Source organism: Rhodococcus sp. NPDC056516 (genome assembly GCF_042794655.1).
In the GTDB taxonomy this organism is placed as follows: Bacteria; Actinomycetota; Actinomycetes; order Mycobacteriales; family Mycobacteriaceae; genus Rhodococcus_F.
This window is the reverse complement of sequence record NZ_JBHTTG010000002.1, coordinates 1-57671: the sequence shown is the minus strand read 5'-3', so window position 1 is coordinate 57671 and position 57671 is coordinate 1. Positions and strand designations below refer to the sequence as shown.

General features: G+C 62.9%; 53 protein-coding genes, 2 tRNA genes, 2 rRNA genes, 1 pseudogene and 1 riboswitch (1 of these 59 running past the window's edge). Of the genes and pseudogenes, 17 read left to right on the top strand and 41 right to left on the bottom strand.

Translation table 11 applies throughout. The annotated features are described in order from the left end of the window. Positions 1 to 934, top strand: partial view of a quinone-dependent dihydroorotate dehydrogenase gene (locus tag ACFQ6Y_RS05435; protein WP_378629983.1) — the 3' portion only. The gene continues 137 nt to the left of window position 1, outside the view; only the last 934 of its 1071 coding nucleotides appear in the window; its start codon lies beyond the left edge, outside the window; it ends in the stop codon at positions 932 to 934. A gap of 58 nt (positions 935 to 992) precedes the next feature. On the opposite strand, the gene ACFQ6Y_RS05430 is transcribed toward ACFQ6Y_RS05435, so the two are convergent. After that, positions 993 to 1535 (bottom strand): YbhB/YbcL family Raf kinase inhibitor-like protein, encoded by a 543-nt coding sequence (locus tag ACFQ6Y_RS05430; RefSeq protein WP_378629981.1) that lies wholly within the window; start codon positions 1533 to 1535, stop codon positions 993 to 995. 65 nt (positions 1536 to 1600) lie between these two features. Continuing rightward, positions 1601 to 2953 (bottom strand): M20/M25/M40 family metallo-hydrolase, encoded by a 1353-nt coding sequence (locus ACFQ6Y_RS05425; RefSeq protein WP_378629979.1) that lies wholly within the window; start codon positions 2951 to 2953, stop codon positions 1601 to 1603. A 118-nt stretch (positions 2954 to 3071) separates the two neighbouring features. On the opposite strand from ACFQ6Y_RS05425, the gene ACFQ6Y_RS05420 reads away from it, so the two are divergent. The 7 genes from ACFQ6Y_RS05420 (at position 3072) to ACFQ6Y_RS05390 (ending at position 12100) form a co-directional block, all read left to right on the top strand. Beyond that, positions 3072 to 3157, top strand: a tRNA-Leu gene (locus tag ACFQ6Y_RS05420). Positions 3158 to 3265: 108 nt separating this feature from the next. Beyond that, positions 3266 to 4807, top strand: a complete 1542-nt coding sequence (locus ACFQ6Y_RS05415; protein ID WP_074447104.1) for an SDR family NAD(P)-dependent oxidoreductase — start codon at positions 3266 to 3268, stop codon at positions 4805 to 4807. 206 nt (positions 4808 to 5013) lie between these two features. Continuing rightward, a complete protein-coding gene (locus ACFQ6Y_RS05410) occupies positions 5014 to 5463 on the top strand; it encodes a universal stress protein (RefSeq protein ID WP_378629975.1) in 450 nt (149 codons plus the stop codon). Between the two features lie 44 nt (positions 5464 to 5507). Then, a complete protein-coding gene (locus ACFQ6Y_RS05405) occupies positions 5508 to 6758 on the top strand; it encodes a saccharopine dehydrogenase family protein (RefSeq protein WP_378629971.1) in 1251 nt (416 codons plus the stop codon). 152 nt (positions 6759 to 6910) lie between these two features. Beyond that, on the top strand, positions 6911 to 9094 hold the full coding sequence (locus ACFQ6Y_RS05400) for a malate synthase G (protein ID WP_378629969.1): 2184 nt from the start codon (positions 6911 to 6913) through the stop codon (positions 9092 to 9094). A 160-nt stretch (positions 9095 to 9254) separates the two neighbouring features. Continuing rightward, on the top strand, positions 9255 to 10949 hold the full coding sequence (locus ACFQ6Y_RS05395; protein ID WP_378629966.1) for a VWA domain-containing protein: 1695 nt from the start codon (positions 9255 to 9257) through the stop codon (positions 10947 to 10949). Then, positions 10949 to 12100, top strand: coding sequence for a metallophosphoesterase (locus ACFQ6Y_RS05390; protein WP_378629963.1), 1152 nt, complete (start codon positions 10949 to 10951; stop codon positions 12098 to 12100). The genes ACFQ6Y_RS05395 and ACFQ6Y_RS05390 overlap by 1 nt, the downstream gene beginning before the upstream one ends. Positions 12101 to 12119: 19 nt before the next feature. Here ACFQ6Y_RS05390 and gcvP read toward each other — a convergent pair whose 3' ends face one another. The 11 genes from gcvP to ACFQ6Y_RS05335 all read right to left on the bottom strand — a co-directional run bounded on the left by gcvP (position 12120) and on the right by ACFQ6Y_RS05335 (position 22077). Further along, complete coding sequence (gene gcvP, locus ACFQ6Y_RS05385) at positions 12120 to 14978, bottom strand: aminomethyl-transferring glycine dehydrogenase (RefSeq protein ID WP_378629960.1); 2859 nt, start codon at positions 14976 to 14978, stop codon at positions 12120 to 12122. Positions 14979 to 15031: 53 nt separating this feature from the next. Further along, a riboswitch (glycine riboswitch) is annotated at positions 15032 to 15161 on the bottom strand. A gap of 232 nt (positions 15162 to 15393) precedes the next feature. Then, positions 15394 to 15978 carry a MerR family transcriptional regulator gene (locus ACFQ6Y_RS05380; RefSeq protein ID WP_378631307.1) on the bottom strand — a complete coding sequence of 195 codons (585 nt, stop codon included), beginning with the start codon at positions 15976 to 15978 and terminating at the stop codon, positions 15394 to 15396. A 305-nt stretch (positions 15979 to 16283) separates the two neighbouring features. Next, positions 16284 to 16757 carry a bifunctional nuclease family protein gene (locus tag ACFQ6Y_RS05375; protein WP_003946194.1) on the bottom strand — a complete coding sequence of 158 codons (474 nt, stop codon included), beginning with the start codon at positions 16755 to 16757 and terminating at the stop codon, positions 16284 to 16286. A gap of 93 nt (positions 16758 to 16850) precedes the next feature. Next, the gene (locus tag ACFQ6Y_RS05370) at positions 16851 to 17588 is read right to left on the bottom strand and encodes a MerR family transcriptional regulator (protein ID WP_378629956.1); all 738 of its coding nucleotides are present in this window, start codon (positions 17586 to 17588) and stop codon (positions 16851 to 16853) included. Further along, complete coding sequence (gene garA / locus ACFQ6Y_RS05365; RefSeq protein WP_003946166.1) at positions 17588 to 18082, bottom strand: glycogen accumulation regulator GarA; 495 nt, start codon at positions 18080 to 18082, stop codon at positions 17588 to 17590. Before garA ends, ACFQ6Y_RS05370 begins: the two co-directional genes overlap by 1 nt. Before the next feature lie 211 nt (positions 18083 to 18293). After that, the gene (gene gcvH / locus ACFQ6Y_RS05360; RefSeq protein WP_317552772.1) at positions 18294 to 18698 is read right to left on the bottom strand and encodes a glycine cleavage system protein GcvH; all 405 of its coding nucleotides are present in this window, start codon (positions 18696 to 18698) and stop codon (positions 18294 to 18296) included. Between the two features lie 45 nt (positions 18699 to 18743). Beyond that, positions 18744 to 19523 carry a DUF881 domain-containing protein gene (locus ACFQ6Y_RS05355; protein ID WP_378629954.1) on the bottom strand — a complete coding sequence of 260 codons (780 nt, stop codon included), beginning with the start codon at positions 19521 to 19523 and terminating at the stop codon, positions 18744 to 18746. 3 nt (positions 19524 to 19526) lie between these two features. Beyond that, entirely contained in the window at positions 19527 to 19877 is a 351-nt protein-coding gene (locus ACFQ6Y_RS05350) for a small basic family protein (RefSeq protein ID WP_003946178.1), read from the bottom strand. Between the two features lie 13 nt (positions 19878 to 19890). Then, complete coding sequence (locus ACFQ6Y_RS05345) at positions 19891 to 20757, bottom strand: DUF881 domain-containing protein (protein ID WP_378629951.1); 867 nt, start codon at positions 20755 to 20757, stop codon at positions 19891 to 19893. Next, the gene (locus ACFQ6Y_RS05340; protein WP_378629948.1) at positions 20754 to 21353 is read right to left on the bottom strand and encodes a CDP-alcohol phosphatidyltransferase family protein; all 600 of its coding nucleotides are present in this window, start codon (positions 21351 to 21353) and stop codon (positions 20754 to 20756) included. Before ACFQ6Y_RS05340 ends, ACFQ6Y_RS05345 begins: the two co-directional genes overlap by 4 nt. A 109-nt stretch (positions 21354 to 21462) precedes the next feature. Beyond that, positions 21463 to 22077, bottom strand: a complete 615-nt coding sequence (locus tag ACFQ6Y_RS05335; RefSeq protein ID WP_378629946.1) for an NUDIX hydrolase — start codon at positions 22075 to 22077, stop codon at positions 21463 to 21465. A 139-nt stretch (positions 22078 to 22216) separates the two neighbouring features. Between ACFQ6Y_RS05335 and ACFQ6Y_RS05330 the strand changes: the two genes are divergently transcribed. Continuing rightward, the gene (locus ACFQ6Y_RS05330) at positions 22217 to 24352 is read left to right on the top strand and encodes a bifunctional lysylphosphatidylglycerol flippase/synthetase MprF (RefSeq protein WP_378629943.1); all 2136 of its coding nucleotides are present in this window, start codon (positions 22217 to 22219) and stop codon (positions 24350 to 24352) included. A 4-nt stretch (positions 24353 to 24356) separates the two neighbouring features. After that, positions 24357 to 26624 carry a DUF2254 family protein gene (locus tag ACFQ6Y_RS05325; RefSeq protein ID WP_378629939.1) on the top strand — a complete coding sequence of 756 codons (2268 nt, stop codon included), beginning with the start codon at positions 24357 to 24359 and terminating at the stop codon, positions 26622 to 26624. Here the strand turns inward: ACFQ6Y_RS05325 and ACFQ6Y_RS05320 are convergent. From ACFQ6Y_RS05320 to ACFQ6Y_RS05300, 5 genes are all read right to left on the bottom strand, one after another. After that, positions 26586 to 27875, bottom strand: coding sequence for an alpha/beta hydrolase (locus ACFQ6Y_RS05320; RefSeq protein ID WP_378629936.1), 1290 nt, complete (start codon positions 27873 to 27875; stop codon positions 26586 to 26588). The two genes, ACFQ6Y_RS05325 and ACFQ6Y_RS05320, sit on opposite strands and share 39 nt — an antisense overlap. A 65-nt stretch (positions 27876 to 27940) precedes the next feature. Further along, positions 27941 to 30424, bottom strand: coding sequence for an aminopeptidase N (pepN, locus tag ACFQ6Y_RS05315; protein ID WP_378629933.1), 2484 nt, complete (start codon positions 30422 to 30424; stop codon positions 27941 to 27943). Positions 30425 to 30472: 48 nt separating this feature from the next. Further along, on the bottom strand, positions 30473 to 31273 hold the full coding sequence (gene thiD, locus ACFQ6Y_RS05310) for a bifunctional hydroxymethylpyrimidine kinase/phosphomethylpyrimidine kinase (protein ID WP_317829079.1): 801 nt from the start codon (positions 31271 to 31273) through the stop codon (positions 30473 to 30475). A gap of 93 nt (positions 31274 to 31366) precedes the next feature. Then, positions 31367 to 31981 (bottom strand): class F sortase, encoded by a 615-nt coding sequence (locus tag ACFQ6Y_RS05305; RefSeq protein ID WP_378532859.1) that lies wholly within the window; start codon positions 31979 to 31981, stop codon positions 31367 to 31369. After that, a complete protein-coding gene (locus ACFQ6Y_RS05300; protein ID WP_378629930.1) occupies positions 31978 to 32712 on the bottom strand; it encodes a hypothetical protein in 735 nt (244 codons plus the stop codon). The genes ACFQ6Y_RS05305 and ACFQ6Y_RS05300 overlap by 4 nt, the downstream gene beginning before the upstream one ends. Positions 32713 to 33055: 343 nt before the next feature. Here ACFQ6Y_RS05300 and ACFQ6Y_RS05295 point away from each other — a divergent pair, with 343 nt between their 5' ends. The 4 genes from ACFQ6Y_RS05295 to ACFQ6Y_RS05280 are packed head-to-tail and all read left to right on the top strand — an operon-like array spanning position 33056 to position 35463. Then, the gene (locus ACFQ6Y_RS05295) at positions 33056 to 33499 is read left to right on the top strand and encodes a hypothetical protein (RefSeq protein ID WP_378532856.1); all 444 of its coding nucleotides are present in this window, start codon (positions 33056 to 33058) and stop codon (positions 33497 to 33499) included. Between the two features lie 21 nt (positions 33500 to 33520). Beyond that, positions 33521 to 34342, top strand: a complete 822-nt coding sequence (locus ACFQ6Y_RS05290) for a class II glutamine amidotransferase (RefSeq protein WP_378629928.1) — start codon at positions 33521 to 33523, stop codon at positions 34340 to 34342. A gap of 45 nt (positions 34343 to 34387) precedes the next feature. After that, positions 34388 to 35086 (top strand): hypothetical protein, encoded by a 699-nt coding sequence (locus ACFQ6Y_RS05285; RefSeq protein WP_378629926.1) that lies wholly within the window; start codon positions 34388 to 34390, stop codon positions 35084 to 35086. A gap of 35 nt (positions 35087 to 35121) precedes the next feature. Continuing rightward, entirely contained in the window at positions 35122 to 35463 is a 342-nt protein-coding gene (locus ACFQ6Y_RS05280; protein ID WP_378629924.1) for a hypothetical protein, read from the top strand. On the opposite strand, the gene ACFQ6Y_RS05275 is transcribed toward ACFQ6Y_RS05280, so the two are convergent. Together ACFQ6Y_RS05275 and ACFQ6Y_RS05270 are read right to left on the bottom strand one after the other, a co-directional pair. Next, positions 35464 to 35919 carry a hypothetical protein gene (locus ACFQ6Y_RS05275; RefSeq protein WP_378629920.1) on the bottom strand — a complete coding sequence of 152 codons (456 nt, stop codon included), beginning with the start codon at positions 35917 to 35919 and terminating at the stop codon, positions 35464 to 35466. It lies immediately after the preceding gene. Positions 35920 to 36015: 96 nt separating this feature from the next. Beyond that, positions 36016 to 36174: a hypothetical protein gene (locus ACFQ6Y_RS05270; RefSeq protein ID WP_378629917.1), complete on the bottom strand. Its 159-nt coding sequence runs from the start codon at positions 36172 to 36174 to the stop codon at positions 36016 to 36018. Here ACFQ6Y_RS05270 and pyrE point away from each other — a divergent pair. Then, a complete protein-coding gene (gene pyrE / locus ACFQ6Y_RS05265) occupies positions 36173 to 36709 on the top strand; it encodes an orotate phosphoribosyltransferase (protein WP_378629914.1) in 537 nt (178 codons plus the stop codon). The genes ACFQ6Y_RS05270 and pyrE overlap by 2 nt on opposite strands. 97 nt (positions 36710 to 36806) lie before the next feature. Further along, positions 36807 to 37172: a VOC family protein gene (locus tag ACFQ6Y_RS05260; RefSeq protein ID WP_378629912.1), complete on the top strand. Its 366-nt coding sequence runs from the start codon at positions 36807 to 36809 to the stop codon at positions 37170 to 37172. Positions 37173 to 37397: 225 nt separating this feature from the next. Here the strand turns inward: ACFQ6Y_RS05260 and ACFQ6Y_RS05255 are convergent. Then, a pseudogene (locus tag ACFQ6Y_RS05255) lies at positions 37398 to 37624 on the bottom strand (transposase); the annotation flags it as partial. 290 nt (positions 37625 to 37914) lie between these two features. Between ACFQ6Y_RS05255 and ACFQ6Y_RS05250 the strand changes: the two are divergent. Next, positions 37915 to 38190: a hypothetical protein gene (locus ACFQ6Y_RS05250; protein WP_378629909.1), complete on the top strand. Its 276-nt coding sequence runs from the start codon at positions 37915 to 37917 to the stop codon at positions 38188 to 38190. Positions 38191 to 38251: 61 nt separating this feature from the next. Here the strand turns inward: ACFQ6Y_RS05250 and ACFQ6Y_RS05245 are convergent. The 20 genes from ACFQ6Y_RS05245 to ACFQ6Y_RS05150 all read right to left on the bottom strand — a co-directional run. Continuing rightward, positions 38252 to 38325, bottom strand: a tRNA-Pro gene (locus tag ACFQ6Y_RS05245). A 102-nt stretch (positions 38326 to 38427) separates the two neighbouring features. Further along, positions 38428 to 39855: a ribosome biogenesis GTPase Der gene (der, locus tag ACFQ6Y_RS05240; protein ID WP_378629906.1), complete on the bottom strand. Its 1428-nt coding sequence runs from the start codon at positions 39853 to 39855 to the stop codon at positions 38428 to 38430. Next, the gene (gene cmk / locus ACFQ6Y_RS05235; protein ID WP_378631304.1) at positions 39852 to 40532 is read right to left on the bottom strand and encodes a (d)CMP kinase; all 681 of its coding nucleotides are present in this window, start codon (positions 40530 to 40532) and stop codon (positions 39852 to 39854) included. The genes der and cmk overlap by 4 nt, the downstream gene beginning before the upstream one ends. Positions 40533 to 40543: 11 nt before the next feature. Beyond that, positions 40544 to 41965 carry a pseudouridine synthase gene (locus ACFQ6Y_RS05230; RefSeq protein WP_378629904.1) on the bottom strand — a complete coding sequence of 474 codons (1422 nt, stop codon included), beginning with the start codon at positions 41963 to 41965 and terminating at the stop codon, positions 40544 to 40546. Positions 41966 to 42042: 77 nt separating this feature from the next. Next, positions 42043 to 42771 carry an SMC-Scp complex subunit ScpB gene (scpB, locus tag ACFQ6Y_RS05225; RefSeq protein WP_378629902.1) on the bottom strand — a complete coding sequence of 243 codons (729 nt, stop codon included), beginning with the start codon at positions 42769 to 42771 and terminating at the stop codon, positions 42043 to 42045. Then, on the bottom strand, positions 42768 to 43640 hold the full coding sequence (locus tag ACFQ6Y_RS05220) for a segregation and condensation protein A (protein ID WP_378629898.1): 873 nt from the start codon (positions 43638 to 43640) through the stop codon (positions 42768 to 42770). Before ACFQ6Y_RS05220 ends, scpB begins: the two co-directional genes overlap by 4 nt. After that, positions 43640 to 44653 carry a ParA family protein gene (locus tag ACFQ6Y_RS05215; protein WP_378629896.1) on the bottom strand — a complete coding sequence of 338 codons (1014 nt, stop codon included), beginning with the start codon at positions 44651 to 44653 and terminating at the stop codon, positions 43640 to 43642. Before ACFQ6Y_RS05215 ends, ACFQ6Y_RS05220 begins: the two co-directional genes overlap by 1 nt. 143 nt (positions 44654 to 44796) lie before the next feature. Continuing rightward, complete coding sequence (gene xerD, locus ACFQ6Y_RS05210) at positions 44797 to 45720, bottom strand: site-specific tyrosine recombinase XerD (protein ID WP_378629892.1); 924 nt, start codon at positions 45718 to 45720, stop codon at positions 44797 to 44799. 1 nt (position 45721) lies between these two features. Continuing rightward, positions 45722 to 46354: an NUDIX domain-containing protein gene (locus tag ACFQ6Y_RS05205; RefSeq protein ID WP_378629889.1), complete on the bottom strand. Its 633-nt coding sequence runs from the start codon at positions 46352 to 46354 to the stop codon at positions 45722 to 45724. A gap of 6 nt (positions 46355 to 46360) precedes the next feature. Next, positions 46361 to 48121 carry a CTP synthase gene (locus ACFQ6Y_RS05200; protein ID WP_003946139.1) on the bottom strand — a complete coding sequence of 587 codons (1761 nt, stop codon included), beginning with the start codon at positions 48119 to 48121 and terminating at the stop codon, positions 46361 to 46363. 156 nt (positions 48122 to 48277) lie between these two features. Continuing rightward, positions 48278 to 49231 (bottom strand): copper transporter, encoded by a 954-nt coding sequence (locus ACFQ6Y_RS05195; protein ID WP_378629884.1) that lies wholly within the window; start codon positions 49229 to 49231, stop codon positions 48278 to 48280. Continuing rightward, positions 49228 to 50412 (bottom strand): putative cytokinetic ring protein SteA, encoded by a 1185-nt coding sequence (gene steA, locus ACFQ6Y_RS05190; RefSeq protein WP_378446107.1) that lies wholly within the window; start codon positions 50410 to 50412, stop codon positions 49228 to 49230. Before steA ends, ACFQ6Y_RS05195 begins: the two co-directional genes overlap by 4 nt. An 86-nt stretch (positions 50413 to 50498) precedes the next feature. Beyond that, positions 50499 to 52277 carry a DNA repair protein RecN gene (gene recN / locus ACFQ6Y_RS05185; protein WP_378629881.1) on the bottom strand — a complete coding sequence of 593 codons (1779 nt, stop codon included), beginning with the start codon at positions 52275 to 52277 and terminating at the stop codon, positions 50499 to 50501. A 2-nt stretch (positions 52278 to 52279) separates the two neighbouring features. After that, entirely contained in the window at positions 52280 to 53227 is a 948-nt protein-coding gene (locus ACFQ6Y_RS05180; RefSeq protein ID WP_378446109.1) for an NAD kinase, read from the bottom strand. Next, positions 53224 to 54063, bottom strand: coding sequence for a TlyA family RNA methyltransferase (locus ACFQ6Y_RS05175; protein WP_378629844.1), 840 nt, complete (start codon positions 54061 to 54063; stop codon positions 53224 to 53226). The genes ACFQ6Y_RS05180 and ACFQ6Y_RS05175 overlap by 4 nt, the downstream gene beginning before the upstream one ends. Before the next feature lies 1 nt (position 54064). Beyond that, a complete protein-coding gene (locus tag ACFQ6Y_RS05170; protein ID WP_378629841.1) occupies positions 54065 to 54307 on the bottom strand; it encodes a hypothetical protein in 243 nt (80 codons plus the stop codon). Positions 54308 to 54383: 76 nt separating this feature from the next. Beyond that, on the bottom strand, positions 54384 to 55367 hold the full coding sequence (locus ACFQ6Y_RS05165) for an HAD-IIA family hydrolase (protein WP_378629837.1): 984 nt from the start codon (positions 55365 to 55367) through the stop codon (positions 54384 to 54386). Then, positions 55364 to 56305 carry a hypothetical protein gene (locus ACFQ6Y_RS05160; RefSeq protein ID WP_317552734.1) on the bottom strand — a complete coding sequence of 314 codons (942 nt, stop codon included), beginning with the start codon at positions 56303 to 56305 and terminating at the stop codon, positions 55364 to 55366. The genes ACFQ6Y_RS05165 and ACFQ6Y_RS05160 overlap by 4 nt, the downstream gene beginning before the upstream one ends. Positions 56306 to 56366: 61 nt before the next feature. After that, positions 56367 to 56483 (bottom strand): 5S ribosomal RNA (gene rrf, locus ACFQ6Y_RS05155). A 158-nt stretch (positions 56484 to 56641) separates the two neighbouring features. Beyond that, a 23S ribosomal RNA gene (locus ACFQ6Y_RS05150) occupies positions 56642 to 57671 on the bottom strand; the annotation flags it as partial.

Genomic DNA, 57671 nt, shown 5'->3' with positions numbered 1-57671 from the left:
CCCGGTTTTGCGCAGTCAGGCTTTCGGTCTGACGTTCCCCGCACCTCTCGGTCTGGCGGCCGGATTCGACAAGGACGCCACCGGAGTCGACGCCTGGGGCCCGTTGGGATTCGGTTTCGCCGAGGTCGGAACGGTGACGGCCCAGGCTCAGCCCGGTAACCCCGCGCCGCGTCTGTTCCGTCTTCCGGCCGATCACGCTCTGATCAACCGGATGGGCTTCAACAACCACGGCGCTGGTCACGCGGCGAATTTCCTGCGGCAGCGCCGCGTCACGGTGCCGATCGGCGCCAACATCGGCAAGACCAAGATCGTCGAAGCCGCCGACGCCGCTGCCGACTACACCGCCAGCGCGCAGCTTCTCGGACCGCTGGCCGACTTCATGGTCGTGAATGTCAGCTCGCCGAACACACCCGGACTCCGTGATCTACAGGCCGTCGAATCACTGCGCCCGATCCTGCAGGCCGTGCTCGACACCGTCAGCGTGCCGGTACTGGTGAAGATCGCTCCCGATCTCTCCGACGACGACGTCGACGCCGTCGCCGATCTGGCCGTCGAACTCGGACTTGCCGGAATAGTCGCGACCAACACCACGATCCGCCGCGACGGTTTGAACACCCCGGACGCCGAGGTAGCTGCACTCGGCGCGGGCGGGCTGTCCGGCGCACCGGTTGCCGAGCGCTCGCTCGAGGTACTTCGGCGCCTGCACGCCCGAGTGGGCGACAAGATGACCATCATCTCGGTCGGCGGTATCGAGACGGCCGATCAGGCGTGGGAACGGATCCTCGCCGGCGCGACGCTGGTGCAGGGATACACCGGCTTCATCTACGGCGGACCGTTCTGGGCTCGCAGCATCCACAAAGGCATCGCCAAGCGCGTGCGCGCGGCAGGCTTCTCGTCGATCGCCCAGGCTGTCGGAGCGGAGAACCCTCGCTAGAAACTGCTGTGCGCCTTTATTAACCGCCCGCGGTTAACAAAGGCGCACAGCGGGGTGACTATTCGACCTCGAACGTCCCGGTCAGGGTTGCACGCGCAATCGCGTGATGGAACACGTTGAAACCGAGGAACGCCGGCGACGAGTCGGCAGTGACCCCGTCGAGGGTCTCCACATCGAGGGCATGCACCGCGACGATGTAGCGATGCGGACCGTGCCCGGGAGGCGGGCCTGCACCGATGAAACCGAACCCGCCGCCGTCGTGGCGGAGCGTGACGGTTCCGGCAGGCAGGACACTGCTGTCGGCCGCGCCGGCACCGGCACCGGCCGGAAGTTCGGTGACGGAAGCCGGAATGTTCGCCACGGCCCAATGCCAGAATCCCGACGCCGTCGGTGCGTCCGGGTCGAACACCGTCACGACAAAACTCTTCGTCTCGGCCGGAAAGCCCGACCACGAGAGCTGCGGTGAGATGTCTTCGCCACCGGGAACACCGAAGGCACCACTGGCCTGAGCAAGCTTCAGCGGCTGGCCGGCAGTGATGTCGTCACTGGTCAGCTCGAAACTCGGCAACTTCGGCAATGGTTCGTACGGATCGTGCGCCATGCGAATCCTTTCTGTGACAAGAGAGCTCGATGTGAGTCGAGCTCACGGATCTATCCACGTGCTCGTCAGGAATTGAGCAGGAAATGTTCCAGAACACGTGTCCCGAACAGTAGTGCGTCCACCGGAACTCGCTCGTCGACGCCGTGGAACAGCGCGCTGAAATCCAGCTCGGGCGGCAACTGCAACGGTGCGAAACCGAAGCAGCGAATGCCGAGTTTCGCGAATGCCTTCGCGTCGGTTCCACCGGAGAGCATGTACGGAACTGTGCGAGCCTCCGGATCGTGGGCGAGAATCGCCTCGTTCATGGCGTCGACAAGGTGGCCGTCGAACGTCGTCTCGTACGAGTCCAGCTTGGTGATCCACTCGCGGGTCACGTCGGGACCGATCAGTTGGTCCACCGTTCGCTCGAATTCGGCCTGCCGGCCCGGCAACACACGGCAGTCGAAGACCGCCTCGGCCGTCTGCGGAATGACATTTGCCTTGTATCCGGCCTTGAGCATCGTCGGGTTCGCGGTGTCACGGAACGTCGCGCCGATGATGTTGGCGATCGTGCCCAGCTTCGCGAGGGTCCCGTCGATGTCGGGTGATCCCGGATCGAAATCCAATCCGGTCTCTTCCCCGACGGCGGTCAGGAACTCCGCGACCGAATCGGAGATCACGATCGGGAACTGGTGGGCAGCTAGCCTCGCGACCGCGCCGGCGAGTGTGGCGACCGCGTTGTCGTCGTGGAGGAAGGAGCCGTGTCCGGCGCGTCCCTTGGCGGTCAGACGCATCCACCCGAGTCCTTTTTCCGCAGTCTCCACCAGGTAGAGGCGGCGGTCGGTTCCGTCAGGTCGCGGAACCGTCAGCGAGAAGCCGCCGACCTCACCCACGGCCTCGGTCACTCCCTCGAACAGATCCGGGCGATGCTCGACCAGCCACTGGCATCCGTACTTTCCGCCCGCTTCCTCGTCCGCCACGAAGGCGAACACCAGATCACGCGGCGGTACGACGCCTTCCGCCTTGAACTGTCTGGCGAGGGCCAGGATCATCCCGACCATGTCCTTCATGTCCACGGCGCCGCGCCCCCAGACGTAACCGTCCTGGACGGTGCCGGCAAAGGGGTGCACGCTCCAGTCGGCGGGCTCGGCCGGGACGACGTCGAGGTGACCGTGAAGCATCAGCGCGCCGCGACCCGACTCGGCTCCCTTCAAGCGAGCAAAGACATTCCCGCGGCCAGGTGCACCGGACTCGACGTATTCCGTCTCGTAACCGACTTCTTGAAGCTGCGCGGCAACCCACTCCGCGCACGCACGCTCGCCTTTGGTGGTTTCGAGTTCTCCCGTGTTCGAGGTGTCGAAGCGGATGAGAGAACTGACCAGTTCGACTACTTCTGCTTCGGCTCTGCTCGGATTCGGATTAATCGGGGTTGTGGTCATTCCACTTTCCTACCATCGAATCAAACGGCGCGGGCGACCGGAATGCCCCGCAACCTGGCGATTTGGGGCAGCTGAGCTAATCGGATACTCTTTCCCAGCACCGAGAAATCGGGGCCGAGTCCGAGTGGCGGAATGGCAGACGCGCTAGCTTGAGGTGCTAGTGTCCTATTAACGGACGTGGGGGTTCAAGTCCCCCCTCGGACACTCTGTGTTGAGACAGACAGGAAAAGCTCCGGTTCATCGAACCGGAGCTTTTCTCGTAATTGGCGAAGTTCCCGAACCAGGGAATAGTCCGCGCGAGCGGCGATCGAGATGGAACAGAAGTTCGAAGTGGATACAGACACCAAGAAGTCGGATGCACTGCAGGCAGATTCGCTGGAAACAGCCGATTCAGAATCTGCTCGAGCCGAACTCACCGGACTCGACCCCGCAGAACTCGAAATCTGCTTGAAGGTCCTTTCCGAAGCCGCCGAACTCGACGACGAGCATCCCGACTCGATCACCATGCAGCGTGCTGTCGGCCATCTGTTCAAGCGACTCAAGAAGAAACGCCGCCTCGCTTCGCGCGCAGCCGTCAACGAAGCCGACCGCCAAGTGGTCGCCGCGACGGCCACCGGTTCACCCGATCGCATCGACGACGAGACCGCAGGCATTCCGATCAAGTCGAACACCGCCGGCGCCTCAGCCGGCACGCTCATCAAGGCGCGGCCGTGCTACATCTGCAAGCAGCGCTACACCGCAGTCGACGCCTTTTACCACCAACTGTGCCCCGATTGCGCTGCCACCAGCCGCAGCAAACGTGACGCCAGCACTGATCTGACCGGCCGACGCGCACTGCTCACCGGCGGCCGCGCGAAGATCGGCATGTACATCGCTTTGCGCCTGTTGCGTGACGGTGCGCATCTGACCATCACGACGCGATTCCCCAACGACGCGATCCGCCGATTCAAGGCGATGGAGGACAGCAACGACTGGATTCATCGTCTGCGCATCGTCGGCATCGACCTCCGCGACCCCGCCCAGGTTGTTGCACTCGCGGATTCTGTTGCCGCACAGGGCCCGCTCGACATCCTCATCAACAACGCCGCACAAACAGTTCGACGCTCCCCCGGTGCTTACGGCGCTTTGGTGGACGCCGAGTCCGGCGCACTGCCTGCCGGTGAACTGCCCGATGTCCTGACCTTCGGCAAGACGAGCGACGCTCACCCCGCTGCTCTGGCTGGATCGCTGTCGGACGTCGCGAGCATCACCTCCGGAAATCTCTCGGCCGACGCGGTCAGTTCGCTCGCTCTCGTCGCCAAGTCGGCTTCGCCCGATCGCATCGAGCAGGGCATCGCCATCGACGCGGGCGGGCTGCTGCCCGACCTCGCGCACACCAACAGCTGGGTTCAGACCGTCGAAGAGGTCGATCCAATCGAGCTTCTCGAAGTCCAGCTCTGCAACTCGGTCGCGCCCTTCATTCTCGTTTCGCGCTTGCGCCCGTCGATGGCCGCGGCCGCGGCGCGACGCAAGTACGTCGTGAACGTTTCCGCTATGGAAGGCCAGTTCAGCCGCGCGTACAAGGGCCCAGGCCACCCGCACACCAACATGGCCAAGGCAGCACTGAACATGCTGACCCGCACCAGCTCCAAGGAAATGCTCGACGACGGCATCCTCATGACCGCCGTCGACACCGGCTGGATCACCGACGAACGCCCGCACTTCACCAAGATGCGTCTGGCCGACGAAGGTTTCCACGCACCACTCGACCTCGTCGACGGTGCAGCCCGCGTCTACGACCCCATCGTTCAGGGCGAGCTGGGCGTCGACCTGCACGGCTGCTTCCTCAAGGACTACAAACCCTCGCCGTGGTGATGGGCGGCACCGCCGCGGTGATGATGGGCGACACCGCCGCAGTGATGATGGGCGGCACCGCCGCAGTGGTGACAGGCGGCACCTAGCCGCCCCGATGTGGCGATCTCGTCACCCCCAAACCCCCGTGTCGAGTAGCTCATTTCAGGTAGAGCACAGCATTGCAGGCGATAATGGACTGCGAACCTGCTCACCGACTCGGAGGAACCATGACGATCGCCGTCGTACACAAGGACAGCCCGGAAGGCCGCGCCGCAATCGTGGCCGCTGCACGGGAATCCGTGGGTCGAAGCGAAGAACTCCTGGTTCTGCACGTACTGGACGACGTCAACATCGGAGACACCGTCAGCATCGGAAACACCGTCAGCATCGGAAACACCGAGGATGACCGGGCCGCTCTGCGCGGCGAGATTCAGTCGGCGCTCGACGCCGGTGGGTTCTCGGAGACGAAGTGGGATCTGCGCACCACCGAGCACGACGGCGATCCGGTGACCGCGCTCGTCAACCTGGTGCACGGCGCGGGTGTCGATCTCCTGATCGTCGGAACGCGCCGGATGTCCCCCATCGGCAAGTTCCTGCTCGAACGCCCGCTGCAGCGCCTGTTGCTCGAAGTCGAGGCTCCGATCCTCGTCGTCAAGGAACCCCTCCCCGCCGAGTGACCGCGGTCACATCACTTTCCGATACTCGTTTGTAGGCTGGCTCCATGACTGGAACCTCGCCCGCCCGAGAACTCGACATCATCGTCTACGGAGCGAGCGGCTTCGTCGGAAAGCTGCTCGCCGACTACCTGGTCAAACACGCGCCCGAAGGCACGAAGATCGGCCTCGGCGGCCGTTCCCTCGAGAAGTTGGCAGCCACCCGCGCCGATCTGGGTACCGCCGCTGCCGATCTCCCCCTGATCATCGCCGACGCCGACGACGCAACAGCACTGAAGGCACTCGCCCAGCGAACCCGGGTCGTCGCCACCACGGTCGGTCCATATGCCAAGTACGGCCACGCTCTTGTTCACGAATGCGCTGCCGCCGGAACTCATTACGTCGACCTCACCGGCGAGGTGCTGTTCCACCGCGAAAGCATCGACGCCAACCACGACCTGGCCGTGTCGACGGGTGCCAAAATCGTCCATTCCTGCGGATTCGATTCCATCCCTTCCGATCTCGGAGTTCACGTCCTGCACGAGAAGGTCGCCGCCGACGGCGCCGGCGAGCTCACCGACACGACCCTGGTGGTCACGGCCCTGCGCGGAGGCGTGAGCGGTGGCACGATCGATTCGCTTCGCAACCAGATCGACGTGTCGAAAGACGATGCGCGCCTGCGGAAACTCGCCGCCTCGCCGTACTCGCTGAGCCCCGATCGTGATCGGGAGCCCGAACTCGGACGCCAGAGCGATGTGAGCGTGGTCGACGGCAAGAAGATCGATCCGTCAGTGAAGGGGTGGAAGGCACCGTTCGTGATGGCGTCGTACAACACACGAGTCGTCCGTCGCAGCAATGCGCTCCGAGAGTGGGCGTACGGCAAGAAGTTCAAGTACAGCGAGGTGATGAGCGTCGGCTCTTCCGTCGTGTCTCCGGTGATCGCGGGCGGAGTGGCGGTCGGCCTCGGTGCGCTGGTCGCCGGACTCGCCCTTCCCCCGACGCGCTTCCTTCTCGACAAAGTATTGCCTGCTCCCGGTGAAGGTCCGAGCGAGAGCACCCAGAAGAAGGGCCACTTCACGCTCGACGTGTTCACCACGACCACGACCGGCGCCCGATACACATCACGAGTGAAGGCGAAGGGCGACCCGGGATACAGCGCGACGGCGGTAATGCTCGGCGAATCTGCGTTGTCGTTGGCGAAGGACCAAAAGGATCTCCCCCCGGCCACCGGCGTTTTGACCCCGGCGACAGCGCTCGGCGACGTCCTGGTCGAGCGTCTGCGCAAAGCCGGTTTCGAGATTTCCGCGCGCAAACTCTAGACAGAACGAATTTCACTTGATCGTTTCAGCTATTCGCGCCCGATTATCGCAGCTCAGGGCGCGGACAGCGGTGGGAATACTCCCAGGTAACATTGATGTTGGTTCATGGCATCCATATGTGGTGCTCCGCTTTCGGAAAAGTGAGGCTATTCATGACTGAGCGCGTTCAGGTCGGCAGTCTTCAGGTTGCCAAGGTTCTCTACGACTTCGTGGTCGAGGAGGCTCTTCCCGGCACCGGTGTAGACGCCGAAACGTTCTGGGCCGGCGCCGACAAGGTCATCACCGAGCTCGCACCGAAGAACCGCGACTTGCTTGCCAAGCGTGACGATCTGCAGGCTCAGATCGATCAGTGGCATCGCGATCACGCCGGCGCTCCCATCGACGCCGCCGCGTACAAGGCGTTCCTGCAGGAAATCGGCTACCTCCTGCCGACGCCTGCCGAGTTCTCGGTCACCACCACGAACGTCGACACGGAGATCACCTCCACGGCCGGCCCGCAGTTGGTCGTCCCGATCCTCAACGCGCGCTTCGCACTCAACGCGTCCAACGCCCGCTGGGGTTCGTTGTACGACGCGCTGTACGGCACCAACGCCATCTCGGAGGAGAACGGCGCCGAGAAGGGTTCCGGCTACAACAAGGTCCGCGGCGACAAGGTCATCGCCTGGGCGCGTGAATTCCTCGACGCCGCAGCACCTCTCGTGTCGGGATCGCATGCAGATTCAACCAAGTACGTTGTCGACGGCAGTGAACTGAAGATCACGTTGGCAGACGGCAGCGTCACCACGCTCGCCCAGCCGGAGAAGTTCGTCGGCTACCTCGGCGAGAAGGACGCACCGACGAGCATCCTGCTGCTCAACAACGGATTGCACGCCGAGATCCAGATCGACGCCTCGTCCCCGATCGGCAGCACCGACGCCGCCGGCGTCAAGGACGTCGTTCTCGAATCCGCCGTCACCACCATCATGGACTTCGAGGACTCGGTCGCCGCTGTCGACGCCGACGACAAGGTTGTCGGTTACCGAAACTGGTTGGGCCTCAACCGCGGTGACCTGTCCGAGGAGATCAAGAAGGGCGCCAAGTCCTTCACTCGTACGCTCAACGGCGACCGTAAGTACACCGCCGTCGACGGCAGCGAACTCAGCCTGCACGGTCGTTCACTTCTGTTCGTCCGCAACGTCGGTCACCTCATGACCAACCCCGCGATCCTCGACGCCGACGGCAACGAGGTTCCCGAGGGCATTCTCGACGCTTTGATCACCAGCACCTGTGCAGTCCACGGCCTCTCGATCAGTGACGCCAACGGCCCGCTCGACAACAGCCGCACCGGCTCGATCTACATCGTCAAGCCCAAGCAGCACGGTCCCGAGGAAGTTGCCTTCACCACCGAACTGTTCGGCCGCGTCGAGCAGGTCCTCGGGCTTCCGGAGAACACGCTCAAGGTCGGCATCATGGACGAGGAGCGTCGTACGACGGTCAACCTCGCTGCCTGCATCAAGGAAGCCGTCGACCGCGTGGTGTTCATCAACACCGGCTTCCTCGACCGCACCGGCGACGAGATCCACACCTCCATGGAAGCCGGCGCGATGGTGCGCAAGGCCGAGATGAAGAAGCAGAAGTGGATCGGCGCCTACGAGGACTGGAACGTCGACACCGGACTGGCCTGCGGTCTGCAGGGCAAGGCTCAGATCGGCAAGGGCATGTGGGCCATGACCGAGCTGATGGCTGACATGCTCGAGCAGAAGATCGGCCACCCCAAGGCCGGCGCCAACACCGCGTGGGTCCCTTCGCCGACCGGCGCAACGCTGCACGCGACGCATTACCACCGCGTCGACGTGTTCGCTGTTCAGGACGGACTGAAGGGCAAGCCGCGCGCGAGCGTCGACGACATCCTGACCATCCCGCTCGCTCCCAGCACCGACTGGACGGACGCGGAGAAGAAGGAAGAGCTCGACAACAACTGCCAGTCCATCCTCGGTTACGTCGTCCGCTGGATCGACGCGGGCGTCGGCTGCTCCAAGGTTCCCGACATCCACGATGTCGCGCTCATGGAGGATCGCGCCACGCTGCGCATCTCGAGCCAGCTGCTCGCCAACTGGCTGCGTCACGGCATCGTCAGCGAAACCGACGTCGTGACTGCGCTCGAGCGCATGGCACCGGTTGTCGACCGTCAGAACGAGGGCGACGCCGAGTACCGCAACATGGCACCTGATTTCGATTCCAACATCGCTTTCCAGGCTGCCAAGGAACTCATCCTGGAAGGTGCGAAGCAGCCCAGCGGATACACGGAGCCGATCCTGCATCGCCGCCGCCGCGAGTACAAGGCTGCCAACGCCTGATTTCACCCTTCTTCGAACTCGAAGCTGAACCCGAACAGCCTCGGCACCGCTCCCGGTGTCGAGGCTGTTCGCGTAGGCCCCGAAGATTCGTCACTAGACTGGCCGAGGACACAGTCCGTTCAACAGACATTCTTCGAGTGACCAAGGTAGGGCAAGGTACGTGGGCGAACATCGCGGCGGGTCAGGCGCCAGAGGTATCAGCAAGGGGCCGATTCTTGTCGTCGTGCTGATCGTCTTGATCGTGGCAGGCTTCTTCGGATGGAAGGCCCTCAGCAACCGGATCGACGATCAGGGACAGCAGGCAGCAGGCACGTGCGTCGAGGGCAACAAGACGCTCGACGTCTCCGCGGATCCGTCCATCGCCCCACAGGTCGAGGAACTGGCGAAGCGGTACACCCAGACCTCGCCGGTGGTGCGTGATCACTGCATCGCCGTTGTGGTGCACGGTGCGCCGTCCGCGTCGGTCTCGGCGGCACTCGAAGCCGGTCCGGCGGCACCCTGGGACGACGCAGCCCTGGGACCGCGTCCCTCGCTGTGGATCCCGACGAGTTCGTTCGAGCTCGCGCCGTTGGCCGGGAAGGCCGTGATCAACGGTGATCCTCGCTCGCTCGCGAGTTCCCCGATCGTTCTGGCAGCCGGTCCCGAGACCGCGGCAGCATTGGCCGGCGCAGCATCGAGTTGGAAGTCATTGCCTTCGGATCTGACGGTTGCCCTGCCGGTCGGAAGTACCGAAACTTCGATGGCTGCACAGGCAATCGCTGCCGATGTCGCCGATGCGGGCGCCGGTCCGGTCACGACGGATCAAGCGAAGTCCGCCCAGGTCAACGCTGCACTCAGTGCGCGGGCGTTGCAATTCCAATCCTTGCCTGCTCCTCCCGCATCCACCGCCGAAGCCCTCGGTGCACTGAGCGCCGGAACTCCGGATTCGGTGAAAGCCGTTCCGGCCACGGAACAGTCGATAGCGCAGAGCGCGAACGCTGCGATGACGACGTACTCACCCACCGGCGCAACGCCCGTCGCGGACTATCCGGCGGTCATCGTCGCTGGCAGCGGGATCGACGAAACGGCCTCGCGCGCAGCGGCACAGTTTGCCGACTTCATGCGTGAGCCGAATCAGTCACAGTTGTTCGTCGGCGCCGGTTTCCGGGTCGAGGGCCAAGACCTTCCCGATCTCGGTGCGGTGTCCCCGGCCAAGATCTCGTCCACGTTGAAACCGGCTTCGGCCGAAACCGCAGCGATGCTCGGTGACATCGTCGCCAACCCGGTCTCTCCGCGTAGTGCCACCATCCTGATGGACACGTCGGCGTCGATGGGTACCGACGACGGTGGCAATACCCGCTTGGCGAATGTTGCTGCGGCATTGAATACTCAATTAGGTCGCAGCCCTGACGCGTCCGACATCGGCCTTCGCGAGTTCAGCACCAACACGGACGGAAGACCGTCCGAGCGCATCCTGGTTCCGGGTGGTTCACTGTCCGAACCGAATCGGCGCGCCACGATCACCGATTTCCTCAACGGGCTTCGCTCAGGCGGAAAGACCTCCAAGTATCCGGCGCTTGCCAGTTCGTACAAGGCTGCGGTGGACGGTTTCGACGCGGGACGGGTCAACTCGGTGTTGCTGATCACCTCGAGTACACCTGACGAATCCACTACGACGCGAAGCGAATTGCTCAGTGCGATCGCCGCTGCTGGCAATCCGTCGCGTCCGGTACAGGTCGACGTGATCGTCGTCGGTGCGGGCAACGACGTCTCCACGCTCCAAGACGTGTCGGACAGGACGGGCGGAACATTGGTTCGCGTCGATTCGACGTCCGACCCGGCACTCGCCGCCGCCGTGACGAAGATGCTGTCCTGATGGGGCGCGTTGCGGTTTTCGCGGTTCTCCTCGCTCTTCTGACGTGGTTCCTGCACCGCAGGCTCGTTCGTGCCACGGGCATGCCGAGACGATGGGCTCGCCTGGCAGACACTGTGCTCGTCGTCTTGGCGGTCTCGACGCTCATCGGGGTCGGCAGCGGCGAAGTCTTTCCGACGTCGTGGGCGCGACCGATCGGGTTTCTCGGATGGATCTGGCTGGCCTCGTGGCTGTACCTGATTCCAGGACTGCTCGTGATCGGGCTGTTCGCCGGGATCAGTCGTCTGCGTGCACGCCGCACGGACACGACCGCCGAGGTCGACCCGTCCAAGCGTCGTACGTTGCAGTTGGCCACAGCGGCAGTCACTCTCGCGGCGTTGGGCACCGCCGGGTACGGCGTCTACGAGGCGTCGAACCCGAAGGTCTCCCGAATTCGGGTGCGCCTGGCACGACTGCCCGAGGGCTTCAACGGATACCGGATCGCCCTGATCACCGACCTGCACGTGGGTCCGGCCCGCGGGGTCGACTTCACCCGCAAGGTGGTCGATATCGTGAACTCGCAGAATGTCGATCTGATCGCGATCGGCGGGGACCTCGTGGACGGCACCGTCGCGAAAGTTGCACCCGATCTTGCTCCGCTCGCCGATCTTCGGGCGCCGGACGGAATCTTCGGAGTCAGCGGCAACCACGAGTTCTACGCCGACGACGGCGGCAAATGGCTCGACGTGTGGGAAACATTGGGGATCACCACACTTCGCAACAGCCGCACCTCGATCCAGCATGGGGGCGATACCATCGACATCGTGGGCATCCACGACTACACGTCGCCGGCCCCGTACGAGCCGAATCTGACAGCCGCCCTCGCGGGCCGCGATCCGAATACGTTCGCCTTGCTTCTCGCGCACGAACCGCGCCAGGCGATCGAAGCGTCCGAGATGGGTATCGATCTGCAATTGTCCGGGCACACCCACGGCGGGCAGATGTGGCCGCTGCGCTATCTCGTTCCGTTGCAGCAGCCGTCAGTGCAGGGTTTGGACAAGGTCGGAAACACCGTGCTGTACACGACGCGTGGCGCCGGGGCCTGGGGCCCTCCGGTACGCGTCGGCGCACCGCCGGAGATCACCGTTCTCGAACTCGTACGCGAGAGGGGATGATCTCCGGCGGGCACACGCCTTAGTTGCCCGCGAACGCTTCGATCGGCGGGCAGGAGCAGACCAGGTTGCGGTCGCCGTGTGCACCGTCGATACGACGCACGGACGGCCACACCTTGGGGCGAGCCTTGCCACGCGGGAAGACTGCGATCTCACGCGAGTACGGGTGATCCCACTGCGCTGCAATGCTTCCGGCGGTGTGGGGAGCACCGCGAAGCGGGTTGTCCTCCACCGTCCACTCGCCGGCACCGACGCGATCGATCTCGCCGCGAATGGCGATCATCGCTTCGCAGAACTCGTCGATCTCTTCGAGGTTCTCGCTCTCGGTGGGCTCGACCATCAGTGTGCCGACCACGGGGAAGCTCATGGTCGGGGCATGGAATCCGTAGTCGGCCAGACGCTTTGCGACGTCGTCGACGGTGACGCCGGTGTCCTTGGTCAACCCGCGCAGATCGAGGATGCACTCGTGCGCGACCATGCCGTTCTCACCGGTGTAGAGAACCGGGAAGTACTCGTCGAGTCGACGCGCGATGTAGTTTGCCGACGCGATGGCGGTCAGGCTGGCGCGGCGCAGGCCCGCAGCTCCCATCATCCGGATGTAGGTCCAGGTGATGGGCAGGATGGACGCACTGCCGTACGGCGCTGCCGAGATCGTGCCTCCACCACCGAGTTCGGGGGCCATCGGGTGTCCGGGCAGGAACGGCGTCAGGTGTGAGCGCACACCGATCGGGCCGACGCCGGGTCCGCCGCCGCCGTGCGGGATGCAGAAGGTCTTGTGCAGGTTCAGGTGGCTGACGTCGCCGCCGAAGCGTCCCGGACGAGCAAGGCCGACAAGCGCATTGAGGTTCGCGCCGTCGACGTACACCTGGCCGCCGGCGTCGTGTACCGCTGCGCAGATGTCGGAGATCTCGTGCTCGTAGACACCGTGCGTGGACGGGTAGGTGATCATGATCGCGGCGAGACGCTCGGCGTGATCGGCGATCTTCGCACGCAGATCGTCGACGTCGACGTCACCGTTGGGACGGCACGCGACAACCTCGACGCGCATCCCGGCCATGACAGCCGAAGCCGCGTTGGTGCCGTGAGCACTCGAGGGAATCAGGCAGGTGTCTCGGTGATCGTCGCCGCGGCTGAGGTGATAGTTGCGGATCGCGAGCAAGCCCGCGTACTCCCCCTGGCTGCCGGCGTTGGGCTGGAGGCTCACGTTGTCATAGCCAGTCACCGCGACCAGCCAGTCTTCGAGATCCTTGATGATCTTCAGCAGACCGGGCGCATCCGACGTGGGCGCGAACGGGTGGATCGCGTTGAACGCGGGCCAAGTGATGGATTCCATCTCGGCGGTCGCGTTGAGCTTCATGGTGCACGAACCCAGCGGGATCATGCTGCGATCGAGCGCAATGTCCTTGTCAGACAACGCGCGCAGGTAGCGGAGCATTGCCGTTTCCGTACGGTAACGGGTGAAAGCTTCGTGCTGCAGGTAGTCGGAGGTGCGCTCCTGAGCAGCGGGAACCGAGTTGCCCTCTGCTTCGATGGCGACAACAGCGTCTTCGATGCCGAACGCGTCGAGCACTGCGAGAACGTGATCGGCGGTGGTGGCCTCGTCGCACGAGATGCCGACGTGATCGGCGTCGACCAGGCGCAGGTTGATCCCGGATTCCTTGGCCGCAGCGACAACGTCGGCAGCCTTGCCCGGAACCTGCGCCAGCACGGTGTCGAAGAACGAATCGTGGACAACGGTCACGCCGCCTTCGCGCAGGCCGTTTGCCAACGCGTTCGCGCGGGCAGCGACGCGCAACGCAATCGCCTTGAGCCCCTCGGCGCCGTGGTAGCTCGCGTACATCGCAGCGAGGATGGCGAGGAGCACCTGAGCGGTACAGATGTTGGACGTCGCCTTCTCGCGGCGAATGTGCTGCTCACGTGTCTGCAGCGCGAGGCGGTATGCCTTGTCTCCGTCGGCGTCGATCGAGACACCGACCAAGCGGCCGGGTAGCTGACGCGCATGCTTGGAGTGCACGGCCAGGTAACCGGCGTGTGGACCGCCGTACCCCATGGGAACACCGAAACGCTGGGTGGTGCCGAAGCACGCGTCCGCACCGAGTTCGCCCGGCGAGGTGATGAGCGTCATCGCAAGGAGGTCGGCGCCGACGGCAACCAGTGCGCCGCGCTCGTGAGCTTCCGCGATGATCGACGTGTAGTCGACGACCCGTCCCGAGGCTCCGGGAATCTGGGCGATGACGCCGAAGAAGTCACCTTCGGGAAGACCAGCGGTGAGGTCTGCGGAGACGATCTCGATGCCGAGCGGCTCGGCGCGAGTCTCGATGACGGCGAGGGTCTGCGGGTACAGATCGGCGTCGACGACGAATCGCGGGGACTTGCTGCGGTTCGCGCGGCGCAGGAGCGTCATGGCTTCGGCGGCTGCGGTGGCCTCGTCGAGCATCGACGAGTTGGCCAATTCCATGCCGGAGAGATCGGCGACCATGGTCTGGAAGTTGAGGAGGGCTTCGAGGCGGCCCTGGCTGATCTCCGGCTGGTACGGGGTGTATGCGGTGTACCAGGCCGGGTTCTCGATGATGTTGCGCAACAACACCGGCGGCGTCAACGTGTCGAAGTAGCCGAGCCCGATCATCGACGTCGCGACGGTGTTCTGGGCGGCGAGAGCGGTCAGTTCGGCGAGTGCCTCGTGCTCTCCGACCGGCAGCGGCAGAGCGTCGAGTCCGGCGGCGATGCCGTCCGGTGCAGCGTCGAGGATGACGGAAGGGACGGCCTTGGTTGCCAGTTCGTCGAGTGAATCGACCCCGACAAGTTCGAGGATGCGCGCGAGTTCCGCGGCGTTCGGACCGACATGGCGGTCGGCAAATATACGGCTTGCAGCGTCGATCACGACAACTCCCAGACAGATCGGAGGATCAGGACACACACCGACCTGCGGTGTGTTCCTCCCCCTCTGTCGCATGCTCGATTCCCGAGCGCCTGAGAGATTCGGTAGTGACCCGCCAATCGACGGAAGCCACAGCCTTTCCCCGTCGGCGGGTGGGTTGTCCCACCGCTTTCCAGAGGCGTCGGAGCCCGTACGGTCCTTGGTGCCTGAGAGATTGACGGGGAGGTATTGCTCCTTCGGCGCCCTGATCCCGCTCACCACTGGCCTTTGAAACAAACGCTGCAACAAACACTGCAGCAAAGACTAGTTCGGTGAATCGGTATCCGAGGCTCTCCCGTACGCCGGCGACGCACGCCCAGTCTAGTGGACCGAGGCGCCTACCTGCACCGTGGCATCCTCCAAAGAGATGTGACGTACGTTATCCGGTTTTGCGGCTGGCGCGATTCTTGCGTCGTGAGGCCAACTCGTCCTCCGGGTTGGGATCACTTTCACCGCCGTCGGCTCGCTCGGCCGGGAAGTCGGCGATGGTTCCGGTGAGTTCACGCATGGCGCCGCTGACCGCGATGCCGAACACACCCTGCCCACCTTGAAGAAGGTCGACGACCTCTTCGGGAGACGTGCACTCGTAGACGGTGGTGCCGTCGGAGAAGAGCGTGATGTTGGCAAGATCGCGCACGCCGCGCTTGCGCAGGTGATCGACGGCAACGCGGATGTTCTGCAGCGAGATTCCGGTGTCGAGCAGACGCTTCACGATCTTCAGGACGAGGATGTCCTTGAAGGAGTACAGACGCTGGCTGCCGGATCCGGCAGCGCCGCGAATGGACGGCACGACCAACGACGTCCGTGCCCAGTAGTCCAGTTGGCGATAGGTGATCCCGGCAATCTGGCAAGCACTGGGTACTCGGTATCCGACCAGATCGTCAGGAATGGAGTCGTCCGGGAACAAGCCGGGCTGCAGCTCTTCGGAAGACAACTCTGCAGTCGGATCGGCACTACCGGTTATGCCCGTTCCGCGCTCATTCGACTGTTCTTCCACTGCCGTCTCCCTCTCGCTTCGCCATCATGTAACCAACCTGTGCTATCAGCAGTCACGAGAATCCCGTGCCGACCGAACTTTCAGATGTGAATCCAAGGCAGGTAATTCCATGAGTGGACTTACCCAGAGTACGCCTCGATCGACAAGGCGAGAAGATCTCCACCGCACGCAACGGTAAGACCAGGAGGGTGCGCGGTCAACGCAACACGCCGACCGAGACTCAACCTCTACTTGAGAGTTGAAGACTAAAGTCCGCAACCAGTCAAATCAGGCTAGCCATCAGTGGCTTTGAAATCGTCCGGCGAGATTGTGTCGAGGAATTCCTTGAACTTCTCGACCTCGTCCTCGCGCTCGTCGGGAATGACGAGACCGGCTTCGGCCAGGACGGCCTCCGACGCGAAGATCGGAACGCCGATGCGCAAGGCCAATGCAATCGAGTCCGACGGACGTGCCGACACGGTGGTCTGCTCGTCGAAGACCAGATCCGCGTAGAACGTGCCCTCTTGCAGGTCCACGATCCGCACTTCCTTGAGACTCCGACCGAAGGATTCGATCAGAATCTTGATCAGATCGTGAGTCAGCGGACGCGCCGGCTCGACTCCCTGTTGTTCGAGAACAATCGCGGTAGCTTCGGTTTGCCCGATCCAGATCGGCAGGTACCGATCGCCGTCGGACTCCCGCAGCAACAGGACCGGCTGATTCTGAGGCTGCTCGACACGAACTCCGATCACACGCATTTCGCCCATCGAGCTTGCCTCCAACCTGACGTGATCCAGTAGACCGACTCCGATGCGGTCGTACTGAAATTCTATTCGAGTGAGCCCCGCTGATCGAGGAACTCAGCGATCGAGACTTCCCCGAACTGCCGATTTGACCAGACACGTGTGCAAAGTCAGTGACAGGGCAGCCAGTTCCCGGACCATTTCCTCGGCGCGATCACGCGCTCCGGCGTCACGACCTTTGGCAACCGGTCCGGCGATTTGAGTCACCAGTCCCGCTTCGCGGTCAGCAGCCAACTTGAACGCCCGCAGATGGCGAACCTCCAAGCCGTACTCGGACATCGCTTTCGCGGTACGCGCCAATGTCACGGCGTCCTCGTCGAAGAAGCCCGCCGCGCCGGGAACGACCAAACCGGTGCGGATCAGATCGGTCAGAAACCGATCGTCGATGTCGGCGCGCGCGAGAAGATCCTGACGACCGACTCGAACTTCACGGTCGACACGGAAAGCTTCCGGCGAGACATCGCCCGAAGCAATCGACAGGACGCGGGCACGACGAGGCGGAGGAACTTCCGCAGTCACCGTCGCCGCGCCGCTGTCGATCGCTTCGAGTTGTTCTTTGATCACTTTGAGCGGCAGGTACTGATCGCGTTGAGCGGTCAGCACGAAGCGAAGACGCTCGCAGTCCTCCACGGAGAATCTGCGGTATCCCGACGGTGTCCGTTGCGGGCTGATCAAGCCCTCGGACTCGAGGAAACGGATCTTCGAAATCGTCACGTCGGGAAAATCTGGACGCAACCGATCCAGCACGGAACCAATCGACATTCCGGGCTGGCTCTGCTGCCGCACTGCCGTCATTAGCTACCCGCACCTGCTGACGACTCGCCGACCTGCGAACCGCCGGCACGAGGGCCGGTCAGGAACACCAGACGGAACTTGCCGATCTGAACCTCGTCACCGTTCGCGAGAACTGCCGAATCGACAGGCTCACGGTTGACGTAGGTGCCGTTGAGGCTTCCCACGTCGACAACGTGGAAATCTGCATCTTCCTGACGGAACTCGGCGTGACGACGGCTGACGGTCACGTCGTCGAGGAAGATGTCGCTGTCCGGGTGCCGACCTGCCGACGTCGTCGGCTGATCGAGCAAGAAGCGGGATCCTGCGTTCGGTCCCCGCTTGACCACCAGAAGTGCGGCTCCGGCGGGAAGACCTTCCACGCCCGAAACCGGCTGCTCGGCGGCCGGTGCTGCAGAGGAGGTGTTGTCGAGCTCATTGAGGAAGTCCGCACGGAAAACCGAAGTGGTCTCCGCCGGCGACTCCCCATAGCCCGCGTCGTTACCGTTCTCGCTCACTGTTTCTCCTCCTGGGTCAATCATCCAGATCATGAATCACTGGACTACGCAGTGCACTTTCTTCACGAGCATCTTTCACAGTCACGTTCGATACGGCCCTGCGCCCCGACTCGGCACATGCGTACCTAACGACCGTACCCTGCGCAGACCGCCGTGTGCAGCGAGACAGGCCGCGACACAACACGAGTTGGCCGGTCCACGCATAGGTTTTCTACTCGGACGTGAGTCCGTTGTACGCCTCCGCGTCCAGAGTTGCCGCGAGTGCGGCATCGAGTGTGGCTTCGTCGGCAACCTCGAGCTCGACCAACCAACCCTTGTCGTACGGATCGGTGTTGACGAGGTCAGGCTGTCCGTCCAATTCACCGTTCGCTGCAAGAACTTTCGCAGTGAACGGAGCAAAGATGTCGGAGACGCTCTTGGTCGACTCGACCTCACCGAGCGATTCACCGGCGGTCACGTCTTCGTCGACAGCGGGAAGCTGGACGAACACGACGTCACCGAGCTGCGACTGAGCAAAGTCGGTGATACCGACTCGAACTGAGGTCGGGCCGGTCCGCTTCACCCACTCGTGCTCCGCGGTGTAGCGCAGATCGGTAGGTGTATCGAGCTCACTCACAGTGGCTTCCTTTCACAGGCCGTCCGAAAGTCGGACGCAAAAAGATCAATTTCCAGGTTGAGCGTATTGGCGCGGATTCAATTGTCGCAAGACGGAGATCGTGACCTGCTGCGATTGCTCGACCGAGGAACTTCCGCCGTTGCGTGCGACGTTGTCGAAGACGCCTCCGGGAATGTTCAACGCTGCTGCCAACGTCGGCGGATCCCCGATCGCGGTCACAGTGTACGGCTGCTCGATCCGGGTTCCGTCCAATTCGATTTCACCGCCGCGCCCACTCACCCACGAGTTCACGCCGATACGAATGGGTTCGCCGTTCGCACCTGCGATCGAGATGGCTTCGGCACCGGCAGCACGCAATTCCTGGATGAGATCGAGAATCACTTCGGAGCCGACGCCGCCCGCCGGATCCGTCAGGGTCATCGTCACACCCGGTCCGGTCGCAGGAGCGGTCCCCACTTGAATGGAGAGCGAGGTCAGCCGCGCCCGCGCCTCGTCCAACGCTGCTCCGGTGTTGCCGCCGGCTTCCAAAGTGGCAAGCGATTCCTGAAGATTGGCAACTTCCTGCCTCAGCGCGGCTTCGCGCCGATTCAAGTTGTCGAGAACGACAAGGAGGTCGGCAGGGCGCGCGGCGTCGAGTGAATCTCCGGCCACGGTGCTACGTACCTGTGTGGCAATCGCGACACCGAGCACACCCAGGAGCACGGCCGCGAGGATGGCGAAGACGACGTTGGTGCGGTGTTTCGACGGTGAACGCAGTTCGTGCCGACCTTCACTCGCGGTGGTGACGGGTGGTTCTTCGGGTTCGGTCGTAGAGTGTTCCGCCATGACTCACGCTCCGAACAGTCGGCGTCGCAATGCCGCTGCGTTGCCGAAGATCCGGATACCCAACACGACGACGATCGCCGTCGAGAGTTGAGTACCCACACCCAACTGATCACCGAGCCAGACGATCAACGACGCGACAAGCACGTTGAAGACGAAGGAGACCACAAACACCTTCGCGTCGAAGATCTCGTCGAGATACGCGCGGAGTCCGCCGAAGACGGCGTCGAGCGCCGCAACGACCGCGATCGGAAGATACGGCTGGATGACGTCGGGCACCTGCGGGCTGAAAACGACGCCCAGGACGATGCCGACGACCAGTGCTGCGAGTCCGTACAGGGCGGAACCGGCCTTCATCGAACTCCTTCTGTCACTTGGGTTCTGTGGGTTCTGTTGCCACCCGGACGGCGCGCGGCGTCGCGGGTGGCAGTGTCAACGAATCGTCTTCGGCCACCGCGAAACCGACTCCGTACAGTTGCGAGACGCTCGACATTCTCACGTAGGCGTCGCTGACGACGAACTCTCGCTGCAGCGCGCGCGTGTCGCCGATCGCCTCGACGCGGTACGGCGAGAAGACAGGTTGGTTGTCGACGAGCATCGCGCCGCCGGCCTGACGGATGGTCACCGTCGGCCCGATTCGCACGCCGCCGACGGCGATTGCCTCCGCGCCGCCTGCCCACAGCGCGTTGACGACGGTCTGCAGATCTCGATCGAGGACGACGGTCTTGCCGCCGACGCTCCGCTGCGACGCGTCCGTGAGGTTCGGGCGTCCGGCCGGGTCCGTGAGCGTCACCACCAGTCCCTCACCGTGGACAGCTTCGGCCCCGGCACCGGATTCGACCGCTCGCAGTTGGTCGAGGACGGCGCCGCCGCGTACATCGCCTTCGAGCGCCACGCCTCTGGCGGCATCGACGTCGCCGCCGAGCGAATCGCGGGAGGCAGCCAGCGAATCGATTCGATCCTCCGCGTCACGGACCTTTGCCACCAACTCGCTTCGAACTTCTTCGGTGCCGGTCACCTGCTTTGTCGCCTGAACTGCTGAGACCGTGACGATGAACCCGATCAACAGGGCGCCGAGAGCGAGCCACGGCCCGGTCTTCGAGGACGTGTTCTTGGTGTGCTCGTGTTGGCGTTCGAATGCAGTTGCTTCGTAGCCCGGGTCGAGATGTTCGGTCATGAGCGACCGAAGCAGCGACGGTACCGGGTTACGACGGACGTCCTCCCCGGTCGACTTCATCGGGGCACGACCTCGTGCGTTCGCGCCACGTCGACGGCCTTGAGCACGTAGATCGCTGCAGTCCACACGTACAGGACGGTTCCCCAGATCAGGAAAGCGAAACCGAAGGCATGGGTGAACGGTCCGATGGTCCAGTCTCCGTGCCCGGCAAGGATCAACGGCAACGCGAACATCAGCAGGAAGGTCGCGGCCTTACCGAGATAGACGACCTCGGGTGGCGGCAGACCACGCCTGCGGTAGATCGGCAGCGTCAACGCGAGCAGAAGGTCACGGCCGATGAGTATTGCCGCGACCCACCAGGGAATGAAATCGCGGGCGACGAAGGTGACCAGCGCCGTCACGACGTAGAGGCGATCAACCAGCGGGTCGAGAAGGGCTCCCAGACGCGAGGTCTGTCCGAGCACCCTGGCCAGCTTGCCGTCGAGCCAGTCGGTGAACCCGCTGAGCATCAGCAGCGCCAACGCCCACCCGTCCGAGTGGGTGACGAGCAGCAGGTAGGCGAAAAGCGGCAAAGCGAGTAGACGCACGATACTGAGCACGTTGGGAACAGTGAGAATCCGATCCGTGGGGACCAGTTCGTGTTCGCCAGAGTTCACTGCACACACCTCGCATCACTCGATTGCCGTGCGGTCAGCTTTCCACAGCGGAGCTCACTCTTCGCCGAGGCACCGAATCCCGAACACCCCGGAGCGTGTCGAACTACTCTCATCGCCAGGCGAACACCGGCTGTTCGAGGTTGTCGATGCGGGTGTGCCGGCCGTTCAACACCTCGCGGAACTGATAGATGACAGCTCCGGTCGGCGCATGGATCAGGCTCGTTCGGAACGGCCACTGGATCACCGGGTTGGGTGATTCCTCGATGGTGACGAATCGCGAGTCCACGTCGAGCTCCTCCGACGTCACGGCGTACACCTGAGCCACCTCGTCCGGATTGGGTACCAGTCCCCCGACGTCCTCGCCGGACCAGACGACAAAAGGACGGATCACGAATCCCGAACGGGTGACGTAGTCGTCGAGTCGGCCGACGATGTCCGACTCAGGAACTTCGACGCCCAACTCCTCGGACAGTTCCCGAAGCGCTGCTTGTTCGGACGTCTCCCCCGGATCGACGCTTCCGCCTGGCAACGCGAATTGACCGGGGTGAGCTCGCATCTTGCTGGGCCGCTTGGTTACCGGAAACACCGGTGTCCCATCCGCGTTCCGCATGACGACGATGACCACCGACGCAGAACGCCTTCCGTCCAATTCGACCGATCGAGGTTCGAAAGCGGCAAGTGAGGTGACAACGTGGTCCCGATTCAGTAAATCTGCGTTCACCATGGCTCGAGAGTAGCGCCACGGGTCCGAGACCCCCAGTCAGTCTGCTCCATTTTGACCGCTTCGCCTGATTATCGGTCGGTATTCCTGTCATGCTGAACAGGCAGAATCCACCGTGCGGCATGGCGAGAAGAGAACCTCGATGGCTGAGCAGTCCCAGACCCCCACCCCGCAGACCGACGAGAGCGCACCGGGTGCGCCGAATCGGGCCACTCGCTTTGCTTCCGACGCACTGAGTGTCCTGCGGCGCGTGCCGTTCACTTCGATCGTCGTCCTCACCATCACCGTCGTCGGGATTTCGACCGGCGCTTTGTGGAATCACGTTCGCACCTACTCGTGGTTCGACGACATCGCCTACGGAGTTCCCGCCTTGCAGGAAGGCAAGTGGTGGACTCTCGTCACGGGGTGGTTCTTCGGATTGACGCCGGGTCAGTATGTTTCGATCATCATCGTTTTTGCCTTCGCGGTCGGCTGGTGCGAATGGCGCCTGGGAACCAAGAACGCGGCCATCGTCACGATCAGCGGTCAGTTGGCGGGTGAACTGGGTGCATCGCTCCTCCTCTGGGCGGGCAGCCACACCGACTGGGATTGGGCTCGCAACCTCGCCACCCACCGCGACGTCGGTGTGACCACCGCAATCATCGCCGCCCTCGCCGCGACCACGGCAACACTCCGCTCGCCCTGGCGAATGCGAGTGCGCGCCATTCTGTGTGCGTACATTGCGATCGCGTTCCTCTTCGAAGGCCGCCTCGCCGACGTGCAGCACCTCATCGCGGTCGCGATATTCCTGCCGGTGGGCGAGAAGTTCTTCGGCGACGGAGAGCGCGGGTTCATCCCCCGAACGCGACGCGAGATCCGCCTGCTCGGATTCATCGGTCTGCTCCTGATCGGCGTGGTCGAGATCGCCGTCTGGCTGTTCCCCGGAAGCGGACCGTTCGGGCCGACGGAAGCCGAAACCGGTTCCGGCTGGACCGCATTGGTCGACGTGATCATCGTTGCCCTGATCGCGGATCAGTTGCGACGAGGACGCCGCTGGGCCTGGTGGGTTGCCGTCGTGTTCGGTTCACTGACGGTTTTGGCCACCGCCCTCGTCCTCGGTTCGGTCATCTTCTTCGACTACGAGAGCGCCGGGGCCGTCACGGTCGGAACCGCGCTGCTCTGGCTTCTCGAACTCATCTTGTTGATCAAGGGCCGTCACGCTTTTCACGTACCGATGCGGCGCAAGATTCGAGGCGGGCCGTTGTCCGGGAACGATCCGCGCGCCGCCGCTCGGGAGCTGCTCAAACAGCACGGCGGCGGAACCATGTCGTGGATGACGACGTGGGACGGCAACAATTACTACTTCGGCGAGTCGGGTGACAGCGTCGTTGCATTCCAACGGCACGTCGGCGTCGTCGTGGTCCTCGCCGATCCGATCGCGAGCCCCGACCGACTTGCCGCAGCGGTCGACGAATTCACGACGATGTCCGAGGCCAACGGCCTCACCCCCTGCTTGTTCTCCGTGGGGAAGGAGACAGCCGATGCCGCCGCCCGGCGCGGCTGGCGCACCGTTCAAGTCGCCGAGGACACGATCGTCGACCTGCCGGAATTGCAGTTCACCGGTAAATCCTGGCAGGACATCCGCTCGGCGCTCAACAAGGCCAAGAAGGACGACATCACCTTTCGGATGACAACTCTGGCCGACGAGCCGTTCTCCGTGCTGGCTCAGGTGCGCGCCATTTCCGAGGAATGGGTGGGCGACAAGGGACTACCCGAGATGGGGTTCACCCTCGGAAGCGTCGAGGAGGCGCTCGATCGCGACGTCCGGGTCGGTTTGGCCGTCGACCCGACCGGAAGCATTCACGGCGTCACCTCGTGGTTGCCGGTGTACGGCGAAGGCGGAGTGGTCCAGGGTTGGACGCTCGACGTCATGCGTCGACGCCCCGACGGGTTCCGTCCGGTGGTCGAGTTCCTCATCGCATCGTCGGCCCTCGAATTCAAAGAACAAGGTGCCCAATTCGTCTCACTGTCCGGAGCACCACTCGCCCGCAGCGACGACGGCGCCGACGCCGCATCCATGGACCGCCTGCTGGACATGCTCGGAGCCGCGATGGAACCGCTCTACGGCTTCCGGTCTCTTCACGCGTTCAAGAAGAAGTTCAAGCCGAGGTACGAACCCGTTTTCCTGTGCTTCCGCGACGAGGCCGACCTGCCTCGGATCGGAATCGCGCTGACGCGTGCATACCTTCCCGATGCGACGGCTCCCCAGCTGATCAAGCTCGCTACCAGCAAGAGCTGACGCCGTGCGGTCCTGGTTCGAGCACACGGTCGTCGACACTGGCAGGCTCCCACTGTTCTTCCTCCTACTCGCCTTCGTCCTGACGTTCCTGTTCATCCGGTTCAGCGTCCGAATGATCCGGGCCGAGGTCTCGTGGTGGCCCGGCAATGTCACGCCCGGTGGAATGCACATCCACCACATGGTTTTCGGCTTGATGATGATGCTCGTGTCCGGTTTTGCCTTCATCGCTCTGGCCGACTATCACACCCCGATCGCCAATTGTGTTCTCGCGTCGGTCTTCGGTATCGGCAGCGCGCTGGTCCTCGACGAGTACGCACTCGTGCTACATCTGCGCGATGTCTACTGGGCCGAGGAGGGTCGCTCGTCCATCGACGCGGTGTTCGTTGCCATCGCGATCTCGTTCCTTTTCCTTCTCGGAGTCCACCCCATCGGGTTCGCGGGCGAGTTCGACCCGTACGAGCAGGACCGTAGCCTGGCGACGTTGATCAGCGTTGTCGTCGCGATCGTGATCCAACTCGGACTCGCCGTGATCACGTTGATGAAGGGCAAACTCTGGACCGGCCTGATCGGGCTGTTCTTCACACCGCTTCTGTTGGTCGGGGCAATTCGGTTGAGTCGACCGGGTGCGCCGTGGGCGCGCTCGCGTTACCGCGACAAGCCGGCGAAGATGAGCCGGGCAGTCGCCCGTGAGCAGCGCTATCGCGAGCCGATGATTCACGCGAAGATCTACGTTCAGGAAACGGTGTCGGGAAGTTTCGGTTCCACTCCCCCGCCCCCACCGCCGCTCCCCGTCGTCGACACCACAACCCCCACGTCGAAGGTCGGATTGTCGCGGCGGCTCTCGGACAGAATTCGCTGGCGCCGAACTCGCCGACGACTACGAACAGTCCCCGTCTGGCGCCTCCCCGTGATCCTCGTCGTCCTGTCCGTCGTCACCGCCAACATCCTCGTCGGGATCGACGGAGATCTCGTCAGCGACGGCGACGTCGGTACCATTTCCGAGGGCGTGGACGCCGGGGCCACTGCGACGTTGCTCAGCGTCATCGCCGGCGGGATGATCACTCTCACCGGTCTGGTGTTCACCGCCATCACTCTCGCCATGCAGTTCGGTGCCTCGCAGATTTCGGTGCGGGTCGTCCCGATGCTCGCGCAGCAGCGAGTCATGCGGTGGTCGATCGGCATGTTTCTGGCGACGTTCGTCTTCTCCCTGATCATTGCGCTCGATCTGGCGCTCGATTCGGAGAATTCCTCACCGACCATCTCCACGGCGATCGCACTGCTTCTCGCATTGGCCAGTGCGATCCTGTTCATCGCGTTGGTGGCGAAGGTCGGGTCGATTCTCAATTCCAGTCGGTTACTGCGTTGGATAGCGGCCCAAGGTCGCAGCGCGACAATCCGCGCCTATCCGTTGTACGAGGACTTACCTTCCGGCGCACCGAAACCCAGCCGGCCACTCCCCTTGGTCCGGCCGAGCGAGTCCGTAAACTCCGAGAACGTCGACGCACTGGTGATTCGGCTGCGCCATCTTTCTCCCAACGGCCGGATTCTGCTGGCGATCGATCTCGCACGATTGCAGCGGTTGGCCGGTCGCTGGGGCGTCGCTGTCGAGGTGGTGCCCAGCATCGGCGAGTTCGTCGCCCAGAACGCGCCCCTCTTCGAGGTTCGCGGGCCGTCGCTGAAGGTTCGTCCGGACACATTGATGTCGTGCCTGATCTTCGGCGACACGCACAGCCCGGTCGTCAGCCCCGGTGCAGCGCTGCAGTCGATCGTGGACATCGCGCTCAAGGCGCTCTCACCCGCCATCAACGATCCGGGTCGAGCTGTCCAGGCGCTCGATCACATCGAGGATCTTCTGGTGCTGCTAGCCCCGAGAGTCCGCTTCGACACGGCCACCTCGGATCTCACGCTGATCCGCGGGCAGCAACGCACGTGGGCTGACTACGTGTCGGTCGCCACCGACGAGATCCGCCACTTCAGCACCAATTCCGCACAGGTGCAGCGGCGTCTACGCGCGGTATTCGCTACCTTGCTCGAGGCCTGCCCGCCGGACCAACATCCTCCGCTGCTCGAGCGCGTCGACGCTCTCGATGCGCAGTTGACCCGAGAATGGACCGGCGCACTCGACCTTCGGCTCGCGAGTGTTGCAGATCCGCAGGGATTGGGTTCCGAAGCCGGGGCAACCGGACGAATTCACCCGCTGATCATCGGGTCTTCGGAACTTCCGGACGATCGTTCATCCGGGCAGGCCGAGTCGCGTTCCCAGCCAACCTAATTGACTCGCCAATCCAGCCGACCACACCTGGAAGCTGTGCCCTCCGTCGACCTCGGCGTACTGGACGTCCATCCCTGCGGCCTTTGCGGCTTCGTAGAGCGTTTGAAGACCTGGGCGGTAGTCGTTGTCCTGTTTGCCGACCACGAACACCCCGGCGCTGTCGGGGAACTTCTTCTCCCGGAGCAGATCCTGCGGATTCACTGCCACGAACGCGGCTTCATTGCCGCCGAACGCTGCATCGACCGTCTGCTTGCGATCGCCGAGTGTGGGTTCGATCTGACCGGACAGATCCAGGAACGTCGGATAGACCGCGGGGAAGTTCGTTGCCATCTGGAACGCGCAGGTACCGCCGTAGGAAAGTCCCCCGATCGCCCACTTCCTCGGGTCGGGATCCACCTGGAGGTTCCCGCGCACCCAGTCGGGAACATCGCGCGAAAGGTACGTCGCGACGTTCCCGAGTTGAGAATCGACGCAGAGCGGATTCGCCAGTTCCGACCCGGTCCCGTCAGCTACGACGACGACGGGAGCCAAGCCCGAATGCGCAGCGGCGTAGGCGTCCATCGTCTGGACGAGGCGGCCACCCTGCAGCCAGTCCTCGGGCGCGCCTGGTTGACCGGCAAGCAGTACCAACACCGGCAACTCCGGTCGCGGGTTGGTGAAATACGCGGGCGGTAGGTAGATCTCGGCGTCACGGGCGCTGAATCCGGAAACCGTCCCCGCAATCGTGACCGTGCTGACCTTGCCGGCCGACGGCATGTCCGCCGGCGCCTTCCATTGCGATACCGGAACTGCGCCGTCCTTGCCGTCGTCCAGGTCGGCGAGCGAAACCTTCTCCGCGTCCGAGAGTCCCAGCGCTGTTCCTACGGTCGGGTACGACTGGAACTGCAGATTCACGTGAGCCGCGCTCGACACGACCACCAGCAGTACGGAGACCACGGTGAGCACACGGCCGTCGATTCGCGTCGCGGCAAAGATCCTCGAAACACCCAGCAGCACACCCAGAATGCCCAGCCCGATCCACACGTAGACCGGACGGGCAATCGGATCCGGGAACGGATGCCACACCTTCTCGATCAGCCAGTACAGCACCAGGGTTATCCCGATTGCCGCGACGATGCAGACGGGAATCGAAATCAGGACGTGACGCCTCGACCTCGAAAACATGAGCCACAGTAGTGCCAGAATTCCGAGCACCGTCACCACGGGTGGGACGGGGCCCGTGACCAGCGACAGATCCGTGATCTTGTGCACGTCGTCTCCCGTCGCAGCCCTGCCTAGACAATATCCAAGAACAGGACATTTCGGAGCTGATGGCCTCAGATCACCGCGTTCGACGCCTGTGCACGCAGATCCCGGGCCAGGTGATCTCGCCGCTCGCGAACCAGCCTCCGCAGCGACGCGGGCGCACCTTCATTGGCATGGATCCAGGCATCGACCGCAGAAGTATCTTCGGCTGCCGGAAAGAGCCCGTTCACCAACCGTCGCGCAATCTCGATGCTGCGTTCCGACCACCACTTCCCCAGAGACGAGAAGTACTCGTCCGCATATCCCTCGATCAGTGACGCGTCCGTGCCCGAACGGAATCCGGCGATCGTCGCATCCAGGCGGTCGTTCGAGAGTGCGACATCGGTGGTCGCCGACGCCCAGGCAGCCTCCTTGGTCGCGGTATCGGGAATCGACGCCACAGCGCGGACGTACGCCGTTCGACCCGCCGACGTGCTGTCCTTGCTCAGCTCACCGTCGAAGTCGCTCACACTCGCATGGCCGGTCGCGGACAGGGCGATCCACAATGCCCACCGCAGATCAGGATCGAGAGCCAGTCCGACCGGCCCCGGGCAGGTGCCGTCGAGTATCGACCGCAACTCGTCGGCGCGAGCATCGTTGACCGCTGCAGCGGCCGACAGAGCCCGTGCCCATGCCAGCTGTCTTCCGGACTCCGGTTCGGCTTCGAACACCGCCTTCCAGGTCGTTTCCAACCAGCCTGCACTTACATTGGGCCGCAAGCTTTTCGGAACGTAGTGAAGAACCGCGTATTGGGCATCGGTCAGGATCGAGCTGAGAATCGCAAGATCTGTCTCCGCGGGAGCAAATCGTTCCACCATGTCGAGGTACCGGAACACCGAGAGCTGCGCATCACGCACCGAGTTCCACAGCGACGACCAGATCACCCCGCGCGCAAGCGGATCGCTCACGCGGTCCAGGGATGCCTCGACCGTGGACAGAGATTCCGCGTCCAATCGCACCTTCGCGTAGGTGAGGTCTTCGTCGTTGAGCAGTGTGAGCGCTCCAGGCGGAAGGTGGACCGACGTCCGGGATTCGGTGATGTCGAGTTCGACGCGTTCGGTGCGAACAAGATCTCCGGACTCGTTGTAGTCGTAGATTCCGACTGCGAGCCGATGCGGCCGCGGGTCCGTCTGGACCACATCGGTTCCGTCGAGCGACAGCGTGGACACCCCGGTGGTCTGCAACCAGATTCGGGCCCATTCGCGCACATCGCGTCCGGAAGTCTCCGCGAGCACGTCGAGCAGATCGACCAGCGTGGTGTTCCCGTACGCGTGGGCCTTGAAGTACCGTCGTGCCGCTTCGAAGAACGCGTCACGCCCGACGAACGCCACAAGTTGTTTGAGGACACTGGCGCCCTTGGCATAGGTGATTCCGTCGAAGTTCAGCTTCGCGGCTTCGAGATCGACGATGTCGGCGACGATGGGGTGCGTGGTCGGCAGCTGATCTTGGAGGTACGCCCACGCCTTCCGCTTGATGGCAAATGCTACCCAGGCATCGGTGAAGCGAGTGGCTTCGGCGCTGACCAGCGATCCCATGAAATCGGCGAAAGATTCCTTGAGCCACAGGTCGTCCCACCAGACCATGGTCACGAGATCGCCGAACCACATGTGCGCCATTTCGTGCAGGATCGTGTTGGCGCGACGCTGGTGCTGCTCATCGGTTGCGGTGCCGCGGAACACATACGCCTCGGTGAAGGTCACCAGTCCCGGGTTCTCCATGGCGCCGAGGTTGTACTCGGGGACAAAGATCTGGTCGTACTTGCCGAACGGATACGGATAGTCGAAGTGCTCGGCGTAGAAGTCCAACCCCTGACGGGTGATGTCGAAAACGTTGTCTGCATCGAGGTGTGGAGCCAACGACGCCCGGCACAAAGCGCCCAACTCGACAGTGAGTTCGCCGCGACTCCACGACGAGGCCACACGGTGATACGGCCCGGCCGCGATCGCGGTGATGTAGGTCGAGATCGGCAGCGTCGGGGCGAAAGTGACGCGTTGCGCACCGTCGACGGAGAGAGTCTGTGTCGCGGGCTGATTCGACAGGACTTCCCAGCCGTCAGGTGCTGTCACCTCGAATGTGAAGGGCGCCTTGAGGTCCGGTTGCTCGAAGCAGGCGAAAACACGTCGGGCATCGGCGGGCTCGTATTGCGTGTACAGATACGTCTGATCGTCAGCGTCGTCGACGAATCGGTGCAGCCCTTCGCCGGAACGGCTGTAGTGGCCGTGTGCTGCCACCCGAACGACGTTCGATCCGCCGAGCCCGCGCAGCACAATCCGGGATCCGTCGTACTCCACCGGAATCGACGCACCGTCGACCTCTACGGAATCGACTGCAGCACCGATGAAGTCGAGCCACGTGGACTCCGCAGACGACGTCAGATCAATTGTCGTGACGGTCGAAAAGGTCTTCGAGGCAGAGTCCGCCGCCGATCGCAGATCCAACTCCACCCGGTACCCGGTGACGTCAATGATTCGAGATCGTTCGGCGACTTCGCTTCGATTCAGGTTCGCAGTACTCACGCACTCGATCCTGCCAGGCCGCGCGCGGCGATGTGAGCCGCAGTGTGCCTATCCCTTGAAAGCGCCCTGCCAGACGGTGTCGAACGGGGTGTGTGCCGAGACGCGGCCTTCGATGCCCGCCGTGACGAACTTCTTGGCCAGAGCGACGGCTTCTCCCACGTCGGCGCCCTTCGCCAGTTCGGCGGTCACTGCGGCGGCCAGCGTGCAACCGGCGCCGGAGACGCGCTCTTCGCCGACCTTGGGGGCGGAGAGAACCGTCACGTCGGTCCCGTCGAACAACACGTCGACAGCGTCGCCACCGGCAAGTTCGACCCCGCCCTTTGCGAGCACGTACTTGGGTCCCAGGTCGTGGATACGACGTGCGGCCTCGATGAGCTCGTCGACGCTCTCGATGCTGTCCATTCCGGCGAGGGTGCGTGCCTCGAAAAGGTTGGGTGTGACGACAGTGGCGAGCGGAAGGATCGAATCACGAAGTGCCGTATCGGTATCGAGCGCCGCACCGGGCTCCTGGCCCTTGCAGATCAGGACCGGGTCGAGGACGACGTGGCGCCAGGACTGCCGACGCAATCCCTCTGCCACAACCTCGATGGTGGCGGGCGTGCCCAACATGCCGATCTTGACGACGTCCAGATCGTGAGCCGCAGTGGCAGCCTCGATCTGATCAGCGATCACGTCAGGAGCGATGGGCACGAAGCGATGACCCCAGTTGTTCTTGGGATCGAACGAGACGATGCACGTGGTGGTCGCTACGCCGTAGACGTCCAATGCCTGGAACGTCTTCAGGTCGACCTGCAGGCCGGCACCGCCAGTCGCTTCGGACCCAGCGATGACATAGGCGAGGTCAACCACAGCACAATCTCCTTCTTCGGACTTTCGAAACGCGCGTGGATGGCCACGAACGCGGGGCCCAGTTTATCAACCGGCCCGACGTCGAGTTTTCGCCTATGCGGCCACCGGGGTCCCCCACGCGACGTCGTTGTCCTCGTACCCGAACGGCGGACCGACGAATTCGCCACCACAGGTGATCAGAGCGATGGTCTCGGGTCCGTCGAGAGTGTTCAATCGCTCGACCGGCAGCTCGCCGTCCTTGCCGTAGTGATCGACCGCATCGATGCGGTAGTTCCAGACTTGTCCCCCGGCGCCCGTCACGGTCACGATCGAGCCGATGTCCAAGGTGGAGAACTTCTTCCCGAAACCGTCGCCTTGATAGATATCGTTGATGTGGCCGGTGATCACCACGGTGCCCGCGCCGGAGCCGGGAAAGGCCGAGTCCGCCCACCACCCGATCTCGTTGACGTCCTCGGGCGGAACGAGCGAGCCGTCCGTCGTCGTTTTGATCGGCAGGATGTCAGCGGTGCTGTCGCCTATGCGCAGCGTGCTCGGGACATCCGGACTGTCGACTGAGGCGCGAACTGCCGGCGGCAAATCTTCCTGGCCGGTCGCGAGGACTCGAGTCGGCGAGTTCCCGTCGTCGGAACATCCGCCGACCAGGAACATCGTTGCCACTGCCGCAGCGACGCATGTCCGACGGATCACAGATCCGTGTGTCGCTGTCACGGACGAGAAGTCGGGCCGGACGGGACCTGGGAAATCGGAACGCGGTTTCCGACGTCGCGACCGGGAAGCGCGCCTCCGTTGTCCCCGACGCCCCCGCCGGATCCGTTGTCGCCGTCACCACCGCCGTTCCCGCCACCACCTGGGCCTGGACCGGGGCCGGGGCCGGGGCCGGGACATTCACCTCCCGGATCGGTAGTGTCGCCGCTCAAAACGATCTTGACCGCAGAGAGGTTGACTGTCCGATTCTGGGCTACCTGACCCGGAGTGGCGACATCGAAGGCGAGCTTGGCACGTACGGGGATGACCGAACCGTCGTCAGCGTCGGTGACCGTTGACCCTGACCGGCCGAGATCTTGGGTCAACGTCATTCTGGAGATCAAATCCTGATCTCCGGTCAAGCCGGCGCCGTCGATCCGAAGCGTGCCTCGGACGGGACTTCCGTGGGCTCTGATCGTCACCGACGCGCGAAACTCGAGGATGTCTCCGGGCACGGTTCGCCATGCCTCGATCGAGTTGATTTTCGTTCCCGGTGAACCAGTCGAGATGTCGTACCAACCGTCGATCACGGCCGGATCGAGTGACATCGAATTCTCGTTGATTTCCGAGTTGCATGCGCGGGTGAGCGCGACGGGGGCAGCCGATCCCACAGCGGGGAGTGCTGTCGACACAACGGTCGCCAAGACGAAGGCCGTCGCGGTGATGCCCGCGGTACGCCTGCCGAAGATCGTCATTCTCTCGCTACTCTTTTCCGCGGACCGTAGCTTCCGGTCAATTCAGTCAAAAATACCAGTACAGCTGGACAAATAGGTCGAATTCCGTGCCGAATTCCTCTTGTTTTCTGTGAACTTCGGTTACGAGCAATTCCTCCGCACACGCGTTCCGGCAAGGGATACATCGCATCCACAGGGGCCAGAAGTTACATTTCACCCGCACATCGGAGCAGGACGCACTGATTTCTCACCGCATTGGACAGGTATTTCCGTTTCATGGCGGTCAGCCGGTGGAACAACGATCACTACAACGAGCGTGCCGGGCACGTGTCCGGTCGCCCCCACCGAATCAAGGGAAACCGTCATGTCGGATACAACGTCAGTCAAGCAGGGTTTCGCGGTAGGAACATCGATCGGGGCAGCCGTCATCTTGGTGACGGTCGGCATCGTGCAGTTCTTCCAGGGACTCGCTGCCGTCGCCGAAAACGAAGTGTTCGTAGTCGGGATCGACTACGTCTATCAATTCGACCTGACGACGTGGGGTTGGATCCATCTCGTGCTGGGCGCGCTCGTCGCTCTCGTCGGGCTCGCACTGTTCACCGGAGCGGCCTGGGCGCGAGTGTCGGCCGTCGTGATCTGCGCGATCTCGATCATCGCGAACTTTTTGTGGCTGCCGTACTACCCCTGGTGGTCGACTCTCATCATCGCGCTGAACATCGTCGTGATCTGGGCGGTGTCGACGTGGAAGCCAAGCCATTCGACAAACGCCGCGGCGCACACATCGTCAACGCCGACTCGATCTGCTTGAGTTGAAAGTATGTGCAGGTGGATGGCGTATTCGGGAGAACCGATACTCGCCCATGACTTGCTGTTCCGACCACAGCACTCGCTGATCGACCAGAGCCTGCATTCTCAACTCGGGGCCACGACGACAAATGGCGACGGCTTCGGAATCGGCTGGTACGGGGAAGGCCCACAACCGGCAGTGTTCAAGAGCATCGAACCCGCGTGGAACGACTCGAACCTGCGCGAGGTCACCTCTCAACTGCGGACCCCTCTCATGTTCGCCCACGTGCGCGCCTCGACGGGAACTGCGGTGCAGCGCAGCAACTGTCACCCGTTCCGGCACCGGCTGTGGTTGTGGATGCACAACGGTTCACTGCGCGGATTCCACGACATGAAAAGGGAATTGGTGACTGCCATTGATCCGTCGCTCTTTCCGGATCTCGAAGGATCGACGGACTCGGAAACCTTGTTCTTTCTCGCGCTGACGTTCGGCCTGACTGACGATCCGTTCGAAGGTGTCGCGAGGGCCGTCGGATTCGTCGAGCACACGGCTCGCTCTCAGGGAATCGACAATCCGGTTCAGATGACCGTCGCCACGTCGGATGGCATCTCCACCTGGATCTTTCGCTATTCCAGCGAGCACCAGTCGAGGTCGTTGTTCTTCTCCACCGAGATTTCCACGCTGCGCAAGCTCCATCCAGAGGTAGAAGCCCTGCACCATCTGAGCGAGGAGACCCGAATCGTCGTCTCCGAGCCTCTGCGCGACCTTCCTGGCGCCTGGAACGAGGTTCCCGAATCCGCCGCAGGCGTCATCCGGCCCGGACGGGACGAGATGCAAACCTTTGTGCCGATCCCACCCAGATAGGTAAAGCGGGTAAAGACCTGCTGTTGCGCCGCATTCTCGAGTCGGATGGGTCAAGATGGCGTGATGTGGAAACAGGCACTCGGGTTTGCTTTGTTCGGGGCGACCGTCGCCTCGGTCGCCGCGTCGCTGACACAGGGGTCTTTACAGGCGTCGGCCACGATCACACTTTTTTCGGGTGGCACGACAATCTCGGGCTTCGCCGGTGAATCACAATGGAACTGGTCGATAGACGCTGCGGTGATCGGCGCCCTTCTGGGCGCGCTGACCGGGTTCGTGCTCCGCCTCGCGGGCGTGCGAATCTCCGGAGGCCAAGACAATCGACTGGTTCGAACTGTGGTGGCAGGCATCGCAGGCGTCACGCTTGGGCTGACGCCCCTGTTGGTCTTGATCGGCATGGCATTCACCGGGTCGGTTGATATGGGATGGTCCCCGCTCCTGGTCTACGCCGTCAGCGGTCTTCTGGCCTATGGCCTTTCGGTCGCCGCCGTGTTCGGAGTTCTTCGCGCTGCCGGGGATCGACTTACTGTTCGCACCACACGAGCGGTGGCGGTGATACTTCCGGTAGGGGCGTTGGCGGCGACTGCTGCAGGCGTCGGTACTGCGTGGAAGCTGGGCTTCTCCACCGCCGCTCCCACCTGGATTGCAGTCGTACTGCTGGTGGTGCTCGTATTGGCCGTGACGTTCGTTGCGGCCCGGGCGTGGGCTCTACGGATGCAGCCTCACGACTTACCAGAAGTCGTATAAGCAGTGGACCGGTTGATTCCGACGGGCGCATCGAGATGAGGGGCGAGCGAATCTTCGCGGGACTCGTCGTCGGCCTTCTGCTCGGGCTGTTCGGCTATCTGCCGTTGGTACTCCTGTGGCAACACTTCGCAGATGTCCCGCAGCCGCAGCTTTATCCGAACCGTTCGTTCACGTCGTTCGGCCCCAACCCGCCACCGCTCACCTACTGGATAAGTTGGGCGGCGCCTGCCGCCGTGTTCGTCATTCTCGGACTTATGACTATTCCCAGCCGCATCGGCAGGCAATTCGCGTTGCCATTGGTGCTCGCGTTCCTTTCTGTGGCGGCAATGGTGGCGTGGTTCTGGATCTCGATGGAACTGTTCTTCAGCCCCGACTGATCACTCACTCGATCGCGTATTGCGAAGCCCGCCGCGAGCACGCGCAGTGGCGCGCTTGTTCTGCAAGGCGATCCCCTGATGCACCGCAGCAAGTACCAATGCCAGCACTGCCGCAGGGAGACTCCCCACCATCGACAGCAGAGACGGCATACCAGAGCTGAAAGCGGTAAAGAAACCCACCACTGCAGCACAAAGCATTGTCGCCGAGACGATCCAGGAAACGAATGGTCGCGGGATCACGGCTGGAATGACGCACAGGGCCACCGGTAAGGCGAGCACCAAGAAGAGCTCTCGTCCGAAATAGTCATGAATCGAGCGGTAACAATAAGCAGAACTGAGCGGGCCGAGGCCTATTTCGCAATCGGTGATCTCATACAGCGGCCACTGTGCCGTCGCGGATCCCAGAATCCCGGTGGCGACCGCCAATACAACCCACGCGATCCGAATCCCAATCATACGAAGAGATCATGCCAGTAAGGATCATTGCGCTCCGGAGCAGAACGCGAAATGCACGAAGGGCGATAACGTCGACGGTAATCGAAAAATGAAATCTCAATCGGTTTTGTCAGGCACGGCCGCACGACGTTCCTTCTGCTTGAACCCGAGGGAACGCAGGTCCGAAGAACCTGTCTGTGAGCGCATGCCGCCGAAAAGGGAGGTTGGCGCCCCACCTGACAAGGCGCGTCCACCACCGACAACAATGGTCGCCATGGACGAGAATCTACGCAATCTAGCCCGCGACGTGGACCGAAAGTGCCGCCTGACGGGTAAGTTCACCCTCCGCTCCGGAATCACCGCATCCGAATACTTCGACAAATACTTATTCGAAACCGATCCGGACCTTCTACGCCGCATCGCCGATTGCATGGTTCCGTTGGTTCCCGAACACACCGAAATACTCGGTGGACTGGAAATGGGCGGCATCCCGATCGTCACCATGCTTAGCCAGGCAACCGGTCTACCGGCGGTCTTTATCCGCAAGGAACCGAAGCAGTACGGAACAAACAAGCTTGCAGAGGGAGTTGACGTCGGAGGGAAGGCTGTCACCCTCGTCGAAGATGTCATCACCACTGGGGGTGCAGTCCGGAACGCAACTTTCGCCCTTCGGGAGCTGGGCGCCGATGTTTCGGTAGTTCTGTGCGCGATCGACCGATCGGACACAGCGGGCAAAACACTCTCGGATGTCAACCTGCGGATCCGATCGGTATTCACCAAAGGGTTCTTGGACTCAACACTCGATCACTAAGGTGAACGATTCACGGAATTCTCACACAGCTCGCGTATAGAACGAACCATGAGTTAAAGAGCGTGCAAACGAAGAGACCCGCCTCTATCGTGATCCGATGGTATCGATCAAGAAGATTCAAGTCACCTTCGACTGTGAGGAACCTGAGCGCGTAGCGCAATTCTGGTGCGAAGCTTTAGGGTACGAGCGCAACGGATCGGGATGTATCGACCCCTCGGGTATAGGTCCGCGCCTGTACTTCCAGCGCGTTCCTGAAAACAAGGTAGTCAAGAATCGACTACACATTGACGTGCGAGTCGGTACAGGACTCGTGGGCGAAGAACGCGTGGCCGCGCTCGAATCCGAATGCGCACGTTTGATCGCACTCGGCGCAGTACGTGTGCGATTACTACGTGCCGATGGCTACCACGAGTCATGCCTCGTGATGCAAGACGTCGAAGGTAATGAGTTCTGTCTCGATTGAGTCACTGCTCACATGGAACCGTCGCGAGTCGATTAGTGTTCCCAGCCGCAGAGCGCCAAAACTTGCTATGGCTTACGAATGCAAGCGAACCAGAACACAGTCCATTCGAGTCTGTAATGATCTCTTCAAAGTTGCCTACCGCCAATGCGGCAGTTGGTCCTTGCAGTTAGACCGCATTGTCATCGTTTCCAGGCATAGTGGGTCTGCGATGCTCAGACAACTTGGGAGGCTCAACTGGGCGGCGAGGTAGAACGCCCGCAACAGGCGGCGGTCGTATCGCCTCTGCCGCCACAGGTTTCCGCTCACCCGACCCGAATCAGGAGGTTTCGGCGCCAGACCTGCGATGCGCGACAACCGATCTGGGTTCCGAACGCAGTGAGATCACCACCAGTGACAGCGAGGACTTCCGCTCCGAGCACCGGACTGAAGCCGACCATCGACTCGACCACCGCCGTATCGCCAGCGTCTGATGACCAGATAACAAGATCAACGTCGCCTTGACATTGGTGAGGTCCAGCGCCCGCTCCATCGCCGGGAAATAGGAGCAAAATCGCCAAACGATGGATAAGCGCCGTAGAAATACTCGGTTTATCGGCCGGTCGACACCACGAACTTTGCAATCTCTTGTGTTCGTGCTGCTAACCTTCCGCCCATGCCGGTTTCTGCGGATATTCGCGAGCGCCTTCGGTCTTACTTGGATCCAGATGACGAGATCCGGTACGTATTTCCAGCGGACGTTCTGATGAGCGCGAAACCGAGTGTGTTTGTCGTGGTGAGCCGAAAGGCGATCACCGTGTTCTCGACGAGCTTTCGGTCCAGAAAAGTGCCGAGATCGATCCTCACCCAGTTTCCGGGAATGACCGTTCTCGGACCGGTCGATACTGCGTCCACGCCGCACTTCACTGCGGCGGGCATAACGTACGAGATCGACGAAGAATATGTTGCAGTCGTGAACGCTGGCGACGCGGAGATCACGTCACCGCAGGACTTCCCGCGCGATCCGTTGCCGAACCTCTGACGGCACAAACAAAAAGGCAGTTTCTCATTTCTGAGAAACTGCCTTTTTGATCTAACTTCGGTCGGGCTGACAGGATTTGAACCTGCGACCACTTGACCCCCAGTCAAGTGCGCTACCAAGCTGCGCCACAGCCCGTCCCACGCCCTTGTTTCGGGCGCTTGGAAAGATTACATCAGGGACGGGCCGAAGTACCAATCGGCTGGTCAGAGCCATTTCAGCACCGAATTGGACGCAGAATCAGCGGCCCTTACGGTCACGCTTCTCGCGCACTCGGACGGATACGCGGATCGGGCTGCCGTCGAAGTTGAACTCTTCACGCAGACGCCGCTCGATGAAGCGGCGGTAGCCGGCCTCGAGGAAGCCCGTGGTGAAGAGAACGAATGTCGGCGGGCGCGTGCTTGCCTGCGTCGCGAACATGATGCGAGGCAGGCGACCACCACGCATCGGCGGCGGTGTTGCTGCCACAACTTCCTTGAGCCAGGTGTTCAGGCGACCCGTGGGGATGCGCTTGTCCCAGGACTCCAGGGCCGTGTCGAGAGCAGGCACGAGCTTCGCCACGGCGCGACCGGTGTGGGCGGAGATGTTGACTCGCTGAGCCCACGGAACGCGGACCAGATCGCGGTCCACTTCCTTGTCCAGCATGAGTCGACGGTCCTCGTCCACGAGGTCCCACTTGTTGAATGCGATCACCAATGCACGACCCGTGTCGGCCACCATGCTCAGAACACGGAGGTCCTGCTCGGTGATCGGCTCGTGTGCGTCGATGAGCAGGATCGCGACCTCAGCTGCCTCGATCGCGCTCTTCGTACGCAGCGACGCATAGAACTCCGCGCCGCTGGCATGGCTGACGCGCTTGCGCAGACCAGCCGTGTCGACGAAACGCCAAGGGCGCCCGCCGAGTTCGACGATGGAGTCGACCGGGTCGACGGTGGTGCCGGCAACATTGTGCACGACGGACCGCTCGTCACCGGACAGCTTGTTGAGCAAGCTGGACTTTCCGACGTTCGGCTTTCCGACGAGAGCAACACGACGCGGACCGCCGCCGGGGACACCTTCACGCGGGGTTTCCGGAAGCTTCTCGAGAACCTCGTCGAGCAGGTCGCCGGTACCGCGGCCGTGCGTCGCACTCACGGAGTACGGCTGACCGAGGCCCAAGGACCACAGCGCTGCAACCTCGGACTCGGTGCGTCCGTCGTCCACCTTGTTGGCAACGAGGATGACCGGAGTCTTCGAACGGCGAAGCACGCGAGCCACAGCTTCGTCCGTCGCCGTAGCGCCGACAACGGCGTCGACGACCAGGAGAATGGCGTCAGCCGTTCCCATGGCCAACTCTGCCTGACGTGCGACGGCCTGTTGAAGACCCTTTGCGTCGGGCTCCCATCCGCCGGTGTCCTGGACGAGGAAGCGTCGTCCGGCCCAGTTCGCCTCGTACGAGACACGGTCACGGGTAACGCCGGGGATGTCCTCGACTACCGCTTCACGACGGCCGATGATGCGGTTGACGAGCGTCGACTTGCCGACGTTCGGTCGACCGACAACAGCCAAGGTCGGGACGGCAATGTGCGCTTCGCCTTCGCCGTCCGCTTCGAGATCGGCGTAATCCCACTCCGATTCCTCGGACCAAGTTCCGTCACCGGCATATTCGGTTACCAGATCGTCGCTCACTGCACTGCTCCAGTTCTGTCGCTGACCACCAACAGCAACTTGGCGATCACATCTTCAATTCCCAATTCGCTCGTATCCACCAGAATGGAATCCTCGGCAGGGCGCAACGGCGACACTGCCCGAGTCGAATCGAGATGGTCACGGCGCTGCACATCAGCCAGCACCGCTTCGTAATTGTCTTCACGACCTTGGCCGATGTTCTGCGTATTGCGCCGTGCCGCACGGGTTTCCGCCGATGCGGTCAAGAAGATCTTGACGTCTGCATCGGGAAGTACGACGGTTCCGATGTCGCGACCCTCCACGACGATCCGGTCTGCGCTTGCCGCCAACTCACGCTGAGTGGCGACCAACAGGTCGCGAACCTCGGGTACGGCCGACACTGCGGAGACAGCCTTGGTTACCGCGTCGCCGCGGATCTCCTCGCTGACGTCCGCACCGTCGAGATGCACCTGCTCGCTGCTCGGCTCGGTACCGATAGACCACGGCAAAGCCGCAACGGCGGCCGTGATCGCGGCGGAATCCGCCAGATCGATTCCCTCACGCAGCACGTGCAGCGTCGCGATCCGGTAGATGGCTCCGGTGTCGAGGTAGCGAGCGCCCAAACGCTGCGCCAACGCGCGAGAGACGCTGGACTTGCCGGTTCCGGACGGTCCGTCCATCGCGACTACCAGCGGCATGGACGAATCGGTCACAGGCCGACCGCCTCGTACAGTCCACCGACCTCGCTACGTCCGAGGACGCGCTGCGTTCCCGGACGCTGATCGCCGAGAGCGACAACTCCGACGTTGGTGCGAACCAGACGGACAACGGGGTGACCGACGGCATCGAGGAGGCGACGCACGATGTGCTTACGGCCCTCGTGCAGAACCAGCTTGACGAGAGTCTTGCCCTCGTTGATCTCGAGCACGGTGAACGCATCCACCTTGGCCGGACCGTCGTCGAGGGTGACACCATCACGCAACTGCTTGCCGGTGCTGCGTTCGACAACGCCGTGAACCGTGGCGAGGTACGTCTTCGGAACCTCGAACGACGGGTGCATCAGGCGGTGAGCCAGATCGCCGTCATTGGTGAAGAGGAGCAAGCCTTCGGTGTCGGCGTCGAGACGGCCGACGTGGAAGAGCCGCTGACCCGACTGAACGCGCTCGGAGACGATGTCACCGACGCACGGACGACCGAGATCGTCGGACATCGTGCACTGCCAGCCACGGGGCTTGTTCATCGCGAGGTAGACGAGATCCTTCTGCACGACGACGCGGACGCCGTCGACGCGAACCACTGCGTTCTCGGGGTCGACACGCAGCCCCTGCTCGACGACGATGCGGCCGTCGACCTCGACGCGCCCCTGGTCGATCAGTTCTTCAGCAGCGCGGCGTGATGCGACGCCGGCCTGAGCCAGCACCTTCTGCAAGCGGACGCCGTCGCCCTTCGGCGGGCCGTCGTGCTTGGTGACCTCGGCGTGCTGATGACGCGCCGGCTTGGCGTTGGACACCAACGGGTTCTGAGAGACCACGCGCTGCGGCTTCTCGGTCTTCGGCTTGCCGCGCTTGTTGGTTGCCGGCGGTGTCGGGGCTGCCGGGCGCTTGCGCGGAGGTCCGTCGAACTTGGATCCGCGAGGTGCGTTCGACCATGCACCGCCGCGAGGAGCGTCGGGGCGTGCGCCGCGCTGATCGTCACTACGACGGTCAGCGCCGCCACGCGGTGCGCGACGGGCGTCGACGTGGGGAGTACGACGGTCGTCGCTGCGCGGTCCGCGGCGATCATCCGTGCGCGGGCCGCGCCGATCGTCGTTGTAACCGCCGCGCCGATCGTCGTTGTAACCGCCACGGCGGTCGTCGGTGCGTGCGGGGCGGCGATCGTCACTGCGCGGCGGGCGACGGTCATCATTGAATCCGCCGCGACGGTCGTCCGTGCGGGGACGGTCGGATCCGGCGTTGCGGTCGTATCCGGAGGTACTGCGGGAAGTGTTGCTGCGTCCACCACGGGGCGCTTCGCTACGTGCGCCGCGGGGGGCGTCACTGCGACCACCACGGGGTGCATCGCTGCGTGCGCCGCGGTTGTCGCGGGAGTTGTTACGGTCCGGTGTGCCATCTCGGCGAGCGGGATTGTTCACTTTTTTCCTGTCAGTTTTCTACTGTTTCCCGAGCGTGGTCGGGTCTTTCTCGGTGCTGACGACCGCCGGAATTCCGGTCAGTCGTCGACTTCGGTGTCCACTACGTCAGCGGGCACGTCTGCCTTGTTCATTCTCGCAAATCGCGGATCGGATTCCAGGCTTTCGCTGATGTCGTCGATGAGATCGACATCAGGCAAGAGCGGGGCCAACTCCGGGAGCTCGCTCAGCGAGGCCAGGCCGAGCCGTTCGAGGAACAGTTCGGTCGTGGAGTACCGTGTCGCGTTGGTGTCCGGGTCCGGCCCGGCTTCCGCGATCAGTCCGCGGGCAAGGAGGGTGCGTACCACCCCGTCCACGTTGACGCCTCGTACCGCACTGATCCGCGCACGAGTCAACGGTTGACGGTATGCGACTACGGCCAAAGTTTCCAATGCCGCCCTGGTCAATTTGGTGCGTGCGCCGTCCAATAGCAGCTTTTCCACATACGGGGCAAACTCTTGTCGCGTGTACAGACGCCATCCGTCGCCCGCGTTGCGAAGGTCCATTCCGCTGCCGCGAGCGGTCAATGCGGCCGACATCAACGTCAGGCGTTGTTCGACGCGCTCCGGTGCGGTACCGGTGACAGATGCGAGTTGGTTCACTTCGGCCGGTGAATCCACGACCAGCAGAAGCGACTCGAGCACTGCGTCGAGTTGATCGTCGTCGAGGTCGAAATCGGGGGCAGAATCTTCGGAAACCGCGGCGTCGTCAGCAGGCTCGATCATCTCGTCTAGCTGCGAAGATTCCGATTCCGTCGGCTCGGCGTTCATCCGTAGTCCTCCTCTGTGACCGGCGCGGCCGGGTCGTCTCCGGTCCAACTCACCATCAGCGGTCCGAGGGCTTCGGGTTGCTCGAACACGATGACCTGCCGGCGATACAGTTCGAGCAACGCGAGAAATCTTGCGACTATCTCGACGGTGATCTCACACTCGGCAACGAGGTCCCCGAAGGGTGTCCACTCCCCTATGCCTCGCTCGCGCAGCAACTCGAGAATTCGCTCGGCCTGCTCGAGTATCGAGATATTGGACACATGGAGGTGATCGAGGCCCACTGTCGGCACCGGACGCGGCGTGAACACCGTCGCCGCGATCTCCGCAAAACGCTGAGGGTCGACGCCCAACAACACCTCGGGCAGGAGTTCGGTGAACTGATCCTCGACGGCAACCGAGCGCGGATAGCGCCGCAGCGCTGCTTCCTCCAACTCACCGAACAGCGCCGCAACTTGTTTGTACGCTCGGTACTGCAGCAGTCGCGCGAAGAGAAGGTCGCGGGCTTCGAGAAGCGCGAGATCCTCCGCGTCCTCGACCTGCCCGGCGGGCAACAGCCTGGCCGCTTTCAGGTCCAGAAGCGTAGCTGCGACGACCAGAAACTCTGTCGTCTGATCGAGGCCCATCGCACTGCCGAGTTCCTTGGTGTACGCGATGAAATCGTCCGTGACGGTGTGCAGGGCGACTTCGGTGACATCGAGTTGCCGTTGATTGATCAGGTTCAACAGCAGATCGAACGGGCCTTCGAAGTTCCTGAGAGTGACTCGGAAACCGGCAGCCTTGGCTGCGGTCTGAGCGTCGGTCGGCACGTTCGGGTCGATCGAATCCGGCTCGATTTCGACCGAATCTTCTTGCGATGCAATCAGTTCCACTAACGACCAGACCGGTGAATGACCTCGCGGGCCAATGCTCGATATGCCTCGGCCCCAGCCGATTTCGGCGCCCACGTCGTGATCGGCTCACCGGCGACGCTGGTTTCGGGGAATCGAACGGTGCGGTTGATCACTGTGTCGTAAACGACGTCACCGAACACCTCGACGACGCGCGCCATCACCTCACGGGCATGCAGGGTCCGAGCGTCGAACATCGTGACGACGATGCCGGCCAACTCGAGCTTCGGATTGAGACGGTCGTGCACCTTTTCGACGGTGTCGTTGAGCAGTGCCAGGCCGCGCAGGCTGAAGTACTCGCATTCCATCGGAATGATGACCGAATCGGCGCAGGCCAGCGCATTCACGGTGAGCAGGCCAAGCGACGGCTGGCAGTCGATGAGCACGTAGTCGTACCGATCGAGAACAGGGTGCAACACGCGCCCCAAGGTCTGCTCACGCCCGACCTCGGTGACCAATTGGATCTCGGCGGCCGAAAGGTCGATGTTGCTGGGGAGCAGGTCGAGGCCGTCTACCCGAGTGCGCATCAACACATCGTCGATGGACACACGTGGTTCGACCAGAAGGTTATGGACGGTCAGTTCCAGGTCATGATGCTGAACGCCCAGTCCGGCAGACAACGCGCCTTGGGGATCGAGATCCACCAGGAGCACTCGACGACCGTATTCGGCCAACGATGCACCCAGGTTGATGGTCGACGTCGTCTTGCCGACGCCGCCCTTCTGGTTGCACATCGCGACGATCATCGCGGGTCCGTGGTGCGCCAACGGTGTCGGTTGCGGCACCTCGCGGACCGGTCGGCCTGTCGGGCCGAGTTCTTCCGCGGAAACGGTCAGGGTTTCCGCAGGTGGAGAGGCTACTGGCGTCGTATCTATTTCGAACATCGCCTCTGGTTCGGAGGGTACAGCTGGTGCTGATTCGTTCACGCGCTCGAAGAGTTGGGCATTGACATGCGGCGGCGCGGACTCCGCCGCTGGTGGCTGCGATGTCGACACGGTCCGATGCTCCCCTACTCTTTCGGCGGTTGCTCTCGGCGCCGGCAAACCCCCGAAACTGCGGTGGAGGCCGCTCGCGCTCCTTGAACGCTACCGCTTACATCACCGAATGGTCTCGCAGACACGCATGAGCCAACCAACCCCTAACGGGCACGCGGGTGTGCCTGAGCCCACACTTCGCGCAACGCGGTGACGGTGACCAGTGTGTAGATCTGCGTGGTGGTTACCGAAGCGTGGCCAAGGAGTTCCTGCACGACACGTACGTCCGCGCCGCCGTCCAGCAGGTGTGTGGCAAACGAGTGCCTGAGCGTGTGGGGTGAGACGTCCGCCTTGATTCCGGCCGAGGCCGCCGCATCCTGAAGAATCTGCCACGCGCTTTGACGCGACAGGCGGCCCCCGCGAGCGTTGAGAAACAGGGCAGGAATACCGCGTGTCGCCAGGCTGGGGCGCCCACGGACGAGATACGCGTCTACGGCGGCGATCGCAGGCCTGCCGACGGGGACGATCCGTTGCTTTCCGCCCTTGCCTTTGAGGAGCACGGAACGGGTTTCGGTATCGATGTCGTCGACGTCCAGATCGATCGCTTCGGTGATTCGCGCTCCGGTCGAGTACAGGAGCTCGAGCAGAGCGCGATCCCGCAGGTCGCGGGGCCCGTCACCGGCAGCACCGCCACCCGAAGCGTCGAGCAGGGCAATCACGTCGTCGAGAGGCAGGGCCTTGGGCAGCTTGCGTCCGGGCGTCGGCGGCTTGACCGTTCGGGCCACGTCGACGCTGACCAGACCCTCGGCGGCGGAAAACTTGTGGAATCCGCGAACCGCGATCAGGGTGCGTGCTGTCGAACTGGCCGCCAACGGTACGACGCCGGCCTCGGAGTCACCGAGTCGCAGATGTGTCACGAATTCGGTGACGTCGTTTTCCGTCACGCCCGCGACGTCGTCGATGCCGCGGGCGTTCAGGTACTCCGCATACCGATTCAGGTCGCGGCGATACGAAAGTAGAGTGTTGCGCGCCGATCCTCGCTCGACCGCTAGATGGTCGAGATACGAGTCCACCTGTCGGGCAAGCACTTCAGGCTCGCGACTTGCGTTCTCCGAATGCGCGAGGACGATCGGGCCACGGTGCGTCGGCGGGGCGCAGCGGCTTGCCCGTCGCGCGTGCGGTGGCGATCGCGAGTATGCCCGATACCGCTGTGGCATTGACGATGTCGCCGCGCAGCGCCATGTCGACGGCGTCGGCGAGCGGAACCCGCGAAATCTCGAGATCGGCTTCTTCGTGTTCGGGATCGTCTCGCTTCACCTCGTGCAGCCCCTCGGCGAGGAAGACGCGAACCGCCTCGTCCGTGAACCCGGGTGAGAGAGCGACATCGACCAGCACCGACCATCGATCGGCGCCGAGTCCGGTTTCTTCGCCCAGCTCGCGCGCTGCCGCCTCGACCGGGCTCTCCCCCGGAGCGTCGAGCAGACCGGCGGGGATTTCCCACAACCGGTGCCCGAGCGGGTGACGGTACTGGTGAATCAGCACAATATTGTCGCGCTCGTCCAGTGCCACGACGGCAACGGCGCCGTGATGCTCGACGACTTCCCGATCGGCACGCTGCCCACCAGGCATCGCAACGGTGTCGACGCGCAACGCGATGATCGCGCCGGTGTAGACCGTCTTGGAGCCGAGGGTGTCGAATTCGTGCCGACCGGGATCGCTCATATGTGGCTAGACCTTTTCCACGTTCTCGACTGCAGCGTCGAGCGCCGTCTCGGTGGCGGCGGTGTCGATCTTCTCGTCACCGTGGACGTCGACGGGCAGGCGCTCTTCGAGCTTGTACGTCAACGCTGCTTCGACGAAGGCGGCGAACAGCGGGTGCGGGCGCGTCGGGCGGCTCTTGAGCTCCGGGTGTGCCTGGGTGGCAACGAAGAACGGGTGCTGCTCACGCGGGTACTCGACGAACTCGACCAGGTGGCCGTCCGGTGAGGTTCCGCTGAACTGCAAGCCGGACTTGGCAATCCGATCGCGGTAGGTGTTGTTGACCTCGTAGCGGTGACGGTGACGCTCGGAAACGTCCTCGGTTCCGTAGGCCTGAGCGACGACGGAACCCTTGGTCAGCACGGCCGGGTAAGCACCCAGACGCATGGTGCCACCGAGGTCGGCGTCACCGGCGATGACGTCTTCCTGATCAGCCATCGTCGAGATGACCGGGTGCTTGGTGTCCGGCTCGAACTCGGCCGAGTTGGCATCGTCGAGGCCGACGCTACGAGCAGCTTCGATGACGACGCACTGCAGACCCAGGCACAGACCCAGCAGCGGCAGCTTGCGCGAACGTGCGAAACGGATCGCGCCGAGCTTGCCTTCGATGCCGCGGATGCCGAAGCCACCGGGGATCAGAACACCGTCGACGTCACCGAGAGCGGCCTGCGCTCCGGCTTCGGTCTCACAGGCGTCCGACGGGACCCAGGAGATCTCGACCTTGGACCGGTTCGCGAATCCACCGGCGCGCAGTGCCTCGGTGACGGAGAGGTATGCGTCGGGCAGGTCGACGTACTTGCCGACCAATGCGACGCGCACGGTCTCGCGCGGCTGGTGAACACGATCGAGGAGGTTGCCCCACACGGTCCAGTCGACGTCGCGGAACGGGAGACCCAGCTGGCGAACGACGTAAGCGTCGAGGCCCTCACGGTGCAGAACCTTCGGGATGTCGTAGATCGAGGGAGCGTCGGGCGTCGAGATGCAGGCGTCGACGTCCACGTCGCACATCAGGGCGATCTTGTTCTTGAGGCCCTGCGGAACGTCACGATCGCAACGAAGGATCAGCGCGTCGGGCTGAATGCCGATGCTGCGCAACGACGCAACCGAGTGCTGCGTGGGCTTGGTCTTGAGTTCTCCGGAGGGGCCGAGGTACGGCACGAGGGAGACGTGCAGGAAAAAGACGTTGTCGCGGCCGACGTCGTGGCGGACCTGGCGAGCGGCTTCGAGGAAGGGCTGCGATTCGATATCGCCGACGGTTCCACCGATTTCGGTGATCACGACGTCCGGGCGGTGTCCCTGCAGATCCGGACCGCTCATCTCGAGGATGCGACGCTTGATCTCGTCGGTGATGTGCGGGATGACCTGAACGGTGTCACCGAGGTACTCGCCGCGGCGTTCCTTGGCGATGACCGTCGAGTACACCTGGCCGGTGGTGACGTTCGCCTGGCCGGAGAGGTCACGGTCGAGGAACCGCTCGTAGTGTCCGACGTCGAGGTCGGTCTCGGCACCGTCTTCGGTAACGAAGACCTCGCCGTGCTGGAAGGGGTTCATGGTGCCCGGATCCACATTGAGATAGGGATCGAGCTTCTGCATGGTCACGCGCATTCCCCGCGCGGTCAACAACTGTCCCAGACTCGAGGCGGTCAAACCTTTGCCGAGCGAGGAAGCTACACCTCCGCTGACGAAGATGTGCTTGGTGGCGGTACGCGTGTTAGTGCGTGACTGTGGCAAAGGGGCTCCCGTGACGACTGTGCAGGGCTTGGTCTGATGAAGCATGCTGGGGCCTGCCGACCCACGGGATTTCACGGTAACACCTATCGGGGGTCGGTGCCTACAACGCGCCGACTTTCCGCCCCCGATGTGACCGGCGTATCAATACCGAGGTGTTCAGTTGGTGGGTGCGCCGACGGTAACCGCCGCCGCTCCCGGTCCCGTGCCGTAGCGGCCGGCGCCGCCGTTCAACTGTTCCTGCAGTGCCAACGGCGTCGTGATCTTGCCCGACTCCCGATCGATGTTGTCGATAGTCGTCAAGCCCGCTGAGAGCGCCGCATCCGCACGGGCGACGGCAACCGGACCACTGCCCTCGGCCGAGCCGGGCCGACCCGCGAGAATCGTTCCTGCGCCGCGCCCGTCGAGAGCACCCGCAAACCGGGCGATGACGGCGCCGCGGTTACCCGTGGCCGCGTCGGATTCGCTCTTGTTGTCGCCGGTGAGAACGACCGCGAGCTGAGCCGGCTTGACCGCGCCGTCGTCGTAGCTGATGAAGCCGGCGCTGCGCAGCGAGTCGAGCGCGAGATTCATCTCCTCCGGAGTGCTCTGCGGTTCGCTGCTCTGCCCGTTGAGAAGCAGAACCGAACCGAGCAGATCGCCCGCGAGACTGCCCTGATCGACCGCACCGGTCTTGAGGGTGATGCCTGCAGGAATGACGTTGGTGACGACGGTCCGCAAGCGGTCACCGCCCGTGGCGTCGACAAACGAATCGGTGAGCGAGACACGTCCGGTCACGGCGCCGCCGGCGGCAGTGACGAGTCGGTTGACACCGTCGAGATCACCGGGATCGGCGTCCGGTGCTGTGATGACGACGACGGTGCGACCAGCGAGACTGTCACGCACGACGCGACCACCGACAGCGGCATCGAAGCCGTCCGCGGAATTGAGTTGCTGCTGAAGCTGATTGGACTGTTGATTGAGGTCTTCGATCTCGTTCTGCAGGCTTGCCTTGTCGTCACGCAGACCCGAAAGCAATCCACTGGACAGCATTCCGGAACCCAGCACCACGCCGATCGCGAGTGCCAGGAAGATTGCCGCTATGGAAATTGCATGTTGACGCATCGAAATCACTTGAAGAGCCCCTGAACCCACAGCGCGAAGCTGTTCCACGTTGCGACTGCCCAGTCGAGAACTTCACTACCGGCATTGGACACGACCAGGGCGACGATCACTGCCACCAGGGCGGCAAGCACCAGGAGCGCGATCGCGCCACCGGACACTCGACTTCGATACAGCGTTGCGACGGCCTTGGCGTCGACCAGTTTCGGTCCCACTTTGAGGCGCGTCATGAATGCCGACGGATTGCTTTCACGGCGTCCGCGGTCGAAGAATTCGTCCAAGGACACCACGTTGCCGACAGTCACGATCAGCGAAGCCCCGTGATGATCGGCAAGGAGCAGAGCAAGGTCGGTCGGTGAGCAGGTCGCGGGGAACGTCATCGCCCCGATACCGAGATCCTGGATTCGGGAAAGTCCTGCAGCATGACCGTCCTGGTCTGCGGGCAGAACAACTTCGGCTCCGGACTTGAGGGTGGAACTGGTGATTTCTTCCGGGTCGCCCACGATCAGATCGGGGCGGTATCCGGCCTTGCTCAACACGTCCGCACCTGCACCGACACCGATCAGAATCGGCGAGTACTCCTTGATGAAGGGCTTGAGGTTTTTCAGATCGGCCTCGTGTTCGGGGCCGTCTGAAACGACCACGACGTGGCGATCCTTCAAATCGATGTCGATGTCCGGGACGCCGATTCCGTCGATGAGCAACGGACTTTCGGTGCGGATGAACTCGATGGTGTTGCCCGAGAACGCTTCGAGGTGATCGACCAGGCCGGTCTTGGCCTCGATCATCCGGTCGGAGATCTCGGCCTCGGTCTGCTCTTCACCCTTGACGAGACTCTTCTCGCCGTTGAAGACCTCGCCCTCGTGCAGGCGGATCTTGCTGCCGTCCTTGACGTTCTTGAAGACGTCACCGTCAACGGCATCGATCAGAACGATGTCATTGGCGACGATCACTTCCGGTCCGAGGTTGGGGTAGCGCCCCGAAATCGACGGCGACGCGTTGACCACGGCCATGACACCGGCTTTCACCAGAGCATCGGCGGTCCGGCGATCGATGTCGACTTCGTCGAGGATCACGATGTCTCCAGGACCGACACGGCGTAAAAGCTTCGCCGTGTTCCGATCGGCCCTGGCGATGCCACTGATCCCAGGCAAGGATTCGGTGTTACGTGAGAGCAATCCGGGCATCTTCATGGCTTCGATGATGAACCTGAAACCGCCTTGACCGGTGGAGGCGCGCCGACAACTACCACATCAGTCACACCAACACCACAGAACCTTCAATCTGTGACGCGGGCCGCATTCGCGATCTCGAGCAGTTCTTCGGCGTGTGCACGCCCGGTCTCGGTGTCGTCCAATCCTGCCAACATACGGGCCAACTCGACCACACGATCAGAATCCGACAATGTCCGCACACCACTGCTGATCACTCCGCCCTTGTCGTCCACCTTGTCCACCACGAGGTGGGTGTCGGCAAACGCAGCGACCTGCGGAAGGTGAGTGACGACGATAACCTGATGCGTCCGAGCGAGTTTCGCCAATCGGCGGCCGATCTCGACGGCAGCACGGCCACCGACCCCAGCGTCCACCTCGTCGAAAACCATCGTCGCGCCGGTGTCGCTACCGGCGAGAACCACCTCGAGCGCAAGCATGACGCGCGAAAGCTCGCCGCCGGAAGCGCTCTTACTGATGGGCAACGAGGGCGCCCCACTGTGCGCGGACAGACGAAATTCCACCTCGTCGACGCCGGCAGATCCGGCATGCAGGTCTACTCCCCCGACACTGAGCGGCGCCGAATCCTGCGGGCCCGCAGGCTGCGAACGAACCGTCACCTCGAGGCCCGCACGCCCCATCGCCAGACCGGCGAGTTCCGCGCTGACAGCCTTGGCGAGCTTTGCCGCCGCCTTGACTCTGGCGGCGCTCAGCTTGGTAGCTGCCTCCGCGGTCAGTCCAGCCGTTTCCTCGACCTGCTTGGCCAACAGCGACAACGCATCCGAGGACACGTCGAGTTTGGACAGACGAGCGCGAGCGGTATCCGCCCATTCGAGAACACCGTCGACATCGGCGGCGTACTTGCGAGTCAGAGTCTTCAGTTCGGACTGCCGCGACAGCAGCGAGTCCAGAGCACCCGGATCGGCGGGTAGCCCGGAGAGATAGGTGTTGAGGTCTCCGGCAACATCGGTGACGACGGCAATAGCGTCGGCCAAACGGGAACCGAGGCCGTCCAGATCGGCATCGGTGACCGACTCGATACGCGCTCGCGCTTCGGACATCAGGTCGAGCGCCGGCATGACCCCGACGTCACCGCTGGCCATATCGTCACTCCCGGCGAGCGCAGCGTGCGCCTCTTCGGCAGCGGAGCGGAGTGAATCGAGTTCGCTGAGTCGACGCACCTCGGCAACGATCGCCGTATCCTCACCCGGCTCGGGTGCCACGCCGTCGATTTCGTTGAGCGCGAAGGTCAACTGGTCTGCCTCTTGCGCCAGTTCACGAGCCTTCGACGTGCGCTCGATCAACTCCGAACGAGCATCCAGCCACTCACGACGGTGTTTGCGATACCGCGTCAGGAGCGTTCCGATTGCCTTGTCCCCGAAGCGGTCCAGCGCATTGCGTTGCTGGTCGGGACGAAGCAAACGCAGCTGATCGTTCTGTCCGTGAACCGTCAGAAGCGGATCCGTGAATTCGGAAAGAACCCCCGCCGGCACGCTTCGACCGCCGAGATGTGCACGTGAACGCCCGTCGCTCCCGACGGTGCGTACGGCGATGATGGTCCCGTCCTCGTCGCGCTCGGCGCCGGACGATTCCAAGATTCGGACGATTTCACGCTCGGTGGCCGGTGAAACGTCGTCGGCGATGAATCGTCCCTCGACGACGGCTCGCGACGCACCCAACCGCACCCGACCGGCATCGGCTCGCGCTCCGCTGAGGAGGTGCAAGCTCGTGACGACCATCGTTTTACCCGCGCCGGTTTCACCGGTCAGGACGGTCAGGCCCTCGTGAAACTGGGCGCTGGCCTCGGAGATCACACCAAGACTGTCGATACGGATCTCTGCGAGCACGATTAAGGCTTCCTTCCTCGCCATCCGGTAACCGGAAGCTCGAACTTGCGAACCATCCGATCAGCGAAGGGCGCAGAGTCCAACCGGACCCACTTGACGGGAGTGGCGCCGCGAACGACCTCGACACGGGCGCCGGCAGGCAGTTCCAACGTACGACGGCCGTCACAGAAGACCAGGCCGTCGTGGCTACCGGCGACGGTCTCCACCGCGATGATCGAATTCGGGCTCGTGACCAACGGCCGCGCGAACAGCGCATGCGCGTTGCTGGGTACGACGAGCAATGCTTCGAGTTCAGGCCACACGACGGGGCCGCCTGCGGAAAATGCATAGGCGGTCGAGCCGGTCGGAGTGGACACGAGAACGCCGTCGCAACCGAAGGCAGAAACGGGTCGGCCGTCGACTTCGAGAACAACTTCGAGAACACCGAGACGCGAACGGTTCTCGATACTGGCTTCGTTGAGCGCCCACCCGCGGTCGATGATTTCGTCATCCACCCGAATCACGACGTCGAGTGTCATGCGGGACTCGACGCGATACTCCTTCCGAACTACCTGTGCGAGAGCCTCGTCGAGATGCTCGGCCTCGGTCTCTGCCAGAAATCCGATCCGTCCGAGATTGATGCCCAATACCGGGATGGACGCTTCTTGCGCGAGTTCGGCGGCGCGAAGAAATGTGCCGTCGCCACCGAGAACCAGTACCAACTCGCATCCGACGGCAGCATCAGGGCTGGGATGAACAACCGTGACGTCGAGACCCGGCGCAGAGAATCCCGCGGGTTCCGTCATTGCTTCGATGCGCGAACTGTCTGCTTCGTCGACGAGGACTCGCAGTCCGATTCCCGCGCGCTCGAAGATCTTTCCGACTCGCTTGGCGGTTTCCGTGATGTCGCGTCGGCCGGGATGTGCGACAAGAAGGATCTCGCGCGACTCGCCGTTCGTGACCGCGTTCACTGGGGCCCTTCCTCTACAGCCTTGCGAATCATGTCCTCCACCGAAGGAATTCCCTCGGTGTCCGGCTCGTGATCACCGGGCGTACCTGTCTTTCGAAGCCACAGGAAATACTCGACGTTTCCCGACGGACCGGGCAATGGGCTGGCCACCACACCTAACGTCCGCAGGCCTACCTTTGCAGCAGCCTCCGACACGTCGAGCACAGCGGAAATTCGCAATTCCGGATCGCGTACGACGCCACCGGCACCGACGCGGTCCTTGCCCACCTCGAACTGAGGCTTGACCATCGGAACCAGGTCCGCACCATCAGCAGTACAGGCGACAAACGCACCGAGCACGAGCTTGAGAGATATGAACGACAGATCCGCCACAACCAGATCGACCGTTCCGCCGATGGTCTCCGCATCAATTGCACGAACATTGGTTCGGTCGATGACGTGCACCCGGTCGTCGGACTGCAGCCGCCACACCAGTTGTCCGTAACCGACGTCGACTGCGACAACTTCCTTCGCACCACGCGTCAGCAGAACATCGGTGAACCCACCGGTGGATGCGCCGGCGTCGAGGCAGCGTCGGCCTTCGACCGTCAATCCTTCGGACCCGAAAGCGTCTAGGGCGCCGATCAATTTATGCGCCCCTCGCGAAGCCCATGAGACTTCCTGCTCCACCTCGACGACCCGAAGCGGAGTACCGGCTTCGATCGCCGTCGCAGGCTTGGTAGCAACCGCTCCCGAGATGAGAACTCGGCCGGCGGAAATCAGTTCTTGCGCATGATCTCGCGACCGTGCGAGTCCGCGCCGGACCAGTTCGGCGTCCACCCGTGCTCTACGTGCCACGTCAAGCCCTGTCCACAGAGGCGAGTGCCTGGACGAGCACCTCGTGTGCCTGTTCCAAAATATGTGCCTTCTGCGGAATCACACCTGCTCCGTGCTGATCGTTCGGATCATGTTCGATGCCGCCGAGGCGCGCCATCAAACAGTCGACGTCAGAACGTATGCGTTCCGGATCGACGGTAGGGCGTGGCCCGGGCAACGGAGATCCGTTACTCGTGTTTCCGGGGTGCGGGGTCGGCGTGCTCATCGGGCACAACGTTAGTGCATGACTCTCGGTTACGCATACACCCGCACCCCCGCGAGTCGAACACATTTGCGAGAAATCAGACGAGCCAGGATGCAAACAGATCCGCCACGCCGGCATCCGATGCTTCCAGGGTCTGGAACGACGGATTCGCCCATGCGACAGGCGCAACCGCACGTAGAAGTGACATCTCGTCCCCGACAACCGGGCCGTCGACAACCAGCGCCGACCCGTTCACCGAAACGGACCACTTGGAGTCCGCACCGACCAGCGACTCGACGGCCGGCTGATTGAGCGAATCCAGAGTTGCTGCAATGTAGGTGGGACGCTGCTCAATCGGAGCCCGCAGTACGTCACCCGGCGTGCTCACACCGGTGAGAACCAACAGCGAGTCGATCGAAACAGCATGTGCGCCTTCGATATCGGTGTCCAAACGGTCGCCGACCACCAGAGGGCGCGAACACCCGCTGCGAGCTAGCGCATCCTCCATCAGAGGTGCAGCAGGCTTACCGGCGACCAGGGGCTCCTGCCTCGTCGCAGCGCGCAGAGCCGCCACCATCGAGCCGTTGCCGAGAACCAAACCCCGTTCCGACGGCAGTGTGGTGTCCAGGTTCGCAGCCACCCACAGCGCGCCGGCCCTGATCGCCAGACATGCTTCGGCAAGGATCGACCAGTTGGTCTCCGTCGAATGTCCTTGAACGACAGCAACCGGGGAATCCGCGAACTCACGAACCGGCAGCAATCCGACACGCGTCACCTCGTCCGCAAGCGCGTCGGTGCCGACGACCAGAACAGCGGCACCGGGTTCGAGGCGCTCCGCCAACAGACGCACGGCAGTCTGGGAACTGGTGACCACACGATCGTCTTCGGAATCGAAACCGAGTTCGGTCAGGTGCGCCGACACTGCCGAAGGTGAGCGACTTGCGTTGTTGGTCACGTAATACAAAGCCTGCGAGCCTTGAGCCAAAGCAGCCTGGGTACCGGGAATCGCATGAGCTCCGGCGTACAGCGTGCCGTCGAGATCGAGCAAAAGTACGTCGTACTGGATACGAAGCACGGTCACTGATCTTCTCCGGTCAACTCGGCCACCCGTTCTTCAGCATCCGTGTCACCCTCGAGGTCTGCAGCTGCAGCGTTGAGGAACCACTTCAGTCCGTCTTCGATACGACCGGCTGCAACGAGGGCATCGGCGTACGCGTAGAACAAGCGAGCCGCAGCTTCACCGGTACGCGCTGCATCAAGATCCTTGGTCTGCAGTGTGACAACTGCCTGATCGAACTGTCCGAGATCCATCCGAGCACCGGCGACGACGATCCGCAACTCCGAAGCCTCGTCGCCTGAAAGCAGCGCAGCCTCGTCACTGCGACCGAGTTCGATCGCGCGTTCGGGTCGACCCAAACCGCGTTCGCAATCGGCCATGACAGCGATCAGACCCGGTCCACCAGCCATTCGACGGGCAGCACGGAGCTCGGAGAGAGCCTCGGCCCATTCACCCGCGTGGTAGGCAGTGATTCCGGCAGCTTCACGAACGACAGCAATGCGGCCGGCACGCTGACGAGCAGCGCGAGCGTGGAGCAATGCAAGTTCCGGGTCTTCGTCGACGAGCTTGCCCGCCATGACGAGGTGACGCGCAACTGTGTTGGCGTTGTCCTTGTCGAGGCTGAGCAGATCCCGACGAACAGCCGGATCCAACTCGGTGGGCTCTACGTTGTCGGGCAAATCTGGTTCGTCAGGTCGTGCTTGCTGACGGTTGCGGTCGCCGTCGCGCCCACGAGGGGTGAACCCACCCTCGCCGCCGCGGCGCTGTCCGCCACTGAATCCGCCGCCGCGATTGCTGTTTCCAGCCCCGCCACGGTTGTTGTCTCCGGCACCACCGCGGCGGTCTCCGCCTGCAGCGCCGCGTGATCCACGCCCGTCGTTGTCACGACGGGGGCCACCTGATCGAGGCGCTCCTCCCCCACGGAAGGACCGACGCTCGTCGCCATTCTCCGACACAGTCATTCCTCTCATACAACGCACGAAAGGGGACCCAATATGTTGGGTCCCCTTTCGGTTAACGGGTGTTCGGCGGTGTCCTACTCTCCCACACCCTGTCGAGTGCAGTACCATCGGCGCTGAAGGGCTTAGCTTCCGGGTTCGGAATGGGACCGGGCGTTTCCCCTTCGCTATGACCGCCGTAACTCTATGAAACTGTCACAGTAACCAACCTTCGATCACCTGGTTTCACCGTGCACCAACCCGAACCCGTTGCCGGGTGGATGGATGACGGAGAAATCATGTTTCTCATCAGTATCTGTGTGTTGTTTCAGATACCGCACAGTGGACGCGTAGCTTCTTTGTGGTAAGTCCTCGGCCTATTAGTACCAGTCACCTGCATGCATTACTGCACTTCCAGTTCTGGCCTATCAACCCGGTGGTCTGCCGGGGGCCTTACCCCCTCGAGGGGGTGAGAAACCTCATCTTGGAACAGGCTTCCCGCTTAGATGCTTTCAGCGGTTATCCCTTCCGAACGTAGCTAACCAGCGGTGCTCCTGGCGGAACAACTGGCACACCAGAGGTTCGTCCGTCCCGGTCCTCTCGTACTAGGGACAGCCTTCCTCAAGTTTCTAACGCGCGCGGCGGATAGAGACCGAACTGTCTCACGACGTTCTAAACCCAGCTCGCGTGCCGCTTTAATGGGCGAACAGCCCAACCCTTGGGACCTACTCCAGCCCCAGGATGCGACGAGCCGACATCGAGGTGCCAAACCATCCCGTCGATATGGACTCTTGGGGAAGATCAGCCTGTTATCCCCGGGGTACCTTTTATCCGTTGAGCGACACCGCTTCCACTTGCCGGTGCCGGATCACTAGTCCCGACTTTCGTCCCTGCTCGACCTGTCAGTCTCACAGTCAAGCTCCCTTGTGCACTTGCACTCGACACCTGATTGCCAACCAGGCTGAGGGAACCTTTGGGCGCCTCCGTTACATTTTGGGAGGCAACCGCCCCAGTTAAACTACCCACCAGGCACTGTCCCTGAACCAGATCATGGTCCGAGGTTAGAGGTCCAATTCGATCAGAGTGGTATTTCAACAACGACTCCACGATAACTGGCGTCACCGTTTCACAGTCTCCCACCTATCCTACACAAACCGAACCGAACACCAATACCAAGCTGTAGTGAAGGTCCCGGGGTCTTTTCGTCCTGCCGCGCGTAACGAGCATCTTTACTCGTAATGCAATTTCGCCGAGTCTACGGTTGAGACAGCTGAGAAGTCGTTACGCCATTCGTGCAGGTCGGAACTTACCCGACAAGGAATTTCGCTACCTTAGGATGGTTATAGTTACCACCGCCGTTTACTGGGGCTTAAATTCTCAGCTTCGCTCC

Bases quoted from the DNA above. Each gene is read 5' to 3' on its own strand.
- ACFQ6Y_RS05430 (WP_378629981.1), bottom strand. From the start codon at position 1,535: ATGGCGCACGATCCGTACGAACCATTGCCGAAGTTGCCGAGTTTCGAG.
- ACFQ6Y_RS05425 (WP_378629979.1), bottom strand. From the start codon at position 2,953: ATGACCACAACCCCGATTAATCCGAATCCGAGCAGAGCCGAAGCAGAA.
- ACFQ6Y_RS05415 (WP_074447104.1), top strand. From the start codon at position 3,266: ATGGAACAGAAGTTCGAAGTGGATACAGACACCAAGAAGTCGGATGCA.
- ACFQ6Y_RS05410 (WP_378629975.1), top strand. From the start codon at position 5,014: ATGACGATCGCCGTCGTACACAAGGACAGCCCGGAAGGCCGCGCCGCA.
- ACFQ6Y_RS05405 (WP_378629971.1), top strand. From the start codon at position 5,508: ATGACTGGAACCTCGCCCGCCCGAGAACTCGACATCATCGTCTACGGA.
- ACFQ6Y_RS05400 (WP_378629969.1), top strand. From the start codon at position 6,911: ATGACTGAGCGCGTTCAGGTCGGCAGTCTTCAGGTTGCCAAGGTTCTC.
- ACFQ6Y_RS05390 (WP_378629963.1), top strand. From the start codon at position 10,949: ATGGGGCGCGTTGCGGTTTTCGCGGTTCTCCTCGCTCTTCTGACGTGG.
- ACFQ6Y_RS05375 (WP_003946194.1), bottom strand. From the start codon at position 16,757: ATGGGCGAAATGCGTGTGATCGGAGTTCGTGTCGAGCAGCCTCAGAAT.
- ACFQ6Y_RS05370 (WP_378629956.1), bottom strand. From the start codon at position 17,588: ATGACGGCAGTGCGGCAGCAGAGCCAGCCCGGAATGTCGATTGGTTCC.
- ACFQ6Y_RS05355 (WP_378629954.1), bottom strand. From the start codon at position 19,523: ATGGCGGAACACTCTACGACCGAACCCGAAGAACCACCCGTCACCACC.
- ACFQ6Y_RS05350 (WP_003946178.1), bottom strand. From the start codon at position 19,877: ATGAAGGCCGGTTCCGCCCTGTACGGACTCGCAGCACTGGTCGTCGGC.
- ACFQ6Y_RS05345 (WP_378629951.1), bottom strand. From the start codon at position 20,757: ATGAAGTCGACCGGGGAGGACGTCCGTCGTAACCCGGTACCGTCGCTG.
- ACFQ6Y_RS05335 (WP_378629946.1), bottom strand. From the start codon at position 22,077: ATGGTGAACGCAGATTTACTGAATCGGGACCACGTTGTCACCTCACTT.
- ACFQ6Y_RS05330 (WP_378629943.1), top strand. From the start codon at position 22,217: ATGGCTGAGCAGTCCCAGACCCCCACCCCGCAGACCGACGAGAGCGCA.
- ACFQ6Y_RS05300 (WP_378629930.1), bottom strand. From the start codon at position 32,712: ATGACGATCTTCGGCAGGCGTACCGCGGGCATCACCGCGACGGCCTTC.
- ACFQ6Y_RS05295 (WP_378532856.1), top strand. From the start codon at position 33,056: ATGTCGGATACAACGTCAGTCAAGCAGGGTTTCGCGGTAGGAACATCG.
- ACFQ6Y_RS05290 (WP_378629928.1), top strand. From the start codon at position 33,521: ATGGCGTATTCGGGAGAACCGATACTCGCCCATGACTTGCTGTTCCGA.
- ACFQ6Y_RS05285 (WP_378629926.1), top strand. From the start codon at position 34,388: ATGGGTCAAGATGGCGTGATGTGGAAACAGGCACTCGGGTTTGCTTTG.
- ACFQ6Y_RS05280 (WP_378629924.1), top strand. From the start codon at position 35,122: ATGAGGGGCGAGCGAATCTTCGCGGGACTCGTCGTCGGCCTTCTGCTC.
- ACFQ6Y_RS05275 (WP_378629920.1), bottom strand. From the start codon at position 35,919: ATGATTGGGATTCGGATCGCGTGGGTTGTATTGGCGGTCGCCACCGGG.
- pyrE (WP_378629914.1), top strand. From the start codon at position 36,173: ATGGACGAGAATCTACGCAATCTAGCCCGCGACGTGGACCGAAAGTGC.
- ACFQ6Y_RS05270 (WP_378629917.1), bottom strand. From the start codon at position 36,174: ATGGCGACCATTGTTGTCGGTGGTGGACGCGCCTTGTCAGGTGGGGCG.
- ACFQ6Y_RS05260 (WP_378629912.1), top strand. From the start codon at position 36,807: ATGGTATCGATCAAGAAGATTCAAGTCACCTTCGACTGTGAGGAACCT.
- ACFQ6Y_RS05250 (WP_378629909.1), top strand. From the start codon at position 37,915: ATGAGCGCGAAACCGAGTGTGTTTGTCGTGGTGAGCCGAAAGGCGATC.
- cmk (WP_378631304.1), bottom strand. From the start codon at position 40,532: ATGCCGCTGGTAGTCGCGATGGACGGACCGTCCGGAACCGGCAAGTCC.
- scpB (WP_378629902.1), bottom strand. From the start codon at position 42,771: ATGAACGCCGAGCCGACGGAATCGGAATCTTCGCAGCTAGACGAGATG.
- ACFQ6Y_RS05205 (WP_378629889.1), bottom strand. From the start codon at position 46,354: ATGAGCGATCCCGGTCGGCACGAATTCGACACCCTCGGCTCCAAGACG.
- steA (WP_378446107.1), bottom strand. From the start codon at position 50,412: ATGAAGATGCCCGGATTGCTCTCACGTAACACCGAATCCTTGCCTGGG.
- ACFQ6Y_RS05170 (WP_378629841.1), bottom strand. From the start codon at position 54,307: ATGAGCACGCCGACCCCGCACCCCGGAAACACGAGTAACGGATCTCCG.
- ACFQ6Y_RS05160 (WP_317552734.1), bottom strand. From the start codon at position 56,305: ATGACTGTGTCGGAGAATGGCGACGAGCGTCGGTCCTTCCGTGGGGGA.